This is a genomic window from Bacillus sp. FSL P4-0248 (assembly GCF_038593305.1).
GTDB lineage: Bacteria > Bacillota > Bacilli > Bacillales > Bacillaceae > Bacillus > Bacillus safensis.
In genome coordinates this window covers 3,567,342-3,625,012 of sequence record NZ_CP151983.1, presented here as the reverse complement: position 1 = coordinate 3,625,012, position 57,671 = coordinate 3,567,342, and the positions used below count along the sequence as shown (strand labels likewise).

Annotated in this window: 54 protein-coding genes, 1 riboswitch and 1 other annotated feature (2 of these 56 cut by a window edge); of the genes, 34 read left to right on the top strand and 20 right to left on the bottom strand. The window is 40.8% G+C overall.

All coding sequences use genetic code 11. The features are described 5' to 3' along the window. Positions 1–387, top strand: partial view of a GNAT family N-acetyltransferase gene (locus NST65_RS18630; RefSeq protein WP_024427619.1) — the 3' portion only. It extends 78 nt beyond the left edge of the window; the window shows 387 of its 465 coding nt (coding positions 79–465); the start codon falls outside the window, past its left edge; the stop codon is at positions 385–387. Between the two features lie 39 nt (positions 388–426). Here the strand turns inward: NST65_RS18630 and NST65_RS18625 are convergent, their stop codons facing one another. Together NST65_RS18625 and NST65_RS18620 are read right to left on the bottom strand one after the other, a co-directional pair. Further along, positions 427–1,308 carry an ABC transporter ATP-binding protein gene (locus NST65_RS18625; protein ID WP_024427618.1) on the bottom strand — a complete coding sequence of 294 codons (882 nt, stop codon included), beginning with the start codon at positions 1,306–1,308 and terminating at the stop codon, positions 427–429. Then, positions 1,309–1,998, bottom strand: coding sequence for an ABC transporter permease subunit (locus NST65_RS18620; RefSeq protein ID WP_025093692.1), 690 nt, complete (start codon positions 1,996–1,998; stop codon positions 1,309–1,311). 192 nt (positions 1,999–2,190) lie between these two features. After that, positions 2,191–2,461: a binding site (T-box leader), on the top strand. A 111-nt stretch (positions 2,462–2,572) separates the two neighbouring features. On the opposite strand from NST65_RS18620, the gene NST65_RS18615 reads away from it, so the two are divergent. The 13 genes from NST65_RS18615 to NST65_RS18555 all read left to right on the top strand — a co-directional run bounded on the left by NST65_RS18615 (position 2,573) and on the right by NST65_RS18555 (position 13,672). Then, complete coding sequence (locus NST65_RS18615; RefSeq protein ID WP_024427616.1) at positions 2,573–3,433, top strand: S-adenosyl-l-methionine hydroxide adenosyltransferase family protein; 861 nt, start codon at positions 2,573–2,575, stop codon at positions 3,431–3,433. 14 nt (positions 3,434–3,447) lie between these two features. After that, on the top strand, positions 3,448–4,005 hold the full coding sequence (locus NST65_RS18610) for an ECF-type riboflavin transporter substrate-binding protein (RefSeq protein WP_024424020.1): 558 nt from the start codon (positions 3,448–3,450) through the stop codon (positions 4,003–4,005). Between the two features lie 19 nt (positions 4,006–4,024). Further along, the gene (locus NST65_RS18605; RefSeq protein WP_111927718.1) at positions 4,025–5,740 is read left to right on the top strand and encodes an ABC transporter ATP-binding protein; all 1,716 of its coding nucleotides are present in this window, start codon (positions 4,025–4,027) and stop codon (positions 5,738–5,740) included. Continuing rightward, on the top strand, positions 5,731–6,561 hold the full coding sequence (locus NST65_RS18600; RefSeq protein ID WP_070326244.1) for an energy-coupling factor transporter transmembrane component T: 831 nt from the start codon (positions 5,731–5,733) through the stop codon (positions 6,559–6,561). Before NST65_RS18605 ends, NST65_RS18600 begins: the two co-directional genes overlap by 10 nt. A gap of 161 nt (positions 6,562–6,722) precedes the next feature. Continuing rightward, a complete protein-coding gene (locus NST65_RS18595) occupies positions 6,723–6,893 on the top strand; it encodes a CxxH/CxxC protein (protein WP_065215011.1) in 171 nt (56 codons plus the stop codon). 80 nt (positions 6,894–6,973) lie between these two features. Next, positions 6,974–7,453 (top strand): 23S rRNA (pseudouridine(1915)-N(3))-methyltransferase RlmH, encoded by a 480-nt coding sequence (gene rlmH, locus NST65_RS18590; protein ID WP_111927717.1) that lies wholly within the window; start codon positions 6,974–6,976, stop codon positions 7,451–7,453. A 178-nt stretch (positions 7,454–7,631) separates the two neighbouring features. Continuing rightward, positions 7,632–8,771: an HNH endonuclease signature motif containing protein gene (locus NST65_RS18585; protein WP_111927722.1), complete on the top strand. Its 1,140-nt coding sequence runs from the start codon at positions 7,632–7,634 to the stop codon at positions 8,769–8,771. Between the two features lie 417 nt (positions 8,772–9,188). Further along, positions 9,189–9,491 (top strand): metalloregulator ArsR/SmtB family transcription factor, encoded by a 303-nt coding sequence (locus tag NST65_RS18580; RefSeq protein WP_025093701.1) that lies wholly within the window; start codon positions 9,189–9,191, stop codon positions 9,489–9,491. A gap of 137 nt (positions 9,492–9,628) precedes the next feature. Continuing rightward, complete coding sequence (locus tag NST65_RS18575; RefSeq protein WP_025093702.1) at positions 9,629–10,795, top strand: MFS transporter; 1,167 nt, start codon at positions 9,629–9,631, stop codon at positions 10,793–10,795. Between the two features lie 65 nt (positions 10,796–10,860). Continuing rightward, on the top strand, positions 10,861–11,709 hold the full coding sequence (locus NST65_RS18570) for an MBL fold metallo-hydrolase (protein ID WP_111927715.1): 849 nt from the start codon (positions 10,861–10,863) through the stop codon (positions 11,707–11,709). A gap of 149 nt (positions 11,710–11,858) precedes the next feature. Further along, the gene (locus NST65_RS18565) at positions 11,859–12,176 is read left to right on the top strand and encodes a darcynin family protein (protein WP_041118402.1); all 318 of its coding nucleotides are present in this window, start codon (positions 11,859–11,861) and stop codon (positions 12,174–12,176) included. Between the two features lie 105 nt (positions 12,177–12,281). Beyond that, on the top strand, positions 12,282–12,788 hold the full coding sequence (locus NST65_RS18560) for an LURP-one-related family protein (protein WP_041118400.1): 507 nt from the start codon (positions 12,282–12,284) through the stop codon (positions 12,786–12,788). 8 nt (positions 12,789–12,796) lie between these two features. Next, positions 12,797–13,672, top strand: coding sequence for a LysR family transcriptional regulator (locus tag NST65_RS18555; protein ID WP_227001689.1), 876 nt, complete (start codon positions 12,797–12,799; stop codon positions 13,670–13,672). Positions 13,673–13,711: 39 nt separating this feature from the next. Here the strand turns inward: NST65_RS18555 and NST65_RS18550 are convergent, their stop codons facing one another. Beyond that, positions 13,712–14,608 (bottom strand): PhzF family phenazine biosynthesis protein, encoded by an 897-nt coding sequence (locus NST65_RS18550; RefSeq protein WP_111927714.1) that lies wholly within the window; start codon positions 14,606–14,608, stop codon positions 13,712–13,714. A 176-nt stretch (positions 14,609–14,784) separates the two neighbouring features. Here NST65_RS18550 and NST65_RS18545 point away from each other — a divergent pair, with 176 nt between their 5' ends. Continuing rightward, entirely contained in the window at positions 14,785–15,378 is a 594-nt protein-coding gene (locus tag NST65_RS18545; RefSeq protein ID WP_111927713.1) for an Imm64 family immunity protein, read from the top strand. Between the two features lie 42 nt (positions 15,379–15,420). Here the strand turns inward: NST65_RS18545 and NST65_RS18540 are convergent, their stop codons facing one another. After that, positions 15,421–16,131, bottom strand: coding sequence for a GntR family transcriptional regulator (locus tag NST65_RS18540; RefSeq protein ID WP_041118390.1), 711 nt, complete (start codon positions 16,129–16,131; stop codon positions 15,421–15,423). Between the two features lie 155 nt (positions 16,132–16,286). Here NST65_RS18540 and NST65_RS18535 point away from each other — a divergent pair, with 155 nt between their 5' ends. The 3 genes from NST65_RS18535 (at position 16,287) to NST65_RS18525 (ending at position 20,770) form a co-directional block, all read left to right on the top strand. Further along, complete coding sequence (locus NST65_RS18535) at positions 16,287–18,185, top strand: beta-glucoside-specific PTS transporter subunit IIABC (RefSeq protein ID WP_111927712.1); 1,899 nt, start codon at positions 16,287–16,289, stop codon at positions 18,183–18,185. Between the two features lie 9 nt (positions 18,186–18,194). Next, complete coding sequence (gene bglA / locus NST65_RS18530; protein WP_111927711.1) at positions 18,195–19,634, top strand: 6-phospho-beta-glucosidase BglA; 1,440 nt, start codon at positions 18,195–18,197, stop codon at positions 19,632–19,634. A 155-nt stretch (positions 19,635–19,789) separates the two neighbouring features. Continuing rightward, positions 19,790–20,770: a restriction endonuclease gene (locus NST65_RS18525; RefSeq protein ID WP_101677500.1), complete on the top strand. Its 981-nt coding sequence runs from the start codon at positions 19,790–19,792 to the stop codon at positions 20,768–20,770. Between the two features lie 4 nt (positions 20,771–20,774). Here the strand turns inward: NST65_RS18525 and NST65_RS18520 are convergent, their stop codons facing one another. After that, positions 20,775–20,936, bottom strand: a complete 162-nt coding sequence (locus NST65_RS18520) for a hypothetical protein (protein WP_252049953.1) — start codon at positions 20,934–20,936, stop codon at positions 20,775–20,777. A gap of 296 nt (positions 20,937–21,232) precedes the next feature. Here NST65_RS18520 and NST65_RS18515 point away from each other — a divergent pair, with 296 nt between their 5' ends. From NST65_RS18515 to NST65_RS18505, 3 genes are all read left to right on the top strand, one after another. Further along, entirely contained in the window at positions 21,233–22,807 is a 1,575-nt protein-coding gene (locus NST65_RS18515; RefSeq protein WP_268436285.1) for a T7SS effector LXG polymorphic toxin, read from the top strand. 20 nt (positions 22,808–22,827) lie between these two features. Further along, the gene (locus NST65_RS18510) at positions 22,828–23,493 is read left to right on the top strand and encodes a hypothetical protein (RefSeq protein WP_111927011.1); all 666 of its coding nucleotides are present in this window, start codon (positions 22,828–22,830) and stop codon (positions 23,491–23,493) included. A 761-nt stretch (positions 23,494–24,254) separates the two neighbouring features. Beyond that, a complete protein-coding gene (locus NST65_RS18505) occupies positions 24,255–25,448 on the top strand; it encodes an MFS transporter (RefSeq protein ID WP_034281432.1) in 1,194 nt (397 codons plus the stop codon). 95 nt (positions 25,449–25,543) lie between these two features. Here NST65_RS18505 and NST65_RS18500 read toward each other — a convergent pair whose 3' ends face one another. The 3 genes from NST65_RS18500 to NST65_RS18490 all read right to left on the bottom strand — a co-directional run bounded on the left by NST65_RS18500 (position 25,544) and on the right by NST65_RS18490 (position 29,111). Further along, on the bottom strand, positions 25,544–26,446 hold the full coding sequence (locus tag NST65_RS18500; protein WP_046312639.1) for a shikimate dehydrogenase: 903 nt from the start codon (positions 26,444–26,446) through the stop codon (positions 25,544–25,546). Between the two features lie 18 nt (positions 26,447–26,464). Beyond that, positions 26,465–27,646, bottom strand: a complete 1,182-nt coding sequence (locus tag NST65_RS18495; RefSeq protein WP_034281431.1) for an MFS transporter — start codon at positions 27,644–27,646, stop codon at positions 26,465–26,467. Positions 27,647–28,091: 445 nt separating this feature from the next. Further along, on the bottom strand, positions 28,092–29,111 hold the full coding sequence (locus NST65_RS18490; RefSeq protein ID WP_034281429.1) for a LacI family DNA-binding transcriptional regulator: 1,020 nt from the start codon (positions 29,109–29,111) through the stop codon (positions 28,092–28,094). A 264-nt stretch (positions 29,112–29,375) separates the two neighbouring features. Then, positions 29,376–29,455: riboswitch (glycine riboswitch) on the top strand. Positions 29,456–29,619: 164 nt separating this feature from the next. Between NST65_RS18490 and NST65_RS18485 the strand changes: the two genes are divergently transcribed. Further along, entirely contained in the window at positions 29,620–30,966 is a 1,347-nt protein-coding gene (locus NST65_RS18485; protein ID WP_111927009.1) for an amino acid permease, read from the top strand. Positions 30,967–31,013: 47 nt separating this feature from the next. Here NST65_RS18485 and NST65_RS18480 read toward each other — a convergent pair whose 3' ends face one another. Both NST65_RS18480 and NST65_RS18475 read right to left on the bottom strand, forming a co-directional pair. After that, complete coding sequence (locus NST65_RS18480; protein ID WP_041118373.1) at positions 31,014–31,694, bottom strand: DUF3169 family protein; 681 nt, start codon at positions 31,692–31,694, stop codon at positions 31,014–31,016. Beyond that, positions 31,691–31,897 (bottom strand): helix-turn-helix transcriptional regulator, encoded by a 207-nt coding sequence (locus tag NST65_RS18475; protein WP_003215336.1) that lies wholly within the window; start codon positions 31,895–31,897, stop codon positions 31,691–31,693. Before NST65_RS18475 ends, NST65_RS18480 begins: the two co-directional genes overlap by 4 nt. Positions 31,898–32,067: 170 nt before the next feature. Between NST65_RS18475 and NST65_RS18470 the strand changes: the two genes are divergently transcribed. After that, positions 32,068–32,691: a CoA pyrophosphatase gene (locus NST65_RS18470; RefSeq protein ID WP_046312645.1), complete on the top strand. Its 624-nt coding sequence runs from the start codon at positions 32,068–32,070 to the stop codon at positions 32,689–32,691. A gap of 11 nt (positions 32,692–32,702) precedes the next feature. Here NST65_RS18470 and NST65_RS18465 read toward each other — a convergent pair whose 3' ends face one another. After that, positions 32,703–33,185 carry a DUF4188 domain-containing protein gene (locus tag NST65_RS18465; RefSeq protein ID WP_061110314.1) on the bottom strand — a complete coding sequence of 161 codons (483 nt, stop codon included), beginning with the start codon at positions 33,183–33,185 and terminating at the stop codon, positions 32,703–32,705. 4 nt (positions 33,186–33,189) lie between these two features. After that, positions 33,190–33,741, bottom strand: coding sequence for a PadR family transcriptional regulator (locus NST65_RS18460; RefSeq protein ID WP_061110313.1), 552 nt, complete (start codon positions 33,739–33,741; stop codon positions 33,190–33,192). Between the two features lie 191 nt (positions 33,742–33,932). On the opposite strand from NST65_RS18460, the gene NST65_RS18455 reads away from it, so the two are divergent. The 4 genes from NST65_RS18455 (at position 33,933) to NST65_RS18440 (ending at position 39,373) form a co-directional block, all read left to right on the top strand. Then, positions 33,933–34,835 carry a hypothetical protein gene (locus NST65_RS18455; RefSeq protein WP_081125174.1) on the top strand — a complete coding sequence of 301 codons (903 nt, stop codon included), beginning with the start codon at positions 33,933–33,935 and terminating at the stop codon, positions 34,833–34,835. A gap of 328 nt (positions 34,836–35,163) precedes the next feature. Beyond that, a complete protein-coding gene (locus NST65_RS18450; protein ID WP_034281422.1) occupies positions 35,164–37,023 on the top strand; it encodes a beta-glucoside-specific PTS transporter subunit IIABC in 1,860 nt (619 codons plus the stop codon). 4 nt (positions 37,024–37,027) lie between these two features. Then, a complete protein-coding gene (locus tag NST65_RS18445; protein ID WP_061110311.1) occupies positions 37,028–38,494 on the top strand; it encodes a glycoside hydrolase family 1 protein in 1,467 nt (488 codons plus the stop codon). Positions 38,495–38,524: 30 nt separating this feature from the next. After that, on the top strand, positions 38,525–39,373 hold the full coding sequence (locus NST65_RS18440; RefSeq protein WP_111927007.1) for a PRD domain-containing protein: 849 nt from the start codon (positions 38,525–38,527) through the stop codon (positions 39,371–39,373). Positions 39,374–39,470: 97 nt separating this feature from the next. On the opposite strand, the gene NST65_RS18435 is transcribed toward NST65_RS18440, so the two are convergent. The 5 genes from NST65_RS18435 to NST65_RS18415 all read right to left on the bottom strand — a co-directional run bounded on the left by NST65_RS18435 (position 39,471) and on the right by NST65_RS18415 (position 46,377). Further along, positions 39,471–40,649, bottom strand: a complete 1,179-nt coding sequence (locus NST65_RS18435) for a Rap family tetratricopeptide repeat protein (RefSeq protein WP_342489213.1) — start codon at positions 40,647–40,649, stop codon at positions 39,471–39,473. 655 nt (positions 40,650–41,304) lie between these two features. Beyond that, the gene (locus NST65_RS18430) at positions 41,305–42,066 is read right to left on the bottom strand and encodes an ABC transporter ATP-binding protein (protein ID WP_342489212.1); all 762 of its coding nucleotides are present in this window, start codon (positions 42,064–42,066) and stop codon (positions 41,305–41,307) included. Positions 42,067–42,079: 13 nt separating this feature from the next. Further along, a complete protein-coding gene (locus tag NST65_RS18425; protein WP_111927001.1) occupies positions 42,080–44,407 on the bottom strand; it encodes an ABC transporter permease in 2,328 nt (775 codons plus the stop codon). Further along, positions 44,404–45,657: an MFS transporter gene (locus NST65_RS18420; RefSeq protein ID WP_111926999.1), complete on the bottom strand. Its 1,254-nt coding sequence runs from the start codon at positions 45,655–45,657 to the stop codon at positions 44,404–44,406. Before NST65_RS18420 ends, NST65_RS18425 begins: the two co-directional genes overlap by 4 nt. A gap of 69 nt (positions 45,658–45,726) precedes the next feature. Continuing rightward, positions 45,727–46,377 carry a TetR/AcrR family transcriptional regulator gene (locus NST65_RS18415; protein ID WP_075621420.1) on the bottom strand — a complete coding sequence of 217 codons (651 nt, stop codon included), beginning with the start codon at positions 46,375–46,377 and terminating at the stop codon, positions 45,727–45,729. 160 nt (positions 46,378–46,537) lie between these two features. Here NST65_RS18415 and NST65_RS18410 point away from each other — a divergent pair, with 160 nt between their 5' ends. From NST65_RS18410 to NST65_RS18380, 7 genes are all read left to right on the top strand, one after another. Continuing rightward, positions 46,538–47,650: a sugar diacid recognition domain-containing protein gene (locus NST65_RS18410; protein WP_046312667.1), complete on the top strand. Its 1,113-nt coding sequence runs from the start codon at positions 46,538–46,540 to the stop codon at positions 47,648–47,650. 118 nt (positions 47,651–47,768) lie between these two features. Next, complete coding sequence (locus tag NST65_RS18405) at positions 47,769–49,040, top strand: GntP family permease (RefSeq protein WP_111926997.1); 1,272 nt, start codon at positions 47,769–47,771, stop codon at positions 49,038–49,040. Positions 49,041–49,069: 29 nt separating this feature from the next. After that, positions 49,070–50,209, top strand: a complete 1,140-nt coding sequence (locus NST65_RS18400; protein ID WP_034281411.1) for a glycerate kinase — start codon at positions 49,070–49,072, stop codon at positions 50,207–50,209. A gap of 93 nt (positions 50,210–50,302) precedes the next feature. After that, entirely contained in the window at positions 50,303–50,641 is a 339-nt protein-coding gene (locus tag NST65_RS18395) for a zinc ribbon domain-containing protein YjdM (RefSeq protein ID WP_034281410.1), read from the top strand. Between the two features lie 319 nt (positions 50,642–50,960). Further along, positions 50,961–51,890, top strand: coding sequence for an ABC transporter ATP-binding protein (locus NST65_RS18390; protein ID WP_041118330.1), 930 nt, complete (start codon positions 50,961–50,963; stop codon positions 51,888–51,890). Further along, positions 51,887–52,837, top strand: coding sequence for an ABC transporter permease subunit (locus NST65_RS18385; protein ID WP_101676616.1), 951 nt, complete (start codon positions 51,887–51,889; stop codon positions 52,835–52,837). Before NST65_RS18390 ends, NST65_RS18385 begins: the two co-directional genes overlap by 4 nt. A gap of 24 nt (positions 52,838–52,861) precedes the next feature. Continuing rightward, positions 52,862–53,290: a DUF4064 domain-containing protein gene (locus tag NST65_RS18380; RefSeq protein ID WP_046312679.1), complete on the top strand. Its 429-nt coding sequence runs from the start codon at positions 52,862–52,864 to the stop codon at positions 53,288–53,290. A 41-nt stretch (positions 53,291–53,331) separates the two neighbouring features. Here NST65_RS18380 and NST65_RS18375 read toward each other — a convergent pair whose 3' ends face one another. From NST65_RS18375 to NST65_RS18365, 3 genes are all read right to left on the bottom strand, one after another. After that, a complete protein-coding gene (locus NST65_RS18375) occupies positions 53,332–54,660 on the bottom strand; it encodes a citrate:proton symporter (RefSeq protein ID WP_046312681.1) in 1,329 nt (442 codons plus the stop codon). 283 nt (positions 54,661–54,943) lie between these two features. Then, the gene (locus NST65_RS18370) at positions 54,944–57,010 is read right to left on the bottom strand and encodes a beta-galactosidase (RefSeq protein WP_065214991.1); all 2,067 of its coding nucleotides are present in this window, start codon (positions 57,008–57,010) and stop codon (positions 54,944–54,946) included. 23 nt (positions 57,011–57,033) lie between these two features. Then, positions 57,034–57,671, bottom strand: the 3' portion of a protein-coding gene (locus tag NST65_RS18365; RefSeq protein WP_061110302.1) for a glycosyl hydrolase 53 family protein. It continues 571 nt past the right edge of the window; only the last 638 of its 1,209 coding nucleotides appear in the window; its start codon lies beyond the right edge, outside the window; it ends in the stop codon at positions 57,034–57,036.

The window sequence follows — 57,671 nt, the reverse complement described above, 5'->3', positions numbered from 1 at the left end:
AAGGTACTCGCAGGAACATGGAAGAAGGAAGAATCACTTGCGAACGCAGAAGAACAATTTGACAGGCTTCTTCCAGAAGGACTTCAGACAGAGCATCATGAGCTGTGGAATTTCTTAAACGGAGATGAAGCGATTGGCTGGGTTTGGCTTTGTTATGACCCGAATCACCCACAGCACGAAGCATTTATTTATAACTTTATTTTGTTTGAAGCTTATCGAGGAAAAGGCTTTGCAAAGCAGGCCATTGCTGCATTAGAGGAGCAGGCAAAGTCATTAGGTGTGCAAAAACTCTCGCTCCATGTCTTTGCTCACAATCAAATCGCCCGTTCGCTGTACGAGAAAACGGGATTTGCAGAAACCGGTATTTATATGAGTAAACCTTTATAAAAAAGAAGAAGTACCGTGCAGAAAGCGTACGGTACTTTTTTATGAGGACATCATGGCATCCTGAGCCGTGACTCTGTATAAATCGACTTTACACTTCACGAAAGCGCGAATGATCGCTGGAACTTGGGCTTCTGAACGAATTAACAATGAGGTCTCGTCATCACTGATCACAAGATCTGTTCCGACAGTTTGTAGGTACTGCGTGAGAACAGGTTTCACCTCATCATCAATCCATGCATGCTTGAAGGTTGCACGTATGTTTGAGGATGTGATGGTTTTCTCTTGAGGATGAGTATGTGGGGACACTAATTTTCCTTCAGAAATGAATGCCGTTTTGGTACAAATACTATTGGTGAACCTTGGGCGGTCAGCTGTTAAAAAGACGGTTTTCCCTTCATCCTTTAATGTTTCAATGACCCGCTGAATGTGCAAGATCGAATCTGCATCAATATCGGCAAAAGGTTCGTCAAGTAAAATAAATTCCGGCTGATGGGCGATGGCCTGCGCCATTCCAAGCCGTTTCTTCATACCAGGTGTGAAGGCACCGACCTTCTCCTGATGATCATGATGTAAACCGACAAATTCGAGCAGTTCTTCATAATCACTCGTTCTCTGGCGTGTTCCAGTGATTTTTGATAAATAGGCAATATGCTCAAGAGCCGTAAGACCTTCATATAAATCCGTATATTCTGGCAGAACACCGATATGCTGTCTCACTTTTTTTAGCGAAGGCATATTCATCACTGTAAACGTACCAGAGGTAGGCCGGGAGATCCCGGTAATGATATTGAAAAACGTCGTCTTACCAGATCCCTTTGGTCCAATGAGGCCGAAGATATCGCCCTGATTGACATCAAGATTAATATGATCTATTGCGACTTTTGTACGATATTTTTTTGTGAGCCCTTTTGTATGAAGCATCTACACATCCCTCCTTTGAAACAGCAGTGCAGTTCCAATGAGTAAGATAACGGTCAATGCCGTGTTCATTAGGACGTAGGTCAGCGGTTCACTCCAGCGCGCATAATAATAAGGCGTCATATATTGGAACCAATGAATCATTCGTTCTGAAGAAAGAACAGAAATCATACTGACGATTGGGAAAAGAAAGGAAAATAACATACCGACAAACATTGATTTCTGCGGTGTTGGAAAGAGCATGGACAAAAATAAAGCACATGAGATACCGACACTGATAAAGGTTAAGATTTTTAAGGCATCTGAGAACAGAAAACGGTGTGAAATCACCATATTCAGCACATATGTCGTCATAATACAGCTAAGCCAAAACAGCATCAGTCCTAGATATTTCCCGATGATAATGTTCAAACGGGTTGTTTTACTGACGAGAAAACGAATGGTTTTCAAATGAATTTCGCGGCTTAAAATATCATGAGACAACAAAAAAATAAGGAAGAAACCAAATAAAGACATCACCAGTTCATTCCCAATAGAATAAGGATCCTTTGCCAGTTCCCATTTTTCCTGATGAGCAGCGATAAACGGAAGACTTGAAACAAAAGTAGATAAAATGAAAATAATAACAATTGTTAAAATAGATTTTGTGCTTTTGAAGAGCTGCTTAAACTCATTCATACAGATGGTCCACACACGCTGTACCTCCCTTCACCTTTATTATACCCCTAGAAAAGAAAGACACCATATCTCGCTCTTTAACATTTGTTTAAATTTCATAAAAAGAAGACTCTTCCAGCACCAGTTGACTCATTTTTAAAAATGTTCAGAAAAATATCTTGATTTATCAAAAAACATCATGTATGATAGCTTTAATTCAAGATAGTTATACAGGCAATGACGAGAGAAAGTACAATCATCAATTTTTCCACAGAGAGCTTCGGTAGCTGAAAAGAAGCAAAAATAATGATTCGAAAAATGGTCTCTGAGCCTCGTGCTGAACATATCTATGATATTAGTAGGTGACGACGAGAGTTGGTACTCGTTATCAAAACCACAGTATATGAGCCAGATTGGAGCTTTGTACTTGTAGAGGCTGTTTAGCGCGAGCAAACAGTAAATAAAGGTGGTACCACGAGACAAATACCTCGTCCTTATGATTCAAAGATAAGGATGGGGTATTTTTTATTGTCCACTTTTTTTCATACAATTGTTCAAATGTTCCACGTGAAACACCACATCCATTTTTTCAAATGAAAGGGAGATTGACATGAGTGAACATGCATTGGTTTTACAATCAGATTTCGGCATTGATGATGGAGCTGTCAGTGCAATGTACGGAGTGGCAAATACGGTCAGCAGCAGCATCCGCATTTTTGATTTAACACACAATATTCCGCAGTATGACATTTGGGAGGCTTCTTATCGCTTGCTTCAAACCGTCACATACTGGCCGGAAGAGACGGTATTTGTTTCCGTCGTTGACCCGGGCGTTGGATCAGAGAGAAAAAGTCTTGTCGTCAAAACGACAAGCTCACACTATATCATTACTCCAGATAACGGGACACTCACGCACGTTGCCCAGGATATTGGCATTGTGGAAGCCCGTTATTTAGATGAAACCATTAACCGGCTGCCAAAGTCGGGGAAATCACATACTTTCCATGGGAGAGATATTTACGCTTATACAGGGGCGAGGATTGCATCAGGTGTGATTTCTTTTGAAGAGGTTGGGCCAAAGGCGAATATTGATGATATTATCCATCTTCCAGTCGTACAGGCTTATGCGGAAGAAGATGTGATCACAGGGACGATTGATATTTTAGATGTGAGATTCGGAAACCTATGGACAAATATTCATCACACGCTATTTGAACAGCTTTCAATTAATTATGGGGATGCAATAGAAGTTACCATTGCCAACGGGCCGAAAAATGTGTATAAAAATATCATGACCTATGGACGATCTTTTGCCGACTTAAAGGTAGGCGAACCACTCGTATATGTCAATTCACTCGACCATTTAGGCGTGGCGATCAATCAAGGGTCATTTGCAAAGGCTTATAACATCGGTACAGGCACAGGCTGGCGCCTTTCGATTCGCAAAGCTCCGCGCATTATATACGAATAAGAGGAGGATACATCATGGCAGGAAAACAACTTTCAACGAAAACTGTCGTTGCCATTGGAATTGGCGCAGCCGTCTTTGTGATTCTAGGACGATTCGTCTCCATTCCAACTGGTATTCCGAATACACAAATTGAAACCTCATACGCATTCCTAGCATTAATGGCCGTGCTATTTGGTCCTGTTGCAGGCGCACTGATTGGTTTTATTGGCCATCTCATTAAAGATGCGACCACATTTGGCCCTTGGTGGAGCTGGATTATTGTATCGGGTGTCGTTGGTTTATTGATCGGCTTTATTTCTAACCGTTTAAAAGTAGAAGAGGGCGACTTCGGCTGGAAGAAAATCACGCTCTTTAATGCCGTACAAGCAGGCGCACAGGCATTAGGCTGGTTTATCATTGCTCCTGTACTTGACATTGTGATCTATGCAGAACCGGCGAACAAAGTGTTTGTTCAAGGCATCGTGGCAGGGATTTCAAACATCATCACAGTTGGTGTACTAGGAACCATTATCATTGCAGCTTATGCGAAAACGAGAAGCAAAAGCGGCAGCCTATCGAAAGAAACATCATGAAGCAAGGTGGAACACATAAATGAAGAAACCGATGATTCAATTCGAACATTTCGGATTCAAGTATCGCAGTCAGGCAGAACCAACATTAAAGGATATCAACCTGACCATCTATGAGGGAGAAAAAGTTCTCATCGCAGGTCCGTCTGGATCGGGAAAAAGCACACTAGCCCATTGTATCAATGGGCTAGTTCCTGCGTCTTATAAAGGTTCTATGGAAGGAAGTCTTCACATCGACAGGAAAAATGCAGAGAAAGAGAACATTTTCTCTCTCTCACAGCTTGTCGGAACGGTGCTTCAGGACCCTGATGGACAATTCATCGGGCTGACCGTTGGAGAAGACATCGCGTTCACGCTTGAAAATGATCAAGTCACACGCGAAGAAATGAACACACGTGTCGAGGAAGCTGCCAGATTAACAGAGGTAGACGGCAAGCTGGCATCGTCCGTGCATGAGCTGTCAGGCGGACAAAAACAACGTGTCGCCATTGCGGGCGTACTTGTCAATGATGTCGACATTCTGCTGTTTGATGAACCACTTGCAAGCCTAGACCCCGCAACAGGTAAAGAAGTCATCGACCTCATTGACCGGCTGCAAAAACAAACGAAAAAAACCATCGTGATGGTTGAGCACCGATTAGAGGACGTCCTCTTCCGTCATGTGGACCGCATTATCGTTGTCAATGAAGGAACGATTGTAGCGGATATGACACCAGATGAATTGCTCGCCTCAAACGTATTAGAAGCGGCGTATTTACGTGAGCCTTTATATGTGAAGGCGATGAAATATGCAGGCATTCCGGTTGCGCCAGGAGATCAAATCGCTGATTTACAGCGTCTCACCTTAGACGACGAGGCAAAAGAGAAAATCGAGCAATGGATGGAAGCATCTGAGCCATCAGTAGAGCAGATTGCAGCACAGGATTTACTAGAAGTGCGCGAGCTGTGCTTTGACTATCCAACAAGACCAAACACGCTGAGCAACATCTCTTTTACCGTCAAAAAAGGAGAAATGATCAGCATCGCAGGAGCCAATGGAGCAGGCAAGACAACATTGTCTAAGGTGCTTTGTGCATTTGAAAAGCCAACGAAAGGGTCAATTCTTTTAAATGGTGATGACATCACAGGAGATACGATCAAACAGCGCTCCGAACGAATCGGTGTTGTTATGCAAAACCCCAATCAAATGATTTCAAAACAAATGATCTTTGATGAGGTGGCACTCGGGCTCGTTTTAAGAGGCGTAAAGGAAGACGAGATCAAGGAGCGTGTGGAGCGGGTTCTGAAAGTGTGTGGACTGTATCCATTTCGGAACTGGCCAGTCTCAGCCCTCAGCTTTGGACAGAAAAAACGCGTTACCATCGCGTCAATTCTTGTATTAGAACCAGAAATCCTCATCTTAGATGAACCAACCGCAGGACAGGACTTTAAACATTACACAGAGATGATGACGTTTTTAGAGCAATTAAACCAGCAGGGTGTCACGATTTTCATGATCACCCATGATATGCACTTGATGCTTGAATACACAACAAGAACCATTGTCATTTCAGATGGAGAAAAAATCGCAGATGATACACCAGCCAAAGTGCTGACAGATCAGCTGCTTGTTCAAAAGGCGAGTTTAAAGGAAACGTCGCTGTATGAACTGGCGCTGAAAGCAGACTGGCCAAATCCAAATGAACTCGTGGATCGCTTCATTGAGGTTGACAGAAAGGAACGAATGACATGGCTGTAGACATGCTGTCTTATATCGATCGCCCGTCACCGATTCACCGGCTGACAGGTGCAACCAAACTCATTTGCTTTATCCTCTGGTCATCCGCAGCGATGCTCACGTATGATACAGGCGTTTTAGCCTTTATGTTAGCCGCCAGTATCGTGTTCTTTCAGATGTCGAATGTACGATTTCGTGATATTTCCTTCGTGGTGATCGTACTGGCGATTTTCCTAGTGATCAATAACATCGCCATTTACATCTTTGCGCCCCAGCAAGGTGTCGCCATCTACGGAGCAAAGCACGAGCTTTTTCATATCGCAGGCTGGTACAATGTCACGCTTGAACAGCTTTTCTATCAGTTGAACATTACGCTGAAATACGTGACCGTGATGCCAGCAGCGCTTTTATTTATTGTGACAACAAATCCAAGTGAATTCGCCTCATCTCTCAGCCGAATTGGGGTCAGCTACCGGATTTCGTATGCTGTAGCGATTGCTCTTCGTTATATTCCAGATATTCAGCGGGATTTTCGCACGATCGCGATTTCTCAGCAAGCAAGAGGCATTGATTTATCGAAGAATGAAAAGCTGGGGAAACGGATCAAAAATGCGTTATCGATTGTGATGCCGCTGATTTTCTCCAGCTTAGAGCGGATTGAAACGATCAGCAATGCGATGGAGCTGCGAGGGTTTGGAAAGCATAAAAAGCGCACATGGTTTACGGCAAAAGACTTTCAAAAAGCAGATTATGTGGCGTTAATATTTGTTGGTGTGGTGCTGATCGTGTCGCTAGTGATTACATTTGTTAGAGGAACGAGATTTTATAATCCGTTTCTATAGAAGGAAGCCTTCACAGGAGTGGAGGCTTTTTTGTTTGGTTTGTGGATAAAAGGTGGAGGAAATGGTAAAAGACTATTAACATGTGAATAAATCGGTTATATTGGACAATGAGCGAAACACTTGTGAATAACCAGAGAACCTATTGGAGGAATCAGAAACTTATGAACAAAACATTTTATGCGTGTGCAGAACACATAGAAACCGTATTAGACATGTACATAGATGATCATGAAACGCCGCCGGAATTCAGAAAAATCGAACATACACACAGTTTATCCACAACCTGTGAATTGTGCGATGAACCTGCAATATATATAGTGGGGAACGAATGATCGGACACAAAATACACAAATTTTATCCACAATTGTTGATAACTTATATGAATAACTTGTTCTTAAGGTGGGGATGACCTGTGAATATATCAATTATCACAGTAGGAAAATTAAAAGAGAAATATCTAAAGCAAGGCATAGCCGAATACACAAAACGATTACAGGCTTACGCAAAAATCGAGATCATTGAGCTCGCGGACGAAAAAGCACCCGAGAATCTCAGTGATCAAGACATGAAAATCATCAAAGACAAAGAAGGCGAACGCATCCTAAGCAAAATCAACCCAGACGCCCACGTCATCGCCCTCGCCATCGAAGGAAAAATGAAAACTTCCGAAGAATTAGCCGATACAATAGATAAGCTGGCAACATACGGAAAAAGCAAAGTATGTTTTGTTATAGGCGGATCCCTTGGCTTAAGCGACGCCGTCATGCAGCGCGCGAATGAAAAGTTATCGTTTTCGAAAATGACGTTCCCGCATCAGTTGATGAGGCTGGTGTTGGTGGAGCAGGTTTATCGGGCGTTTCGGATTGTGCGGGGGGAGCCTTATCATAAGTAGATGAGGTTTTATTGCAGGTGTTTATAATAGTAGATATGTGAATCCTAAAATATATTAGCTAATATTTTAAAGCTTACAGAGATTATTAAGTATAGAACGGTTAGCTAGAGTAAAGTGAATCAGGAATACAGTCAAAGTAAGAGAGACTAAAGTGATGGTTTTAAAGGAGATGAACGAGGTGAGTAGAAAGATAAGTGCTCAGGTTGAAAGAAGGATATATGCTGAATCTATGGGGAGATGTATGAATCCAGAATGTAAAGTAGAATTATTTAAAGATAGTGGTGACATAATGGAAAAGGCTCATATAATTCCGTATTGTGATACTAAAGACAACTCGTATGAAAATTTAATTATTTTATGCCCAAATTGTCATACAAACTTTGATAAAAACAATGCATTCAGTGTAGATGATGTTGAAAAATGGAAAAAAATACGCAAGGCTGAGTTCGAGTGTTTCTTTAGTAAAGAGTATGATACTTTTGAGGATTTAAAAAGTGAAGTAGTTCCATTGTTACTACATAATCAAGCAATCTTTGAAAACTATTATTCAGAGGACCAAAGGGGATTGTGGGACATTTTTGAAGGTGAGATTTTATCAAATAATAGAATACTAAGAAAAATTTTAAAACACAATACTAAGTTGATTCAAAAGCATTCTCAGGAAAGCTACTCAAACTTAGCAATAGTACAAAAATTTATGCTTCATATTGATGAATTTGAAGCTACTCGAATAAGTAAAGAAAAAATAAGATATGTATTATTTCCGACTGAGGTTAATTCTTTGTTTGGAATAAAACCTTTACAGAAAGACTTTATACCATCTGTAGAGTCTATTGAGAGTTTAATAGCTGTATTGCGGAAGAAGGGGGAATTTGAATCTATTGTTTTAGGCATTGATAATCCATATATACAGGTTAAAAAAGACCGTAGTTTTGAAAAAATTTATCTAAATGATACTCCAAGGTTAAGGCAAATATACTATGATAGCAATTGTTTTAGGAAAGTCAATGTTCGATTTGAAAGTTTAAATTATGCTCTAAAAGTTATAAAATCAAGAGGTTTAAATTTTGATTTTTTAAAAATAGACAATCTAAAAGAAATTACAGTAAATGGTGTAAAGATAGTCTTTATTTATGAGTATTGCTTAAGTAAAGTTAAATTACAACAACTATGTCCAGAGGAAAAATGTGTGGTTTTAAACTTACATAATTGGAATGGTGAGTGTTGTATTTCAGGGGAAGCATACGAACTAGCAAAAGAAATGAAAGTAACGTTACTAACAATGGATAAATTTTACAAATATATTAATGGAAATTAACACAAATGATTTTGTCATTCAGAAAATCCAACATCATATAGAATTGTTTGAGTTATTTAAAAGCGTATATTTATTTGGGTCAATTCTCAATGAGAATAGATCCCCAAATGATATAGATTTATTGCTAGTTTACAAAGATTTTTCTAATCAACTTTTAATTGATTTGGATAAGATAGTCACTTTTTTTGCTCAATCATATGAACTCTCCTTTGATTTAACTGTACTAAGTGAACATGAGGAAGAAGAGTCAGGTTTTATAAATAGATTAACCTCAAATTACTTAAGACTGAAATAACAAATGCTTATATTTAAAAAAATGATAATATTTCACAAGTAATTCACTTTTAGAAGACTGCAGATACACTATCTCAAACAACACATGTTGACATATCGTTATTTACCGATATAATGGTTTGTATGGAGCCAATAGAAGTTTTTAAAGCCTTATCCAATGAATCCAGATTGCAAATTTTACAATGGTTAAAGGAACCTGATCGTCATTTTACACCCCATGAAGGGATTGATATGAATACTACAGGGGTATGTGTTAGTCAAATAACAGATAAATTGAAAATGACGCAATCAACAGCATCTCAATACCTTTCAATTTTACTACGAGCTGGATTAATTACGACAGAGCGTATAGGTAAATACACGTATTATAAAAGAGATGAAAATGCCATAAAAAAAATTGCTGAGATTCTAGAAAAAAATATTTAATAAATGAACTGAATTCATACATCAGAATTCAGTTTCATTTATTAAATACAAATCGACTTATCGTAATATGTTTTTTTGTCCATACATATTAACAATTCTAGATATGTAAATGTATTATATATAAGGAGTGATCTACATTGTCAAACACTGTAAAGATTTACATTTTAGCTATTGTCAGTTTTTTAGTTGGTACATCAGAGTATATCATCTCTGGTATTTTGGATAATATTTCTGAATCATTAGGGATTACGATAGCTGCAGCTGGCCAGTTAATTACGATTTTTTCTCTTGTGTATGCCATCTTCACCCCAGTATTAATGGCTTTAACATCGGGAATGAATAAACGCAAGTTAATGTTATTTTCACTTAGCGTTTTTATTCTAGGTAATATTCTTGCATTCGTCCTCCCTGGGTATCAATTATTTATTGTGTCAAGAATTATTATGGCTCTTGGAGCGGGGATGGTCGTAGTTACTGCATTAACAATTGCTGAAAAAATTGCACCAAAAGGTAAGCAAGGTACCGCTATTGCTACAGTAGTAATGGGGTTTACAGCATCATTGATCATTGGAGTCCCACTGGGCAGAATGACTAGTGATTTCTTTGGTTGGAAAGCTGTATTCGGAGGAATAGCCTTACTCGGATTATTAGCCATGGTGATCATTTCTCTTACGATTCCAAAAATCCAAGGGGATAAACCTGTACCTTTAATTCAACAACTCGCTCTTTTTAAAAAACCAAAAGTAGTGTTGGGATTAGCCATCACCTTTTTCTGGCTTGGTGGTTATTCAATTGCCTATACCTATTTATCCCCTTACCTTTTAAATATATCGGGTGTAAGCAGCAAATTGCTGAGTGGAGTTCTTCTCGTATTCGGGATTGCTAGTCTAGTTGGGTCAAAGTTTGGTGGATTTAGTACCGATCGATGGGGTGTGAATTTTACTCTGATTAGTGGAATGACATTACATGTCATCATGCTCATATTGCTCTCACTAGTTACGCATTCTTATGTTGGAGTATTGCTCATTTTAATACTATGGTCATTTGCTGCATGGTCTTCTGGCCCGACTCAACAATATCACCTAGCTACAATGGAGCCAGAGTCATCAGGTATACTATTAGGTCTCAATCAGTCAATGATGCAATTGGCGATGGCCGCAGGTGCAGCTATTGGAGGTATCTTTGTAGAGAGGGTTTCTCTATCTTCCGTTACTTGGGCAGGTGCTTTAGGCGTTGCAATCGCGATCATTGTAACAATATTGGCTTCGCGTGCTACTTCGAGTAATGAAATTCGATATACTTAAACAGTAGAACGATGGGGAAAAATGTGTTTCAATTTAAATATAATGAAAGAAAGTAGGAAGCACCAATGCACTCAATTAAAAAAATAGGTCAGAGATTTTGGTACATCACACCAATATCACTCACCGACCGCCCCATCCTAGGTATGGTCGCAGGCAATAACAAAACATTAATGATCGATGCCGGTAACTCAGAAGATCATGCGAACTATTTCATCCAAAGAACTTTAAAGCACGAGAACGCCAAGCCTGATATGGTTGTCCTCACGCATTGGCATTGGGATCATATTTTTGGTCTGCCTGCGCTGCCTGATACGGTTTCAATTGCTTCTGCACAGACAAGAAAGGAAATGGAGGAGCTTGTTCCGTTTTCGTGGTCAGATGAGGCGATTGATGAGCGGGTGAGGGAAGGAACGGAGATTGAGTTCTGCGCGAAGGCCATTAAGGAAGAATATCAGGGTCATCGAGATATTCAGGTGGTTTTACCGGATGTCACGTTTGACCGTCGGATAGAGATTGATCTTGGCGGGGTCACTTGCATCGTGCAGCATGTTGGAGGCGATCATGCTGCTGATTCCGTGATCGTGTATGTGAAAGAAGAGAAAATCCTGTTTCTTGGTGATTGTATTTATCCGAAAATGTATGCCGAAAAAGTTCATTATTCGGTAAAAGAAATCTTGCGTCTTTTAGATGAGTTAGATGCTTTTGATGCCGAAACGTATATTCCTTCACACCAAAGACCATGGACAAAAGAGGAGTTTCGTCAGGAAACAGACAAACTTCGGATGATAGCGAAATTCACTGATCAATGTGGTGGAGATAAACAGAAAATCACGAATGAGTATCAAAAGTACGTGAACAGAGAACTGAAAGAAGATGAATTAGAAACCATTGCTTACTTTGTAAATGGGTATTAAATAAACACTAAAAAAAGTCTCATTTGGGTGATTTCCCTCAAACGAGACTTTTTTTGCATCACGTATTGTGACAGACTTATTTTTAGCATTGATCATAAAAACAATCCCCAAGTAGGCTTGAGTTTTCCTTATTAGGAGGTAAAAAACAGATGGACAAAATAACTGACCCATACGACACTTTCAAAACCAAAATAAGAACCCATGCGGCTTCGCTGCAAGAGTTGATGCAGAAATATAAAGAACATGTGACGGTGCGTTTTTTTGATGCAGAAGCTCTTCCAGATAAAGATTACACAGATTTTGTGATGTGTGAAACGGATGACCTGAAATTCTATCATTTTATGTGGGAAGAGATTAGAGATTCTATTCCTTACACAAGTGGTTATGTCAAAATTAAAGAGGTCATCATGGGAATGGAAAATGCTTTTCAAACATATGAAAAAGAATCTCTGAAAATGAATCAGTAATCGAAAACCACCTGATAGCAGGTGGTTTTTTGTACATTCTATTTTTTGGTATAATCAGAGGTAATGTAAGAACGGATAAATTTTTGAACTGAATCGGAGGTCCATATGAAACAGCTTTACATGAAGCAGAAAGTATTTAGTCTGAGCGGCAGGTTTACAGTAAAGGATCAGCAGGAGAACGATGTGTATTTGGTCGAAGGCAGTTTTTTGAAGGTACCGAAGACGTTTACCATTCTGAATACAGAACGAGAAGAAATCGCTGTGATTACGAAGAAAATGTTTAGCTTTTTACCGAAGTTTTTAGTAGAAGTTGGTGGTCAAGAGGTATTGACGATCAAAAAAGAGTTTACGTTCTTTAAAGCAAAATATTCAATTGATGCCGCGGGTATAGAAGTGCAAGGTAACTGGTGGGATATGAATTTCCAGGTGCTCCAGAATGGTGATGTGATCGGCCAGGTGAAGAAGGAATGGTTTACTTGGGGTGACAGCTATAAGGTTGATATTTTGAAAGAAGAGATGGAGCCTGTGATGATTGCATTGGTTGTTGCGATTGATTGTGTGAAGGCTGATGAAGCAGCGTCTAGGTCTTCGTCGTCGGCAACGACGAATTAATAAGTGAGGTGAGCACACTGATCACATTCCAATACAAAGTATTTCTAACAGTCGTCGAATGCGGCAGTTTTACAAAAGCAGGGGAGAAGCTAGGGCTGACGCAATCTGGGGTGAGTCATAATATTGCGAAGCTTGAGTCGGAACTCGGGATTGTGCTGCTTCGGCGGAATCGAAACGGGCTTTCGTTAACGGACGCAGGTGAGCGGGTGATGCCGCATATCCGGCAAATCATGCATCATGCGGCATTGCTTGAGCAGGAGGCGGCGCTCATTCAAGGGATGGAAGTGGGGAGTATCAAGATAGGGACATTCCCTAGTTTTTCTTCAAATGTCCTTCCACGCCTTATTCATCGTTTTACGCAAATCTATCCGCATATCAAGCTGGAGTTATATGAAGGCGGTTATGAGGAGATTGAGGAATGGATCACTTCTGGCACGGTTGATGTTGGTTTTTTAACGCAGTCATCGAGGGAATTTGAGACCGTTCCACTTTTTCAGGATGAATTGGTGGTGCTCATACAAGAGAATCATCGCTTTCATACGAAGAAAGTGATTGAAGTTGACTCGTTACATGATGAAGCCTTTATCATGCCGAAAGCGGGCTGTGACATACTCGTCAAGAAGCTGTTAAAAGAAAGAGGCGGCGTGAAGCCTCATGTTTTGTTTGAAATTGAAGACAACAATACGCTTATTTCTATGGTTCAAGAAGGACTTGGGGTCACGATCATTCCAAAATTGGTTTTGCCGCCGCACATACCTCATACGAAAGTCATTCCACTGGAGACGAGCGTCTTTCGTGAGGTCAACCTGGCGCTCAAATCATTCAAAGCAGCTTCCCCATCGGCCAAAAGATGGATCGAAACGGTCAAAAATCATTTTAAATAGAATCAGCTTGAACAGGAAGTCCCCATTCAAGCTGATGTTTTATAAAGTTAACACGCCGCGGATCGTGATGACAGCTGCGCCTGCCACTTTAATCACCGGCTTTGATTCATTCGGAATGACTGTGATACGAAGCATGCCAGGTCTGCCGATGGCATCCCCTTGGGCAATGTTCAGGCGAGTGATTTCTTGCTGAGAAATGATACCCTCCAAATAAAGATATCCAGCCAACGCCCCGTTTGCTGCCCCCGTCACAGGATCTTCCGGTATACCAATCCCAGGTGCAAAATCCCTCGTATAAAGATCGCATTCTTTTGAAGTGTGGAACGTATAAAGGTGGGTTGTCGAGATACCATGCTCTTTATTCATTTTAGCTAAAGCCGCTAAGTTCGGTGCCGCTTGATCAATGTCCTGTTGGTGCTTCATCGGAACAAGAAGATGCCAGTTTCCGGTGTTTGCTAATTTGATAGGATAGGAAGAATCAAGGCGGTCACTGCTCACACCAAGCATGTCACTAAGCTCTTCTAAATCGATGACAAAATCTCGCGTCCGCGGTGGCACCTGCGTCATTTCCACATCAACGACCTTTCCATTTTCTTCGTGCCATACAACAGGCACATGGCCGATCTTTGTTTCTAACACGACCCCTGATCTCTCTTTAGCCAGCCCTAGCTCCGTTGCTAGAAGCCAAGTCAATCCAACAGTCGCATGCCCGCAAAAATTGACCTCTTCCGTCGGTGTGAAGTATTTGACGCGATAATCGGCTTTCTTATCATGGGCAGGAAGCAAGAAGACGGATTCCGGTAAATTCAACTCCTTGGCGATGCTCTGCATATCATCTTCTGTTAAAAACTCACCATCCAACACCACCCCAGCGGCATTTCCTCCAAATTTCTCAGTTGTAAACGCATCGACATGATACACTCTAATGTCTCCCATGTGACGAACCCTCCTATACACTCTTGTTACGTTAATCATAAGTTTGTTTGATGCATTCGTAAAATGAATCTTTTTGATGGTTTAAATCGCAAGTGTTCATGTAAGAGAGGGAGTTTTCATAGAATAATAGTTTAAGTAAAGTATAATGAAAGAAAAAATGAAGCGAGGGATATGACATAACTACAGGTGGGTATATCAATATCGGACTCGTTTTTTATGAAGACATTCATATACCAAATACTTTTCGCCAATTGATTGATTATCTTCTTCAAAAAGACATGTCTATTAAGAAAGTAAAGTTTAGTCTGGACCCTGACGGAGAAACATGGATTGAACACAGTGTTAAAGAGAACATCATCAAAGACGATGATTTTTCTGGTTATTATACAGAGTTTGAATTGTCAGGCATAAGTTCAGATCGAAAAGGAAGGACAATCAACATACAAAAAGAAACGGGTTTCGTAGGATTCGTTCTCAGTTTAAATTGGACAGAGGTTGTTTCTCATGATGTCATTCATCTTCAGCAGAAGATCATACGCTGTCTTGTGGATCTTTATCATACGATGACGTTTGAATATGCGTTCATTGGACATGAAATTGAAGTCGAAATTCATCCAGATGAGTTTGAAAAGTGTCTGCAAGACCAGCATGCTTTTCCAGTTGCACTAATTGGCAAAGGAAATCACATAGACATTTATTATGGTGATGTTGGGATTGATGGCCTATCTTCTCAAGAAAGAAGGATGGAATGTTTAAAGGTTAAAAGATAAAAGTAAGAAAGCCTCCTGACACCAGGGGGCTTTTTCCATCCATCACCCATAATAATTATTCGCTTGAATAAAAAATTGGGATTGCATGTAGTTATACGTGATTTTCGAGAAGTCGAAGGGCTGGCCGTTTGTGAGATGAAAGACCGTCTCGACGCGGAGAGCGGGATCATCTTGCTTAAGTCCGAGGTGCGTCGCTTCGGTTTCATTCAATTTGCCTACTTGTAAGTACATATCGGAAAAACCGACTTTGAGCCCCAAACCTTCACTGATGAATTTAAAAACAGAGTCGGCAGCAATTTCTGTGTTGAGATAGGGAATGATGGTTTTTCGGTAATAGGATTCTTCTAAACATAACGTTTGCCCATTGATGTAACGAATGCGTTTTAGATAAAAGACATCTTCATCTTGTTCAATGTTCAAATTAAGTGCAGCTTCTTCGGACGGCTTGATGGTGTCTAGCATTAAAACTTCTGATGTCAGTTGAAATTCCTCTAAATCTTTTTTAAACCCTTGGTTGGATAAAAGGCTGATGTAGCCCTTACGGCGGTGTCTTCGAACAAAGATGCCGCTGCCCCTCACTTGATAGATAATTCCTTTTCTTTCGAGTAAGTCTAATGATTTGATAATGGTACTTTTGCTCACAGCAAATTGGCTCATGAGTGTTTCGAGTACAGGAAGCTTATCCCCTTGCTGCAGCTCATGGGTGACAATATATTTTTCAATATCGCTCGCAATTTGTTGATACTTTAACATGGCCATTCCTCTTTGTTTTCACGATTTATTGTTCTTGTATTATAGCACATACCAAATTTCCTTTGATATGCCAATTGAAATTATATATGCATTGATATATTGTACCGGTATAATTATAATGTACATATACTAGTAGTGATAAAGGGGGGTTTTATATGTCAAAAGTGAGGGATTATCAAAAGCTTGCAGAAGACATCTTAGAGGCAGTTGGCGGAGAAGAAAATGTGGTGAGTGCCGCAAGATGCGCCACGCGGCTGCGTTTGGTCTTGAAACGTTCGAATCCAAAAGCAAAGGAAGCAGTCAATGCGATGCCTGGCGTCATTACCGTGGTGGAAAACGGCGGTCAATTTCAGGTCGTCATCGGTCAGCATGTTGGTGAGGTCTATGAGCATTTTTCCAGCCTTGTTCAGCTGCAGCCGTCTGAAGATGACCAGGTAAATGAAAACAAGGGAACGGTGCTGAATCGTGTCATCGCGACCATGTCTGCTGTGTTTGCGCCATTTGTGTATATTTTGGCGGCAGCTGGTATTTTACAAGGTGCACTTATCCTCATTAATTTATTATTTCCAAGCTTCTCGAAAACGGGAACGTATGAAGTCTTTAGCTTTATTTCTTGGGCGCCGTTTACGTTCTTGCCTATCTTTATTGCCATTACAGCTGCCAAGCATTTTAAAACGAATATGTATATCGCAGTAGCGTGTACAGCAGCGCTTGTCAGTCCGGCTTGGACGGAGATTGCTGGACGCGTGGCATCAGGGGAAGGCGTTACCTTTTTAGGCATAGCGTTATCTGAAACGGTTTATACGTCATCTGTTTTGCCGCCGTTATTCTTGGTATGGATCCTTTCATATGTAGAGAGATTTTTAAACAAACGCATTCACGAAGTGGTCAAACCGTTATTTGTCCCTTTTATCTGTATGGTCGTCATGGTTCCATTAACCATTCTATTAATTGGTCCACTTTCGACAGCAGGCGCAAATGGAATTGCAAACGGATACAATGTCTTAGCAGAAAATGTCCCAGCTTTAGCAGGCGCCATTATCGGAGGTTTCTGGCAAGTGCTTGTCATTTTCGGTGTTCACTGGGGCATCACACCAATGGTGCTCGCCAACTTTGAACAATATGGACGTGACTCCTTCCAGGCATATCAAACCATCGCTGTTATCGCTCAGGTCGGCGCAGTGTTAGGGGTTATTTTAAAAGCAAGAAATCGCGAAACACGAAAAGTCGGGGTGTCAGCGGGAATCACGGGTCTCTTTGGAATTACTGAGCCTGCGATTTATGGGGTCACCTTGCGTTTTAAGAAACCATTTATTTTCGGATGTATATCTGGAGCGATCGGGGCCATTGCTGCCAGCTTCTTTACGCCTTATTACTTTGCGTATGCAGGGTTGCCTGGTCCACTGACGATTGTAAATGGAATTAGTTCAGACTATCCAACATCGATCATCGGCATATTGATTGGTGTCGCAATTGCGCTGATCTTACCAGTTGTGCTCATTCAAATGTTTGGTTATGGGGAAGATACAGTGGAACAGACAGCCGGTGCAACGTCTGATAAAGATCAAGTTGGAGAAAAAATGAATGCTTCGATGAACAATGAAGAAACCATTCCTGCACCGCTTGCAGGGAAAGTACTCCCGTTATCTGAAGTGCCGGATGCCGTATTTAGCTCTGGGGCAATGGGCAAAGGATTTGCGATTGAACCGACAGACAACAAGCTGTATGCACCGTTTGATGGCAGTGTCGTCATGCTTGCGCCGACAAAGCATGCAATTGGACTGCGTTCAGAATTTGGTGTGGAGTTACTTGTTCATGTAGGAATTGATACGGTTTCGCTAGATGGCTCAGCATTTACTCTTCATATCAAAGAAGGCAGCAAGGTGAAGAAGGGTGACTTGTTGATGACATTTGATCAAGAAGCCATTGAAAGCAAGGGATTAAAAACAATCACACCCGTCATCATCACCAATACACAAGCGTACGAAGATGTGATTGTACAAGAACAATCGACATGCCAGTCAACAGACGTCATGATCACAATTGTGAAATAGGAGGAATGAATAATGACATTACCAAAAGAATTTCTATGGGGCGGAGCATTAGCTGCACATCAATTTGAAGGTGGATGGAATGAAGCAGGAAAAGGACCAAGTGTTGTAGATGTGATGACAGCAGGTGCTCACGGAGTACCGAGACAAATAACTGAAACGGTAGAAGAAGATAAATTTTATCCGAATCATGAAGCGATCGATTTCTATCATCGTTATAAGGAAGATATCGCAATGTTTGCCGAAATGGGTCTAAAATGTTTACGTACATCAATTGGCTGGAGCCGGATTTTCCCTAAGGGAGATGAAGCAGAACCGAATGAAGCAGGGTTACAATTCTATGATGATGTATTTGATGAACTGCTCAAGCATGGCATCGAGCCTGTGATTACGCTGTCTCACTTTGAGATGCCGCTTCATTTGGCAAGAGAGTACGGCGGGTTCCGCAGCCGAAAAGTCGCTGAGTATTTCGCGAAATTCGCAGAAGTGTGCTTCAATCGATACAAGGACAAGGTCACATACTGGATGACATTTAATGAAATCAATAACAAAATGGATGTCAACAACCCACTATTCCTTTGGACAAATTCAGGGGTATCAGTCAAAGAAGGCGAAAATGCCAAAGAAGTCATGTATCAAGCAGGACACCATGAATTACTTGCAAGTGCATGGGCAGTAGCCAAAGGAAAAGAGATCAATCCTGCTTTCCAAATTGGAGCGATGGTGTCTCACGTGCCAATCTATCCGTATTCCTCAAATCCAGAGGATGTCATGCTTGCAGAGGAGTATATGAGACAGCGCTATTTCTTCCCAGATGTACAGGTTCGCGGCTACTATCCGAGCTATGCATTAAAAGAATTCGAACGCGAAGGGTATCATATTCCATTTGAAGAAGGCGATGAAGAAAGCTTAAGAAAAGGGAAAGTGGATTATCTAGGCTTTAGCTACTACATGTCGACAACGGTTAAAAGTGATACTGTGTCTGATCACAACGGAGACATTGTCAACGGAGCCCTGCCGCATGGTGTAGATAACCCTTATATCAAATCAAGTGACTGGGGCTGGTCCATTGACCCGACAGGCTTAAGATATACATTGAATCGTTTTTACGATCGCTATCAAATCCCGCTGTTCATCGTAGAGAATGGATTTGGTGCAATAGATCAAGTGGAAGAAGACGGTTCTATTCACGATCCAGAAAGAATTCAATATCTCGCTTCTCATATCGAAGCACTGAAAAAAGCGATTGAATACGACGGTGTGGACCTTATTGGCTACACACCTTGGGGCATCATTGATATCGTGTCATTCACAACAGGTGAAATGAAAAAACGCTACGGCATGATCTACGTTGACCGCGACAACGAAGGTAACGGCTCGATGAAGCGCCTTAAAAAAGATTCGTTTACTTGGTATCAAAACGTCATCGCAACGAACGGTGAAGAAGTGTAATAAAGGAAAATAGAAGCCCGGATGAGCGTGGTATATGCTTGTTCGGGTTTTTCTCTTTCTTTCGACAAAAATGGTGAGTATATCCTTTTGTTCACAATAAATAAGTCTTATAATTTAGTAAGAATATTTATGGGATGGAATAGGAGAGAGCGTTAATGACGAAATGGTGGATGGTTCGTGCAGGTGACCAAAATGATTTAATTTCAATTTGGGAAAAGAAAGGTATCGCATCTATCGGGTGGTCGAAATTAGGTAATCCAAAACAATATCAAACAAAGCAAGAGATGAACGCTCGAGCTGATGTCATATTCGCCGAGAACAAACCTTTTACAAGGAGAAGCTGGGTTAGTCAGATATGGAGGTTCAGTAGAGAAATTAAAAAAGGAGATCGAATCATTACATATTTAAAAGAAAGTCGTGAATATCGAGTAGGTACTGTGACTGCTCCGCATTTTTTTGATGAAGCAGCTGGAGATAAAATGTATCCAAATCACATTAAGGTGAATTGGGAGCCAATCGCCGTTAAACGAGATTCTCTCAGTCAACCAGCTAAGAACAGCCTCGGTTCTATATCAACTGTTTTTCGTGTAGATGATTGGGGGCAAGAGATTGAACATTTACTCAAGAACCCTACTTCTATTGCAGCATACGAAGATGAAACAGAAGAAGATGAAATTATTGAAGATTTAGTCGGCAAAGCAACTGTTATGATTGCAGATAAGGTAGATAAACTGGATCCGTGGCAGATGCAAGATCTAGTCGGGGGCTTACTGCAAGCCATGTCATACAATGTTCGCGTAAGCCCAAAAGGACCTGATGGTGGTGTTGATGTATTAGCTTATAAAGATGCATTTGGATTTGAAAAACCTATTATAAAAGTACAAGTTAAGCATCGACAAAACTCAGCCAGTTCCCCAGAAGTACAACAATTATTAGGGGCTAATCCTATGAATGCAAACAGTTTATTTGTTTCTACTGGTGGATTCACTTCTAATGCCAAAGCTGTTGCGAAGCATAATGAAGTTCATCTAGTAGATTTAGAAGAACTCGTAGACCTTATTGTACATTGGTATGAGCATATGCCAACTGAGACAAGATCTTTATTACCTTTGAAAAAAGTGTATGTACCTGAGTGATTTTTTATTGCCTACGCTTCAATAACGCCTGAATACAAAGGAAGAAGAGGATAATAACAATAAAATAGTTCATTGAGTTTTGAAAGACATTGATGTTCAAGGATAATTGTAGAAAAATCCAAAAGCCGAATATCACCATAATTGCAGAAATGATTCCTTTATACACATTGATTCTCCTTTCGATTTAGTTGGCATTATCTCATATCACTGAAGAGGTTGAACAGGGATTAATGTTTTAATAGGTTCTATCACATAGTTTGGAATAAAGGACCAATCAATAATTATAAATAGGACGAAGGTAAGGCTAGACAGAGCAAAATGTATTGTCTAGCCTATTTCTATTTCCTGACTTTGTTGAGATAGAAAGTCTATTCCGTTTTTTATGTCATTTAGCCTATTTTTCCGTTTTGAAGGTCACGGTAAAATAGACTTTATGATCAATAATGGAGGGAGTGACTTCTTCTGGGCAAGATACTTGATGCAAAAGCACTAACCAGTGCCATGGACACAAGGGCAAAACACTACCAGGAACTCCGCGAACAAATGGTAGATTTAAAAAAGGCATTACAAGGTGTTGCCAACCTCGGTGATGATTTCACTGGGAAAGGAGCCGATAATATTAAAAGTTTCTATAAAGAGCTCGCTGGAAATGTAGACATGTTTATCAGCTTCATTGATAAGCAAAAAGCCTTTCATGAAGGTGTTTCTGGGACACTAGATGATACGAGCTTTGGCGGCGATACCTTTGTAGAAGAACACTTTTTAGACAACGCAGTACATATGGGCATCAAGAATGCTAAAAGCATTGTGAAGGATCAAAAAAAGGCACTCAAAACGATTTTTCAAGACATTGATGACCTCATTTCCCTAGAAGTATTTGATAGCCAAACCTTTGATGAAAAAATAGAAGATGCGGAAGATGAACGAAAAAAGACGGTCAAAGAACTAAGAGAGCTTGATCAAAATTTAAAAGATGAATATGCTTTGTCAGAGACGGAACAGCAAGCTACAATGGCATTGTATGCTGAAATGATGAATGCGACAAATGACGGAAAAGCGATTTCACCTATGAATTTTGATAAGAAAGCGTATCAAAATAGCGACATCTACAAGGCAAAAAGCGATATTGAGAAGCAAACTTCTGAATATCTGAAAATCAAAAAAGAACAAGAAGAAGCCCGAAAGATTGCGAAGGAACAAGAAGCCCTCGCCAACCGCCCTTGGTATGAAAAAGCCCTCGATTATGGTGGAAACATCGTGAATGAACTGACCGGCGTGAACGATGCAAAACGTGCCGCAACAGGCGTTGATCCAATCACAGGCGAGGAACTCACCGCAGGCCAGCGAGTCGCGGCAGGCGGCATGGCAGCCGCAGGCTACATCCCAATCGTCGGCTGGGCAGGCCGCATTTTCAAAGGCGGAAAAGCTGTCTATAAAACCACCCAAGCCACATCAGCTGCAGTCAGGGCAGTCGATATCTACAAGACATCACAAAAATCCTTTGACGCCTTAAAAACATCGCAAAAAGGACTATATGGCCTCACCGCCACCAACGGCTTCAGCGAAGCGATTACAGGCCGAGACATGTTTGGAAATAAGATCTCCAAAGAACAGCAGGAAGCGAGTATGAACGCGGCGCTTGGAATGCTTTTACCGTTTGGAAGTAAGAGTTTAAAACAACTTCAATTTAAACATAAACCAAAAGAAATAATAACTAAAAGAGAAAATTATCAAAGATATGTGAAAGCTGAAAATGGGCAGCGTCCTCCTAATTTTTCACCTGAAGGAGCCAAAAGAAGAGGGGCTTTTCGAGAATCTAAAAGGGCAAGTGGTATACCAGTAAGTGAACAACCCATAGAAGTTAGACCAGCAGTGGACAAAAGAGGTAACCCTATCCCTGGTAAGGATTATTTCTTTAAAGGTGATAAAGTGGTTAGAGATCATGCAGGAGGTCATTATTATCCAGACGACTTAAGTCAGAATAGAGATGCTCATTTTAATGATATTTATGGAAACCACTATGACTATGAAAAATAGTTATCATTGGAGGATTATAAATGAAAATAGAACTTGAATTCGAACAAGAAGTGACAAACTACTATAAGTGGTTAGATCAAAAAATAAATGAACTTAAACAGTTAAGTGTATATAGTATTAATGGATATTACTTTTTAGATAATGGTGGAATTAAGACTTTTCAAAGTTATTGTCAAAATGAACTAATCGAAATTTTTAGCGATCAATTGACTAATTACCATTTTTATATCTTTCTGAGTAAGAAAGTAAGTGATGTACATTCGCGAATAGAGAGATTCCGAAAAGTATGGAAATCTATTGATTCAGACATAAATACTTCAGATTTTGAAAAGGGGCCAGAATTACTTTTAGATGAACATGAAAAACCGTTTTATGTCAGTATGGCCAAGGTTCCTCAACATGATTTAGATAAAGCATTGCGAATAATGGATCAGTATCAATCTAGTTTCATGATTGCCAGTAGAAGGGATTCTATGCTCTCAGAGGAATCTATAAAAGATTTGTTTTACTCAGGATTGGATAAGAATAGTGATGAAATAGATTATCAAGCGCTTTTTTTGAAGTATGGTTTGAATAGTGAAATTATCTTTAGATGGGGATCTGTTCTAAATGAGGCCGAATTGGCAATGATTTTAAATCAAGATCATACCCAGAAAATACTGGAGCGAATACAAAGCCATTCATAGTATTTTCAAAATGATCCCGTAATATTTTAAACAATCACCATATTCGGGACTGATCCCCCGTTTTTGAGAGACTGGGATCAAAACACCGTATGAAACAGCCAGTTGTCGAAACTCTTTCGAGGACTGGTTGTTTCATTTCTATAGAATTCGAATAGTGGTATATGGATTTTATAAAATCGCGGAGTACTGTTTGTCAGAAGGTATTTGCTTTCCTTCAATCGAGAGAACATAAAATCCAAATACATGGAGAATACTATCGAGAGCATGAAATTGAAGCACTTAAAGTGAATGTGTATGAAGTCTTTATTCATTTAAATCACCTTCTTGAGCAAATAAAATTTTAAGTGGATATGGGGATTTTATTTTTGGCAGAATATTCTCGTTTTGGATTACGCATCGAGAGAACGGAATATTTTTATGAGCTAAGTATTTGGGGGCTGCGATGAACAGAATTGAGACATCATTTAAGGAGTGGAATGAACCACTCCTTTTTTCTATCGATGGTGTCATACGCTTGATCGATGAATTCCCTTCAAATTTAAGCAATTCACTATCTTTACCTTTCGCATTCGTATAAAATAAGAGCAGTGAAAAATTGAAGAAATGCTTGATACATGAAGGGCGTGTAAGCTGTGAGCTGCATGACATGATGAGATGTATGAACGTGAAGGCTGCAAAGCTGTTCTTCCTCACATATGAGATCTTGTAAGCGTAACCATTATTTGTCACTTCATTGCGATGGTGTTGAGGGGTGTGTCAGGATGAGGAATCCGTATGTGAGAACGGCTTCTAGTCTGTATATTAATTATTTTTTATTAGGTATGGTCAATATTATTTTGGCTTCAAATATGCCATTTTTAATCAAACAGTTAGATACCAATAGTGCGGGAATTAGTTATATGATTTCGGCGCTTGGCATTGGCAGGGTGCTCACGTATGGTTTATCAGGTGTACTGTCAGATCGTTTTGGGCGTAAGCCGGTCATTTTGGTTTCTGGTGTGCTGATGGCGGTGTTCCTCATCGGAATCCCATTGTCTCCGAATTATCAAATCGCGTTTGCATTTGCGATTTTGGCAGGCGTCGCGAATTCGGCAATGGATGCAGGAACATATCCTGCGTTAATGGAGGCTTTTCCGCAAAACTCGGGATCTGCGAATGTGATGGTGAAGGCCTTTATCTCCATTGGGGCAACCATTTTGCCACTGGCGATTTTCTTTTTAGCAGAGCATGATTTGTTTTATGGAATTTCATTTTTTGTCCCTGCTCTGATCTATCTTGTGAATGTCTTGATGCTGTGGACCTTGCCATTTCCGAATCATCGTAAGGTGGAGCAAGTCCAGGTAACGGAGTATGACGGACTTCCGCGCTTCTCGACAGAGCCTACATTTTGGAGGGAAGGGATCGCACTCATTTTGATCAGCTTTACGTCAAATGGACTGTATGCGCTGCCGCAAATTTGGCTTCCTACGTACGGTGAGGCCATCTTGGGGATGGCATCGGGCAGTGCTGTAAAACTGCTCAGTTACTATAGCATGGGCGGGCTGCTGTCTGTCGTGATGCTCGCGTTTCTTTTGCGCCGTTTTGTCCGTCCGGTCACTGTACTGCTGATCTACCCCATCATTACACTTGTTTCCATTTGTGTGCTCTTGGTCGTGAAATCCCCAGTCATAGGAACCGTCAATGCGTTTGTATTGGGATTTTCAACGGCAGGAGTTTTTCAGCTGACGTTAACTGTGATGGCTGAATTCTTCTGGAAAAACAAAGGGACGATGACAGGGATTATCTCTACAGCGGGCGGCGTGTCGGCTATCGTCATCCCGGTCGTAACAGGTTTAATTCAGAGTCACGCGTCCATTTTACAAATCTTTATGTTCGATGCAGTGGTGGCTGTTGCGGCCATTATCGGCGCACTGTATATCCTGTATCGATACCGTCAAATCATGATACATGATTAAAAAAAAGACGACCTCCGCAGGAAGTCGTCTCAGCGTGTAGAGCTGAAAACAAAGGGCTAAAATGATCATCATTTTAGCCCTTTGTCTTTTTTATTTTAGAAACGGTCATTTTCAAAAAGAATTTGTTTTACTTGATCAACTGGCATATCTTCACCAGTAAAGAGTTTGTAAGCAAGTGCACCTTGCCATAGCATCATTCCAAGACCGTTAATGGTTTTGGCGCCAGCTTCCTGTGCTTGCGCAAGAAGCTTTGTTTTTTGCGGGTTGTATACGACATCTGTCACGATCAAATCTTCACGAAGTACATCAAGTGTATCATCGATAATGCTGAGTTGATCCAGTGGTTTCATGCCAAGGCTTGTCCCATTTGCCAGAATTGCACTTTCTGCTACTTCACGGCGGAACGCGTCTTTGTCTTCAAGTGGGAAAATGTTTGCTTTGACACCGAATGATTTCATTTCGTTGTTGATATAATTTACATTTTCTTCTGCTTGAACAAAGTATTGATCATTACGAGCAAAAATACTAATTTCACGAATGCCGGACTGTGCAAGCTGAATCGCAATCGGAGTCGCAGCACCGCCAGAGCCAACGAGAGTGACCTTCTTACCAGCTAATTCAACACCATGTTCAATCAAATTTCTTACATATCCAAGACCATCTGTGTTGTAGCCGATGAGCTTACCATCCTTGTTCACTACAGTGTTACTTGCACGTGTATATCTTGCAGAATCATCTAGTACGTCTAAGTAATCCAATACTTTCATTTTGTTCGGCATAGAGACGTTAAATCCAGCTGCACCCATTGCTTTCATACCATTTACGGCTGCTTCTAGTTCATCATTCCCTACTTCAAATGCAAGGTAAGCATAGTTGAGACCTGTTAGTGTATAGCCAAGGTTATGCATACGTGGTGAAAGGCTGTGCCCGATTGGTGTAGCAAGAAGACCAACTAATTTTGTTTTCCCATCAATATTACGTTCATGTATGTTTGTCATGATTGACATCTCCTTTAATTATCTAAATAATTTTTTCATGCGTCCAAGAACAAAGACCGCTAGTAATATGCTAATAACTGCGATGATCATATCGAAAAATAACGTCATTTTAATATCGTACGTGCTGACCAATCCACTTGTAATGAGCGGCACGAGTATAAATGCTGAGCTTGCCGCAATGTTGACATAGGATGAAGCCGTTGCTTTGTTTGTCGGGAACAATTTCATCATAATACTCATCGCCAGCTGGAAGATTCCCGCTGTAAATAGTCCTAAGAAGAAGGTGCTGACAATGACAATGCTGTAAGTTTCAACTTGGAATAGTGCAAGCATCGCAAGGAACGCCCCAATTGGATAAATGATCGCGACCATAATCGGTGAAATGAATTTATCTAAGACGATCGAAAGCAATAGAACAGATACCAGTGCACCAATACTAAAATAAGATAGAAGCTGTGTAGCTTGTTCTGTGCCAAGTCCGATTAATTTTAACCCGAGCTGCGGAAGCCATGTCTGCCATACGACAAACAATGCAGTCGATGTGAATCCCATCAGTACAACAGCTAAACCTTCGCCAAGCATTTTTGGTTCTTCTTTCAGCTGGTCCTGTACTGGAAGAGCGTCTTGTGAAGAAACTTGCTTATGGTTCGGGAATGGCATAAAGAGTAAGTAAATCCCTACAAGTAAATAAAGAAGCCCTAGTCCAAAGAACGCCCAGCCCCAGAAGATGTCATGTGCCACTAGGAACGCCAAGATAAATGGAAGAACAGTCGCCCCAATGGATACAGACGCTTTTACTAAAACAGAAGCCGAACTTGCTTTTTTCGGAAATGACTCTGACAAAGCAGGATAGGTTCCTGAATCAAGCAGTGAGTTGGCAATACCTGCTGATATCGCAAAGATAAATGCCAGTGTATAACTTGTTGTCGTTGGAATACCGATTAAGAATAATAAGTAAAGAAAATTTCCTGTAATAATGACAGGCTTACGTCCCCAGCTGTCGGCTAACCGGCCTGAGAAAAAGAGCGCAATGAGTTTACCAATTCCGATCGCCGATACAAGCAAGCTGATTTTCGGAATATCCACATGGTAGCGTTCAGATAAGCTGTCCATGTTGGAAGCTACAATAATATTGATCATGCCAAGCATGAAGTAGTTTAAATACATGCCAAGTGACGATTTTATATAAGGATTTTTCATGTTCCCACTCCTATATTGAAACCCCATTTAAGGTCAAATTCTTTGTATACCCTTTGTTATTGTTTCCTTCAAAATGAATAATATGAAGCCCATCACAACACCCCTTATGTGATTGATGAAAAAATAATGAATATTCATCTGTTCTTCAATCAAGTACATCGTTCTACTAAAATGTAAAAAATAATAACAGCCTTGATTAGGAAGTGAAACTTCATGATTTGATCAGAATCATAAAAAACCACTTTTAACTGTTTTTTGATAGAAATGATGATATGACGAAATAGGTATAACGATATACTAAAAGAAGCAACGAGATAAATATACTCCTGCATTTTAAATGTGTCAAGTTTATGACTTTGTGATTTAAAAAAAGAAAAATGAAACAAAGAAATAGTTGACTTGATCAATAAAAAAAGAGAATTGCTGCACACAATTCTCTTTTTCATCATGATGGAGAGGTTTCTCTAATATGAAGTTGAGGCTTTAAAATCAATCGCTGCAGCTCTTCATCCTGTTCGTTCATTTTATGATATAAAAGGTTCGCTGCTTTTACCCCGATGGATCGTGGGAAGGAGGAAACAGTGGTGAGCGGCGGATGATACATTTCTGCTTCAGGAACATTATCGAATCCAACGACATCGATATCTTCACCAGGCTTGATGCCCCGTGCTGACAGGGCTTGAATGACCCCAAAAGCGAATAAGTCACTAAAACAAAAAATAGCAGTAGGGGGCTCAGGCTGATCCATCACTTGGGCAAGTGCTTCTTTCCCGCCTTCACGAGTAGGTTCTATATCAATAATAAGAGAATCATCAATCGTCACATTTTCTTCGTCATGAGCTCTTTTGAAACCTTTCATCCGCTCAATCCAAGTCGAAGAAGTCTTGATGCCGCCTAAAAAAGCGATGCGGCGATGCCCTTTTTGAAGAAGATGATGAACCGCCATCCAAGTACCTTGTTCATAATCAACACCGACATAGTCACATTGCACATCTGATAATTCACGATTTGCCAGTACTTTTGGGGTGCGAATTTGATTTAATTGTTTGACTGTTCGAGCAGAGCTTTTCGAAGCTGGGTTTAAAATAATCCCGCCCACTCGGTGCTCTACCATGGTGGAAATGAGCCGCTCCTGTTTATCGACACTGTCAAAGGTCGTACCAAGTAAAACAGTATAGCCCAGTGACTCAAGCGTGGTTTGTACGCCAATTAAAAACTCCGAAATAAAGGTGTTAGAAATATCCGTCACAATCACACCCACGATATTTGAGCTTTTTGACCGCATGTTGGCAGCAACGCGGTCGTATACGTATCCTAATTCCTCCATGGATTGCAGTACTTTGTTTCGAGTGGCTTCAGAGATTCTAGGATTATTTCGAACAACGAGTGATGCCGTTGAAGTCGAGACACCGGCATGCTTGGCGACTTCCTGTAATGTGACACGCTGCTTGTTCATTTTTTTCATTTATCTTCACCAACTTTAATGGATTGCCTAACTTTGTTCATCATCAAGAGGGATTTCTCTATCAGAAGAGCCGAACATCTTTTGATTTATTATACATGAATCAGGGGGGATTGATGAAGTGAAGACATATGCGTACCGCTGTAAATCATAAAAGATTACCATTGACAGCTTTCTGAATGAGGCGTAAAATATAAAATTATTCAGAAATAGCAACATTTTAATTAAATAACGAAGGCTATGAATGCTGTGGGTCACACTATAGCAGGAGCAGCTTCTGGAGAGACCGCATGTATGTGCGGCGCCGAAGGGTTCACAATCTCAGGCAAAAGGACAGAAGAGTACGAAATATTGTATTTGTGGTGCATGGATGATGCCGTGTATGACTTTTCTCTATTTTGCTATTCTTTTATGACCGTGAGATTGGAGCGCATCCAATCTCTTTTTTTATGGACTTTTTTAAAGGGTTCATTATTTCAGGATAAGATCGTGTCGTAGGAGGGTGTTAGCATTGGCACAACAAGAATTAAAACGTGATTTATCAAACCGTCATGTGCAATTGATTGCCATTGGCGGAACCATTGGAACAGGACTGTTTTTAGGATCTGGAAAAGCTATTCAATTGGCAGGTCCTTCAATCATTTTTGCTTATTTAATTGTCGGGATGGCCATCTTTTTTGTCATGAGGGCACTCGGAGAATTGCTTTTATCGAAAGCAGGCTATCAGTCATTAACCGATATTGCAGAGGACTATCTCGGCCCGTGGGCTTCCTTTTTGACAGGGTGGACCTATTGGTTTTGCTGGATTATGACAGCGATGGCGGATGTCATTGCGGTCGGTGTGTACGTGCAGTATTGGTTTGACATCCCGCAGTGGATTCCTGCCATCATTTGTTTATTGATTTTACTAGGATTGAATCTATTAACGGTGAAGCTTTTCGGAGAAATGGAATTTTGGTTTGCACTCATTAAAGTAATTACGATTCTATTATTGATCGGGGTTGGAATGGTTCTTTTAATCATTGGTTTTCAAACAGATGCCGGACCGGTGACAGTAACGAATTTATGGTCTCATGGCGGGTTATTCCCGAATGGTGTCACAGGCTTCTTATTGTCATTCCAGATGGTGATTTTTGCGTATGTGGGAGTTGAACTGGTCGGTGTGTCCGCAGCAGAAACAGCCAATCCGCAAAAAAACATCCCTTCTGCGATTAATAAGATTCCATTAAGAATTCTATTTTTCTATGTGGGAGCGATCTTTGTCTTACTATGTATCAACCCATGGACTGAGCTCAGCGCATCAGAAAGTCCTTTTGTGAAAACCTTTGGACTCATTGGGATACCAGTAGCAGCAGGGCTCATTAATTTTGTTGTGTTGACGTCTGCGGCATCAGCTTGTAATAGCGGCATGTTCTCGACGAGCCGTATTCTGTATAATCTCAGTCATCAAAAGCAGGGTCCAGCTTCCTTCGGACGTCTGAACAAGCATGCTGTCCCAAGCAATGCCCTGTTTGTTTCGACGATTGTGGTATCGGTTGGAGCTCTTTTAAGCAAGCTGATTCCCGAACAAGCCTTTGGTATTGTGACAACGATCAGTGCCATTTGTTTCATTTGGGTATGGAGTATTATTTTAATTAGTCATTTGAAATATAAAAAAACACGGCCTGAATTGCATGAAGCATCTACCTTTAAAGCACCGTTCACACCTTTTGTGAATATATGTGTTTTAGTTCTCTTCGCTGCGATTCTAGTGATCATGCTGTTTGCAGATGCAACGCGCCCCGCGCTCTTATTAACGCCGGTCTGGTTTGGTTTCTTACTATTGATTTATGCACGAAAGAAACGCCGCGCGTCATAATGAACGGAAAAAGCACAGCCTTTGCATTAGGCTGTGCTTTTGTTCATTTAACGATTTCTAATCTTTAGCACATAATTTGCATTCAAAATGATCAAAACAACCCCAATGACCATGATTGAGAAAAGCTGAGAGTGATTGGCTCCAAGGGAATACACAATCAAAATAAACATGGCGCCGGTCAATAGAACATTCATCATTTGATACGTGTGAAACAGTCCGCCAAGCATCACATGCTTTTCGCCTTCGTCTGAAATAGCGAGCAGCTTTTTACTATAATCTTTGTCAGATGGACTTGGCAGGTTGCGATTAGGGTAGACAAGCTTTAGAACAGATATCGCTATATATGAACTGATAATGGAGACAATAAATAAAGCAGCATTGACGAGAATCAACCAAATGGGCTGCTCGGTGACGATCGCGATACCGATGGCAACAATGGAAAAAATGGTACTTACCGTATTGGCTAAAGTCAAATCAGTAAAGGTCCGATATTGTTTTGCCTCCAGTTCATCCTCTTCATCTCCAGAAACCGAAAGAGATACTCTTTTTTTCATACGTGAAATCCCTGAAAAACAATAAATAATCAATAAAATCGTCAATCCACTGATGACAAGAGTCGCTTCAAATGCAACATCAAGAAGTGTCATTTCAAATTCGGCTGCTAGCAGACAGTAAGCGCCGAGAAAGCCAAGGAGAGCACCTAAGAGCATTTTGTATACAGTTTTCATGAGAGTTCATCCTCCTCGAATAGAAAAATACGTTCAATGGGTTCCTGAAAAATTCGTGAAAGCTTAACAGCGAGCAATAGAGACGGCATTAACTCATCTCGTTCCATTAAGCTGATGGTTTGACGAGAGACCTTTGCACGCTTTGCAAGCTCAGTTTGGTTTAAACCATCTCGCGCACGAAGCTCTTTTAACCGATTTTTCATTCTGTCACCTCAATTTTGGTTGAAATCTTTCCTTGATTGTAAAGCATTATATTCATTTTGACAAGTAAATTTGTCAAAATGATAAAAATAATTGTCAGAAAGATCATCTTTATTGAAAAGGTGAACCATGATACGCTAAAGGAAAGAGAAACAGAAAACAGGTGATGTCCGTGTTCATTGATCAATTAAAAAATGACTTACATCAATCACAACCGTTGTTCATTGGAGAAGAGACAGCGTTCAAAGCAGCAGTCCTTATCCCTTTGGTGCAAGTAAATGGAGATTGGCATATATTATTTGAGGTCCGATCGTTGACCATGAGAAAACAGCCGGGGGATATTAGCTTTCCTGGGGGCAAGCTTGACGGCAGCGAAACTGCACAGGAAGCTGCACTGCGAGAAACACATGAAGAGCTGGGCATTCCGCCAGAATCGGTCGAGATCCTTGGACAGCTCAGTCCTTATATCGCTTCTCCATCTTTTGTGGTATACCCATATGTCGGTATCATTGATGAGCAAAAAGTGAAACACTCCTTTAATCAAGAAGAAGTAGAGGAGACTTTTACCGTGCCTCTATCATGGCTCAGCCAATATGAGCCATACTTACATCATGTATCCGTTCAGCCAACACCAGGAGAGGACTTCCCTTATGAAAAAATCATGAATGGTGAAAAATACAGCTGGGGAAGCCGTTCGATTGAGGAATGGTTTTATGATTACGAAAACTACACCATATGGGGATTAACAGCCCGCATATTAAAGCATTTTGTGACCGTTACAAAAAGAAATTCCTAGAGAATCGCTCTCTAGGAATTTGTTGTATTCAGACGGTCCTTCGCTGTTTGTTGACCTTTACTTATTGAAATAGGGGATTTTGCTTGGCTCAGTCCGTAGGAAGGCATGTTCACGTAGATGGATTCATACGAGCCGGCTTGAATTTGGTACGTTTCATGATAAATTCCGACGGCGTCATTATTTCGTGTTCTTTGGTTAAATTCTTTCCAAGCAGCCAAATGCTTCTCCATCTTGGCATAGGCAAGGAGGTCATCTGTTGATTTCCAATATTGAATCATCGCTGTCGTGCGTAATCCAAAGTAATTCTCTGTCCCAAGAAAGCCAAGCTCATCTTGATGGGTATACAGCTCCTTGATCATGCCAGGCATCGCCATGAACACAGGCAGCCATTGATGAATGGCCCAGCGTTTGTTGATCCTCATTCCGATGATGAACACAACAATCGAATCAGAATTGTCCGTTGTAAATCTACCCGCACGTATGTCTTTTTTCATTCATTTACCCTTCCTTCTTCATCGAATGGAATGTGTCCACGCACCAATCAATTCCTGCTTGAGCCACTCTTTTTCCATAATCTAAAGTAAACAGCCAATACTTCGCATCCGCTTCATCTGGATAAAGCTCTTGAATGTTTTGTTCAATTGAAACATAAGTTTCATAACGAATACGAAGCTGCCGCTCATAATCCTGTAAAAGCACTAGTTTCTTCTCAAACGAAAGATATTGACCAAAGAATAACTTTAATAACACCTCATTACGCTCTGTTGGTAACTGATCGAGCGGCTGCGCCAGCCACTCTCTTAACGTATTCAGTCCTTTTTCAGTCAAATGATATTCCCGCTTGTCTGAGCGGCCAGAAGCAGCAGCAGGTGAAACTTCCGCAAGGCCTTCCTCGACTATTAACTTTAAAGCTGGATAAATTTGTCCATAACTGATTTTCCAAAAATGATGCAGGCTTCTATCAATTAATTGCTTCACTTCGTACCCCGACTTACAATCAGTCGTTAAAATACCTAAAATCGCATACGTCGTATCATTGTATTTTTTCATATCAGCACACCTATCTAAAAGATATATCTTTTAGATATATAATAAATGATGTGAAGTGGCAGATACAAGGGGTTGTTGAAAAATAAATTCGATAAAGGGAGTGGATATTTACCTGATTTTGTTAATCGGAGAGGTGAATCACTCATATATATGGATGATCATTCATCAGATTATATATTGGAGGGGTACGTATGAGTAAATCGAAAATCTGGTTTGTGGCTGTCCTGACGGTATTAGTCCTTGGTGCAGTCAGCTGGTCAGCCTATCAAGCAATTGGAAAAAAGAGTGCATTGAATCAATCCTACGCCTTTGCGCAGAAAACAAAAGAGGGCATGAATTGGTTTAAGGTAACGGAGAGAAAAGGGAAAGTAACCGGTCACTTGAATGAAACCATTTTAGAAGAAAGTCCGGAAATGCATTTTGATCCGAATTTATTTAAACATAAATATCAATTAACTGGAAAAGCAATTGAAAACGGTTATGAATTTGAAGTGAAGCGAGGAAAAGATCCGGTGATGTATGAAGTACATGTTGCTGGAAAAGATCTTTCTGTGAAAAAACAAGGTGAAAACAAAAGCATCACATACAAAGCAGTTGATCAAAAAAAATTAAATGCGTATCAAAAAGCCATTCAAGATCGATATGATGAGTTAATTGATGACTCAGAAACTAGATTTTATGATTATTTAAGAGACTACATCAAGAAAGTAACAGGCGCTTATGGTTATCTGTATACTGCGGAGGATGGTTCATACCAACTATTTCTACAAGTAAAGCATATGCATATTGAGTCTGAATGGTCAGGGGCCTTTCTAATGAGAACAGTTCCAGGGGATGGTGGTGAACCTTATAAAGAGACGAAACATAAAGCGGGTGGTGTTTCTGATGGAATCATGTTTGATATCAGTACCTATCCTCAAATCGAAGAGCACAAAACTGGTATTATCGTAGGCTCAACGAATCGAGGTGCAAAATCAATAAAACTTCCTCTGAAAATAGCAGGCGGCATCGTAGAATTTAAACCAGTCTCGAAGCAGGAATATCAAAAACAATCTGAAGCATTTAAAAAGCAGGCAGAAGAAAAGAAAAAATAGATGATGATAACCAGATGAATGAATAAATTTATCTGGTTTTTTATAATGAAGATAGTTATTGGTGAAAAAAAGAGAGGAAGGCAAACGCTTCAACTAATTAAGGAAAATGAATTTGGGTCTATAGACCTTAATAATTTTTAGAAAAATAAATGTTGACGCTTTCATATAATCAATATATACTAAAAACAAATCCAATATGAATAAATTAGACATGTGACTGGTCATGCAGGCAGGATCTAAAAACGATGAATTTCTTTTATTTGTCGTTTTAGGTCCTTTTTTTATTGCCAAAATATAGGTCTCATGTATGAGAAAAGGGGGAGAAAAAATGGATTACACACAAGTTGCCAAAGACGTTTTACAGCATATAGGCGGCAAAGAAAACATTGCGCACCTTGAGCACTGTTCAACAAGACTTCGCTTCACGCTAATTGATCAGAAAAAAGCAGATGTACCAGCACTAGAAAAAACACCAGGTGTCATAGCTGTCAGAATGTCAGGACAATGCCAAGTGGTGATTGGGAATGACGTCATTGAAGTGTATCAAAAGGTAACAAGTTTAATAGGCAGCAGCTCATCAAGCCAAGACGTGCCATCCAATCAGCCAAAAGAAAAGAGAAAAGCAGGCACAGTCCTGTTAGATTTCATTGTCGGTGTCTTCCAGCCTCTTGTACCAGCTATCGCAGGCGGAGGAATTTTAAAATCATTTCTTCTCCTTTTCTCTTTATTAGGCTGGATGGATGCAAAGGGACAAACCTATCAAATACTGAACATGGTAGGTGATGCACCACTTTACTTTCTGCCTTTATTAGTTGCTGTAACGACGGCGAATAAACTAAAAGTAAATCCACTGGTCGCATTATCAGCAGTCGGTGCGCTCCTTCTGCCGAACATGACAGCAATGCTTACAGAAGGTGCGCAATTACTGTCATTCGATGTAAAAAATATAGCTTATGCGTATCAAGTGTTTCCGGCAATCCTTTCTGTATTGCTTTACGCGCAAATGGAAAAATTCTTTACGCGGTTTTCACCAAAACCAATTCGAATTTTCTTCGTTCCGATGATGTCATTGGTCATTACTGTACCAGTTACGTTACTTCTGTTAGGACCGATTGGTTTTACAGCGGGGCAAGGCTTTTCATCTATTATTCTTGCGATGTTTAATACGGTAGGCTGGGTAGCTGTCGCAATTTTAGCAGCGGTCCTCCCATTCATGGTTGCTTCAGGCATGCACAAAGCAATGGTCCCTTATGCAGTCACAACGATGGGAACCCTTGGGAAAGAAGCACTTTATTTACCGGCATCACTTGCGCATAATATTGCGGAAAGTGGAGCGTGTTTTGCTGTGGCACTACGCACAAAAGACAAGGTACTCAGATCAACAGCCATTTCGGCAGGGATTTCAGCCTTTTTTGGTATCACAGAGCCGGCGTTATATGGTGTGACACTTCAAAATAAGCGAGTCCTTGGAAGTGTTATGATTGGTTCGTTTGTTGGCGGAATTTTCATTGGTTTAGTTGGTATACAAGCCTTTGTGCTTGTTGGCCCAGGATTAGCAAGCATGTCGATGTTTATATCAGATGAACTTCCGCGAAATCTGATGTTTGCTATCATTGGAGCAGTCATTTCATTTATTGTCGCATTTATCGCTGCTTTTGTATTAGGTAAAGATCGAACAGTAGAAGAAAAGACAAAGGACCAAGCTGCATTTGCTGAACAAATTGGAGCAGGAGAAACTTTCAAAAGCCCTGTGATTGGTCAAATGATCTCTCTATCTGAAGTAAAAGATGATATTTTTTCTTCAAAGGTCATGGGAGACGGAATTGCCATTGTACCTTCAAAAGGAGCACTTTATGCACCAGTAGATGGTGAGGTGACCTTGCTGTTCGAAACAAACCATGCGCTTGGTATGAAAACGGACCAAGGGGTTGAAGTATTATTCCACATCGGCATTGACACTGTTCAGTTGGAAGGACAGTATTTCTATCCAAAAGTGCAGGCAGGAGATCGTGTTCAAGCAGGTGATTTATTGATTGAATTTGATCTAGAAAAAATCATGGAAGCAGGATATGATCCAGTAACACTTGCTGTAATCACAAATACAGATCAATATGATATTAAGGTACAGCCATTACAAGAGGTCAATCGTCAAGATACATTGATGGTTGTTACACAATTAGGAGGCTAATCATATGACAAAAATCAAAGGTTTTCCAAAAGGATTTTTATGGGGCGGTGCCATTGCGGCTAACCAGGCAGAAGGCGCCTGGAATATAGATGGAAAGGGACCGTCTGTTGCAGATATTGCAATGTACCGTTCCAACTTGAGTGTAGAAGATTATGAAGGTCATCTTGCTGTTACCACTGAAAATATAGATCGTGCAATGAAAGATCCAGACGATAAAAAATACCCAAAACGCAGAGGTATCGATTTCTATCATCACTATAAAGAGGATTTGGCTCTCTTTGCAGAAATGGGATTTCAAACACTTCGGATTTCTATTGCATGGAGTCGTATCTTCCCTACTGGAGAAGAAGCGGAACCGAATGAAAAAGGGCTTCAATTTTATGATCGTGTCTTTGCAGAAATGAAAAAACACAACATAGAACCGATCGTGACTCTCTCTCATTATGAAATGCCTTTAGCGCTTAGTGTGAAATATAATGGCTGGGTTGAAAGAAAAGTCGTTGATCTCTTTGTGAAGTTCGCCAATGTATGTTTTGAACGATATAAACATGATGTGAAATATTGGCTCACCTTTAATGAAATTGATAGTATTCACCGCCACTCTTTCATTACAGCAGGAATCATTCCTGATCGCTGCCCAGAAGGAAAAGTGGAAGAAACGGTGTACCAAGCACTTCATCATCAATTTGTCGCATCTGCTCTCGTAACAGCAGATTGCCATCGCATCATCCCAGGCAGCCAGGTAGGATGTATGCTGACAAAATTGACAACGTATCCGCATACGTGCCACCCGAATGATGTGGAACAAGCTTTGAAACAAAACTTAGAAAACTATTTCTATGCAGATGTTCAAGTGTTTGGCGAGTATCCGCCACTGATCAAGCGCATGCTTGAGAGAAAAGATATTCATATTCAAATGGAAGCAGATGACCTTACCATTTTAAAAGAAAACACAGTAGATTTTATCTCATTCAGCTACTATATGTCTTTAACGGAGTCAGCCCAAGAAGGATTAGAAGAGACAGAAGGGAACACAATTCGCGGGGTTAAAAACCCTTATCTTCCTTCAACTGACTGGGGCTGGCAAATTGATCCGGTTGGTCTGAAAATTTCTTTGATCGAATTGTATGATCGTTATCAAAAACCTCTTATCATTGTCGAGAACGGCATGGGTGCAAAGGATGTAGTTGAAAGTGATGGCTCTATCCATGACGACTATCGTATTAACTATTTTAAAGAGCATTTCCGTCAAATGAGAGAAGCGATTGAAGAAGGCGTCGATCTCTTTGGATATACGAGCTGGGGCTCGATTGATATTATTAGTGCAGGTACATCACAAATGTCAAAACGCTATGGCTTCATTCACGTCGATCAAGATGATGACGGGAACGGGACATTAAAACGATCTCGAAAAGATTCATTTTATTGGTACCAAAAAGTCATTGAGACAAATGGTGAATCGCTTGATTGAACACCACAATCATGAAAACAGGTGATGACGATGTTTAAAATCAAAAAAGTTTTAAACTCGAGTGTGGTCCTGGCTGAAGATCAGAACCAACAGGAGATGGTATTGTTCGGCCGAGGAATTGGCTATGGAAAGAAACCAGGTCAAATGATAGAAGAGAAAAAAGCGGACCAAGTCTTTATGTCAGTTGATAACATGAGAGCAAAAGAATTTCTTCAACTGTTAGATTCAATGCCTCAGGAGTTTATCGATTTAACTCAGCACATCGTCCAATATGCAGAAAAACGTTTAAACTCAACTTTAAATTCAGGTGTTTATTTTACCTTAATGGATCATTTGAATTTTGCAGTGGAACGTCATAAAAAGAATATTAATATTACGAATCGCGTGTATTGGGAAATCAAAAACTACTATACGGAAGAATTTGAAGTAGGGAATTACGCACTTGAGTTAGTCAATGACACATTGGGCATACAATTACCAAAAGAAGAAGCTGCTAATATCGCCTTTCACTTAATTAATGCATTAGGTGAAAAATCCGATTCGAAAGATGGTATGAAATATGCCAAGATGATCGGGAGTATTGTCAATCTTGTGCGCTATACATTGAATATGAAAATGGATCAAGAGAATATTCATTACAGCCGGTTCATTACACATGTGAAATTCTTTGTAGAAAGATTTTATGCTGATAAATTATTATCAGATCAAGAAAATGAGTTGTTTGAACAAATTGCACACTTATATCCTCAAGCGATGGATGTTGCTTTTAAGATCAAAGACTATATTAAACAGGTGCATAGTATCGTCATTCCTAATGATGAGCTTACTTATCTTGCGGTACATATACACCGCCTCATATCTTATCAGCAACTAAAATAAATGTGGAACCACTTGCCTTGATGAGGCGAGTGGTTCTTTGTATGACCAATGTTTATATTAAGTTCCGATAGGTCGTTCTGTTGTACCAGGATTTTCATCATTTAATGAATTGAAAGCCCCTGTTTGTCCTAAAACAACGATGGTCAAAGCGATAATCAATAAACTCATTTTTTTCATTAGAATTCCCCCAGTCAATGATAGGATGTTTCATGCGATCAGCTTCCTTTAAGAAAAGATAGGCTTGATGAATTGCTCCCAGCTCTTCAAAGTATTTTGCAGCTAATGCACTTAATTCACAGGCTCCTTCAGCATCCTTTAATTTTTTAAGAATGCTGATTTCATCGAAACAGGCTTGAGCTTTTTGAGCCATATCTTCAGTGAAATATAGATGGTAAAGCAAATTCATTTTTGCTGTATAGATGGGGCATTTCTCTGATTCATGTTTTTGGTTCACCAATTCGAAGTAATAGAGAGCTTGTGTCCTTTCATCGATAGAAAGCAGCTCTTTCATTAACATGTACATGGAGTGATGAAAGTAACACGAAGAGAGATAGTCTTCATCACTAAGAGCCTTTTCTAGGGCATCGATACATTTTTTTGATTCGCCAGCTTCGGCGTACAAAATGCTGATATTATGATAAAGCTGTGATGTTAGAAAATGATCGTTGAGACTGTCTGCGATGTGTAATGCTTTTTTATAGTAGTCTTCTGCTCTTATAAAGTCACCAATGTCCATATAATTAGCAGCGGCGATGACAAAGGCTGCAGCTAGTCTTCTCTCATATCCTTCATGACTTTTGAAAATATCAATAGCATTCTGAATGTAGTGTAGAGAAATCAGGCTTTGACGAAGCAGCATATATAAGTTGGCGATTTTCGTATGGAATTCTGCTACTTCTATTTCATCAGGAATGTGTTGTAGTTTTTTCTCGGCAATTTTAAACAGTCCAATGGCTGATGCATAGTCTCTTTTATATGAAGCGTAAAGGGCTTTGTATAGGTAAAAATAGTATTCAATTAAGTCGTTTGTTTTAGAGGGGCAATCTGGTTCTGTCTGTTCCTTCAGTTTTGTACCTCTTCGTTCATATAACATGAGCTTATACTTGCCTTCTAGCAATGAGTAATAGGTCAAGACCTCCTGATTCTCTTCCATTTTTTGAAGTAATTCTTTTAATTCTGTATACATTGCTTTTGCACTGTGTACATCATGCTTGCGAATTGCAATTCTCCAATCATTTAAACGATTCCCCACCTGTTCAGCAGAAATGATAGCCATGGAAATTTCACCTCTTTAAGATCCTTTCACCTGTTTCATAAAAAACGATATCACAATTTTTGGAAAAATATAATCGTTTCTGTGAAGTGATTGACAAGAGGTAATAAAAGGGACCTAAGGTCATGTGATGTACGATATTGTAAGGGTGATTGCTTGTTAGCACAAATGAATAAAATCTCTTTTTGGAAGTCTAAAAAAGGAATATATACAATGGATTTTATGATAATGAACGAAAATATCATTCGTATATTTGGAATAAAGAAGTTTTAGCTATTTCAGAGGGAAAATGGAAGGTCGATCTAGGAAAGAAAATCATGTATGATGTTGCTAGATCATGAGATAAGAAACTGATAGATGCAGCCAAAAGTAAGTATTAAACACAAACTTAGACCTTTAGAAAGGATGTTGAAATGAAAAAAAGATTTCCAAGTTTAAATAGACAAATCACAGTCATTATCGCGACTCTGTTACTTGTTTTAGTGACTGTTTATATGTCAAAGAGATACTTTTATAGCAAAGAAATTGAGCTGCTGACAGAATCTTGTCAACAAGCTGGCGGCAAAATCATCTTAGAAACAAATAGTTTGTCTATGGATTACTCGTTTGAGTGCCAAAAAAAATAGAACAGGCAGTTTCCTGCCTGTTTGTTCTCAAATTAAAAACCTAAATCTTGCAGCCATTGATTTAATCTCATTTCTCGATTCTCGGCAGTTGAGTGATCATATCTTCCTAGTTGTAAACTGGCTACAATTTCCCCGTCATTCATAAACATGATTCTTTCAGAACGAAGAGCCACCTTGGGGTCATGTGTGACAAGCAGCAGTGTTGCTCGTTCAGAGTGGATACTTGAAAAAATATTCATCACTTCCTTCGTTGTACTGGAATTAAGAGCACCTGTTGGTTCATCAGCGAAAAGTATGTCTGGTTCATTCATGAGCGCTCGGCAGATAGCGGCTCTTTGAAGCTGTCCTCCCGATACTTCTGTCAAATATCTATTTGCCAAATGATCAATATCGAGTTTTTGCATTAAATATTGAGCTCGTTCATTCAATTCTTGTCTTGGCTTTTTCTTTGCTAAATAAGCTGCAGCTATGATGTTGTCAAATAAATTAAGATTTTTTAATAAGTGGCTGTGCTGAAAGACAAACCCCATCTCTGTTAAGCGCAGAGCAGTTAACTGTTTGTCTGTCATTTCTGATAGTGATCGGCCTTTATATTCGATCTCTCCTGTTGAAGCTGTTTCTATGCCGCTAAGCTGATAAAGTAATGATGTTTTCCCACATCCAGAAGGTCCCATAATGGTCACGAATTCCCCATGCTTTATCGATAAATGAATATCCTTAAGAATGGTTTGTTTTTGTCCTTTTAATGAATTGATATGCAAAGACAATCGCTGCGTTTCAATCAAGTGTTCCATGTGAAACATCTCCTTATAAAAGTGTTTGTCTTGTCGTTTGACTAGAAAAAAACGTCTTCAATAACCAAGTGGTCAAAGCTAAATTGATAATAAGTAGTGTAACTGGGTACACAACTGACACCCATTGCGGTGACAGCCACTGGAGGCTCGACGCTCCTAATGTTGCTCCTCCTATACTCATCAAAGCAGGACCAATGGTATTGACCGCGATTGTTCCAATAAAGGCGCCAAAAGAAAGAACAGCGATAAAACTCGTTATATATTGTACTGTTATATCTGTTATAGAAAATCCAATTGTTCTTAGCGTGTGGTTTCGGCTTGAATCTTTCGCCTTTAACATGTGCAGAAACATGAATAGCATTAAGCTGGCGGTTCCAAAGGCAGCTAATGCAGCAAAAAATGCAATAACTTTTATAATAGCTGCTGTGCTACCGATCGTTTGATGAACGTATTCTTTCATATCTGTCACTTTTGCAGGAGATACCTTCTTTTCAAATACTGTCTTTTTCTCTGCGATATTTACTCCTGGTTTTAGTTGGATTTGAACGGTTTGCCAAAGAGCTGTTTGAGGAAATGGCTGTGATATTGCTTTTGCTGTTTTGCCTCCATTGGTCACGTCCTGATAAATACCTGTTACCGTTCTTTGGATTTCATGCCCATTAGTTACGAGAGTGATTCTTTCTCCTATCTTTTTCTGAAGTGAATCTGCATTTAATACGGATAAGGCAATTTCTTCATTCTTTAAAGGCTGCCGTCCTTGTAAATAGTTGAGGGGAAATGCTGAGAGCTCACCTGTTTCTAAGTAGAGCGTTTCTAATGTGTTCTCCTTTGATTTCACCTGAAGAGAAGTAGTTTTATAGATGGCTGCTGTTTGTATGCTCTGATCTTCACGAATCATTGATTCTATTTCGTTTGTATTTTTCGCTAGATGATTTCCTTGGCGTATATCCATTCGAAGGTCACTTTTACCAGAGCCAAGGTATGTGATGAAATCCGGTGATTGTAAGGTATGCCATAGCTGAATAGGCATGAGCATTAAAAATGTACAGAGTGCAATAATACAAGAAATCGTTGTGTACAACTTCTTTCGTGATATCAGATCTTTTAAACCAAGCCAAATATTGATCGGTATGAACCTGCTTTTCTTGAGGTGCATAGGTATTCTTTTCTTTTGACCCAGTGGGTTGATAACGCCTTGAAGTGCTTGAGCAGCTGATATTTGACCAAACTTTCTTAAGACAGCATAGCTGCAAGAGATGATGATCATTGCCGTCGCAATAGAAACAAAAAGCGGGATTAACCAATGAGCAAAAGAAGGCTGATTCCCCATGTAACGGTGGATATTGGTTGTAAACATATCACCAAATATAAGCGTTAACACATATCCTGCTATACACCCTGCACAAGCAAGCGCGGCATACTTACCAACGTATAATTGCTTGATTCTTGTTAAAGGGATCCCAAGCACCTTCAGTATGCCAATTTCACGTTCATCCTCTTCTATTGAAGCCGTCATAGCAAGATGGAGTGAGAGAAGGGCTATACTGATGAGCAGCAGGCAAACAAGCAGGAGAATGGCAATGACCATTCCATCTGTCAATGCATTCAGCATACGCAGTAAAGGTAATGTGACAGATGGACCTTGTTGTGGCAGTTGTGATGATTGATAGATTGCTTGAAAGGTATCTGTCTGAGCGGCATCATGTAGTAAAAATTCGATTAAGTACTCTTTGTGATGAAACACTTGATTTATTGCATCCCAATCCTCGTTATGAAGAAGAAATCTTTTTGAACTGACAAGACTGGGGTTCATTTGTGCATCTCGCAAGAACGCTTTGATGCGAAAGGTGAATTGATTAGCTCCTTTCTCAATCAGTAACGTTTCACCTATGTTGAGCTGATACTTTTGTTGAAAATAAATTGGGACAGCCACTTCTCCTTTATTGACAGTGAGCTTTTCGTTTTGTTCATTTAAAAGAAAATCAAAGTTGCGATTTTGCTTCACAAATAAATGATCCATCACACCTGCTTTGGCAGGCTCATGTCCGAACCTGATGTTTGCGTGTTCAATTGGTATCATTGGGACGATTTGATGGGCTTTTACCATGGACTGCTTGCTTGAAAATGCTTCAATGTCTTTTTTATTTAGGTCGCCGTCATGCATTTGGACAAAGTCTGGCGCTTTGGCAGAATGGAGCAGGTTAGAAATGGAACCATTCAGCTGTACGATCATTTGAGCTGCACTTGCTGCGAGAAATGAAGTCATCATGATGCAAATGGTTAAGCCGATTGCAATAAGGCGGTGACGGGTTAAGTCTTTCTTTATAAACGCTAATCTCATGAGGCTGATTCTCCTTCATGCTGAAGCATATTTTTTGTTAAGCAGGCTAGTGCAAACATGAAAGTACTGACGATGAGCACCGTCACATACACGGTGGCTGAAAACGTATTGAACAAGAATCCATACATCATTTGGCCAAGCGGAGCAGCACATTGAGAAACCATTGTCAGATTGGCCATCACTTTTCCCAACTGATGATTTGGTGTTTTCTTTTGAACATGTGAAATCACAACGATTGAGATCATAGTCAGCAGCATAGCAATTGGAAGGCATCCTGCTAAAAAGAGAAAATAAGCTGGATAAGTGCCAAATTGAAGAGCTGTTTTGGATGTTGAGAACGCCACAGGCAGCAAGATGACTGCGATGACAAGAAGCCAGCGATATAAAGTAGGAATGCGCCATCGCTTCGCTACAAGTCCAACTAGCAGAGCCCCTGCGATGACAGCGAATTCAATCAAGCCCATGCCTATTCCATACATGATGTCACTGCTCTTCATTGTGACCCTTAAAATGATTGGTCCCCCAACAATAAAAAATGGTGTAAGGATGAAATTTAACATTGCGGCAAGCAGCATGGCCCTTTTTAAAAATGGCTGGCTGCCAATATAAGAAAATCCTTGTTTCATATCTTTTATGAGCACTTTGCCCATAGACTCTGTCAGCGGGCTAGGGAAGAAGGAAATGTTTAACCTTAAAAGCATGCAGGCTGATAGGAAAAATACGATGGCACTTGCACCGATGATGGATTGGCTTCCAATCATTCCGTATAGAACTCCTCCGATAATAGGTGCGAGAACACCTGAAAGTGCCTGAACGCCATTGACGATGCCGTTTGCTTGTTCTAATTGCTCTTGTTTCACTAGCTGTGGAATGCTGGACATGACAGCGGGAGCATAGAACGTACTCATCACGCCAAGCAGTATCATGACAGCTCCGATCATATAGAGTGAATCATTTCCCGAAAATAACCAAAAATAAAAGGCAAGAATCATCATGCCGGTGAGGACATCAAATAAAATCATTAAGTTCCTTCTGTTAAACCGGTCAGCGATTGCACCAGCTAACGGGGAGAGAAGGAGCGGGATATTGGATAAAGCGAAAAGTAAGGCATATAAATCAACTCGGTGCGTCATATCCAGTACGTGTAAAGATAGAACAAACCGAATGAGAGAAGATCCGAAAACGGAAATAATCTGTCCGAGAACGAGGTAGATAAAGTGGGATGAGCCTCTTTTGGATAACAAAGACATAAATATCACTCTCCTTTTAGACCGACCGTCAGTCTATGATGTATGCAGGATTGGTATTGAAGTGACCAATCACTGATTATTTTCATCCAGCTCTCCAGATAATCGCTTCAGCAGGAATGAAAAGCTCCCCTTTTTTGCATGCAATGAGGATTCGAGTATATCGATAAAAGCTAAAGCGCGTTGTATACTTTCTTCGGCTGACCATTGAAAAAGGCCTTCATCAAATATGACCTGTGCAGAAGCAAGAAGGAATTCAACCGTCTCTTGCGGATACTTCGTTTTGAATGTCCCTTCCTCTACACCTTGCTGAATAACATCTGCCAACACTGGTGATAGTTCTTTAATGGCTTTGATTAAGCTTTTTTGATGCATTTCTGCATTAGAAGGCTGATGGAACTGATCGATCATACCCTGTTTATGGCTTCCTTGCTGAGGTGATTGCGCCATGATGATACGAAATAGTTTGTCAACGACTGGAAGGTCTGGCTCAGCCGCAATACGCTTTGCCACGATGATATCTTCTTTGATGATTCTGTCAATAATGGCATCCATTACTTCTTCTTTGGATGCAAAGTAGTAGTAAAAGGTGCCTTTTGCAATGCCAACGGCTTTTAATATGTCAATAATCGTTGTTTTCTGATAGCCTTTGGTTGAAAAAAGCGCTTCGGCTGCGTTTAATATGTCATTTTTACGTTCCTCAGGATGTTTAACGGTTCTCATAAAGCCATCCTTTCTTTTAACTAGACTGTCGGTCGGTTCTTGATTTGATTAAACACTTTTCAGGGTGACTTTGTCAATGGCTGGTTTTTAAACACTTTGCGTTTATTGTTCAAAGACACTATGATACATTGAATGAAAAAACCTTCAGGGGAGATGGCAAATGCAATTTTTGACCAGTGAATTGGCTCAAGAAATGGTTGAACGTACGATGCATATTTTACATAAAAACATCAATGTGATGAATGCAGATGGTGTCATTATTGGTTCTGGTGAACGAAACAGGATTGGCCAGAAACATGACGGTGCACGGCTTGTGCTGACAAGCGGGAACAGTGTGGAAATTGACCAGGAGACCTCTTTGCGCTTAGAAGGGGTGAAACCTGGGATTAACTTGCCTATCTGCTTCCATGAAAAAGTAGTTGGTGTGATTGGAATTACTGGTGAACCAGAGGACATTCGGCATCATGCCGAGCTGGTGAAGATGGCAGCAGAACTGGTGTTAGAGCAATCTTTCCTTCTTGAACGGGTTCAATGGCGTCATCGAATAGAAAGTGAAATTGTCAATCAGCTGATTTCATATTCTGATGCTGGGGATCATCAGCTGAAAAATCGAGCGGCTTGGCTGGGAATGGATTTAGACAAGCGCCGAATGGCTATTGTTTTTCAGCCAGTTCCCTCCTCAGAGGATGCTGTTCATAAATTGATGCATGCGATTCAATATGATAAGAAGGCAGATGATTTACTTGGCATGACCTTTTGTCATGAATTGATTCTTTTAAGTCAGCCCATACCTGACCATCGAGTAAAGCAGGCGGCAGGTCATCTGCAAAAAACAATGCAAAGAGCAGTAGGAAGCCAAGTGTTAGTGGGGATAGGGACTGTCGCTGAAGACATCAGCCAGCTGCCCATTTCTTTTCAGCATGCGAGAGAAGCCCTGAGGTTAGGGAAGGCTCTTGATCCGGAGGAAAGTATGTATTTCTTTGAGTCTTATCAACTGGAAAGCTTCTTCATGATGGCGGGAATTGCTGAAAAGAACAGTCGATGGACTGACTTTTACAAGCCTTTGACACAAGAAGCAGAGCTCGCCCATACATTAAGGGTTTACATTGAAGAGGGCGGTGATTTGCAAAGAATTGTTGATCGTTTATTTATTCATCGAAATACATTGCGTTATCGTTTAGACAAAATTCAAGGATTGACCGGAAAAGACCCTCGTCATGTAAAACAGTTAATCGAGCTTTATATGGCGCAGCTAATGACTCAACTATCTTGATTGTGCAAATGCACAATTCGGTAGAGTGGTCAGTTAAAAAAGTTCATCCAGATTCACAACACAATCCCTTTGGGTAAACGCTTACAATTGGAGAAAGATATTTTTAGGGGGATTGAGAATGGGTGGAGATGTGACGGTAAGTACTCTGGGAGCCATGGCGGCGCTTGTGATCGCGATTGTTCTCATTCTAAAAAAAGTATCACCTGCTTATGGCATGCTGGCAGGTGCATTTATAGGCGGATTGGTTGGCGGTGTAGACATTGTTCAGACCGTCAACGTTATGATGGAAGGTGCTAAGGACATGATTCCGGCTGTCCTTAGAATTATGGCCGCAGGTGTACTGGCGGGTGTTCTCATTGAATCAGGTGCAGCGTTATCTATCGCTGAGGCCATTGTGAGAAGGCTTGGTGAGGCGAGGGCACTATTAGCACTCGCTCTTGCAACAATGATTTTAACAACAGTAGGCGTTTTTGTAGATGTTGCGGTTATTACGGTAGCGCCAATCGCACTTGCTATTGCCAAACGCGCAAAGCTCTCAAAAACGGGAATTCTCCTTGCTATGATTGGAGGAGGGAAGGCAGGAAATATCATGTCCCCGAATCCGAATGCTATTGCCGCTTCAGACGCTTTTGGTGTACCTCTGACTTCAATGATGGCTGCAGGAATCATTCCGGCTGTGTTCGGGTTGGCTGTTACATATGTATTAGCTAAAAAGCTTGCAAACAAAGGGACGCCCGTTCTTGAAGAAGAAACTGGGCAAAGTAAAGTTCAAATACCTGCTTTTTTTCAAGCACTGGCTGGTCCGCTGGTTACCATTTTATTGTTGGCTTTAAGACCGCTTTTTCAAATCAATATAGACCCAATGATCGCCTTACCGATTGGAGGGATTGTAGGTGCTCTTTTCATGAAAAAAGGGAAATTTCTCAATGATTATGCGATGTCGGGGCTCCATAAAATGTCAGGTGTCGCGATCATGTTATTAGGGACAGGTACATTAGCAGGAATCGTATCGAATTCGTCCTTAAAAGATGTGTTTATTCAGGCACTGGATGCCTCGGGTTTACCTCCATATTTACTTGCGCCAACTTCAGGGATATTTATGTCAGCCGCGACTGCTTCGACAACAGCAGGAACGGCGGTCGCGAGTGGTGTGTTTAGCGGAACGCTGATTGGGCTTGGTGTATCTGCTCTTTCAGGGGCAGCCATGATTCATGCTGGCGCAACAGTGCTTGACCATATGCCGCACGGGAGCTTTTTCCATGCAACAGCAGGAAGTGTTCAAATGGATATCAAAGAGCGTTTGAAGCTCATGCCTTTTGAATCATTAATCGGTTTGACGTTAACCGTTGTATCAACAATTATTTTTGGCGTTTTCCAGCTGTTTGGCTGAGGACATGACAAGAAAAGAGGGGCTTTAGGATGAAAATTGTGATCGCACCAGATTCATTTAAAGAAAGTTTGTCTGCTTATGAGACAGCATGTGCCATTGAACGAGGATTTCGTTCTGTTTTGCCAAACGCAGAGTATATCAAACTGCCAATGGCAGATGGAGGAGAGGGGACCGTTCAATCGTTGGTTGATGCGACGGGCGGACACATTGTTCATCAAGTGGTCACGGGCCCGCTTGGTGAGCCAGTGAATGCCTTTTTTGGCATGTTAGGAGACGGTCAGACTGCTGTCATAGAGATGGCTGCAGCCTCTGGTTTACATCTTGTACCCCGAGAAAAACGTAATCCGTTATGGACGACATCGAGAGGAACGGGTGAATTAATACTTGCAGCGCTGGATATAGGAGCGAAGCATGTGATCATTGGGCTTGGCGGAAGTGCAACAAATGATGGCGGTGTTGGGATGATGCAAGGATTAGGTGCAGCTTTCCTTGATAACACAGGACATTCCCTGACGTCAGGCGGCGGGGCACTTCATCAATTAGCTTCAATTGATTTATCTGGACTCGATCCAAGACTGCAATCCGTCCGTCTGGAGGCGGCTTGTGATGTGGATAATCCTTTAACGGGTGAGAGAGGAGCGTCTGCTGTTTTCGGTCCTCAAAAAGGAGCAGATGAAGAAATGGTTCAAGTGTTAGACAAGAATCTGGCTCATTTTGCACAAGTAGCTGAAAAGCAGTTCAATGTCTCTTTTGGAGATGCAGCAGGGGCAGGAGCGGCAGGAGGGCTTGGTGCGAGTTTATTAGGCTTTTTACAAGCGGATTTGCAAAGAGGAATCGATATTGTGCTGAAGGCTGTTCATTTTGATGACGTCATCAAGGAGGCAGACCTTGTCATTACGGGAGAAGGCCGAATTGACCGGCAGACCATTTTTGGAAAAACACCAATCGGCGTAGCCAAAGCAGCGAAGCAGTATCATCTGCCTGTGATTGGCATCGCAGGCTCTCTTGCAAAAGACAGTGCAGTCGTACACGATCATGGAATTGATGCACTGTTTAGTATCGTTCCAGGTATTACCTCTCTTTCTGAGGCGATACAAGATGCGAATCTTCATGTAGAAAGAACAGCTCGGAATATCGCGGCTGCGTTAAAAATTGGAAGAAAGAAGTAAACGATGAAAAATGTTTCCTTTTCTATCACATTCCTTCTATAAGAAATGTGGTAAAATCGATATAAATGATGTAGAAAGTTGGAGGAAACAAAAATGTCTAATCTACCGAATTGTCCTTCGTGCAGCTCACCTTATACATACGAGGACGGCAGTTTGCTGATTTGCCCTGAATGTGCGCATGAATGGTCACTTGAACAAGAACAAGCGGCAGAGGAACAGCTTGTTGTCAAAGATGCGAATGGGAACCTGTTAAGTGATGGGGACACGGTCTCTGTCATTAAAGACCTAAAAGTAAAAGGCTCATCATCCGTTTTGAAAATAGGAACGAAGGTCAAAGGCATTCGTTTAGTTGAAGGCGATCATAACATTGATTGTAAAATTCCTAGCTTCGGCGCAATGAAATTAAAATCAGAGTTTGTGAAAAAGATATAATGTATGAAAAGAGGTTGTAAGAGGCCTCTTTTCTTTATTTATAGGTGAAAGGAATAATCTCAAACAAAATTCCATACATATATACCTGTTGAAAAAGATCCATTTTTTAAAAAATCAAGCCTCTTTTCACATAAAAATTCGCAGTTTTCTTAACTCTACCTTAAAAAAGGCAGATGATTCGCTAAATTTTGGCTAATCCCCTTCACAACTTTTGGGCATTGCTGTACCATATGGAAGTGTTCTTCTATTTTTGACGGATCATGGTGTTTATCAGGAAATAGAATGATAGATGATACTTAGACACAGAAGGAGAGGTAACGTGACGAACGTTTTAGAACTGCATAATGTATCTAGGCATATTCACGGGAAAAAGATTGTTCAAGACTTGAGCTTTTCTGTCCAAGCGGGCGAAGTCTTTGGCTTCTTAGGACCAAATGGTGCAGGGAAAACAACAACCATTCGTATGATGGTCGGTCTTTCTCCCATTACATCTGGTGACATTCTGATTAATGGTCATAGTATTCAAACCTCCTATCAGCATGCTATCCAACATGTCGGTGCGATTATTGAAAATCCAGAAATGTATAATCATTTAACGGCAAGACAAAATCTTGTTCACTTTGCCAGAATGAATGGGAAAGTGGATGAAGCGCGAATTGATGAGCTGTTAGAGCTAGTCAGCTTACAGCATGTGAAACATAAACGTGTGCGTACATTTTCATTAGGAATGAAACAGCGATTGGGCATTGCGCAGGCACTCATACATAGACCGAAACTGCTAATCTTAGATGAGCCAACCAATGGACTTGATCCTGAGGGGATTCGAATGATACGAGATTACTTGAGAAGGCTTGCGAAGGAAGAAGGGCTGGCTGTAATTGTTTCAAGTCACCTCATGTCAGAGATGGAATTGATGTGTGATCGCTTTGCAATTATCCAAACCGGAAAGCTGATTGCGATTGAGGATCAGCGTGCTGAGACGAAGCAGGATGATTTGGTTAATTATCGAATGAAGGTGGCAGCAGGGGAGCTTGAAGAAGCACAGAAGCTCATTGGTGCATTTGAGGAAGGCGTCACTGTAAGAGAAGAGGAGCAGTACTTATTCTTCTCTATGCCAGAAGAGAAGATGCCGGAATTGATCCGTCATTTGAGCAGCGCGTCTATTCATTTGTACGAAATCAAAATCGAAAAACAAACCTTAGAAGATAAGTTCTTAAGCTTAACAGGTAAAAAGGAGGCAGACGTATGATTCGCCTCATTCAAAACGAGTGGATGAAGATTAGTTATCGTGTTGGTACTTGGATTATGGTTGGGCTTCTTGTTTTAGGTATGGTTGCCACGCTGATCTTTGTAGTGAAAACAAATGACAAAGATCAAGCTTCAGGTGATTGGAAAACTCAGCTAGAAATGATGAATAAGGAAAACAAGAAGGAGCTCAAAGAGACAGAGAATGGTTTCTTTAAAAGAGAGCTTGAAAAAGAGATCGCTATTAATGATTATCGAATCAAGCATAATTTGCCGCCAGCTGATCAGTTTAGCCACAGTGTATGGGATTATGTGAAAACAAACGCCAATTTACTTCAGCTAGTCGGTGTGTTTGTGATCATTATTGCTTCCACCATTGTGTCGGCTGAATACAAGCATGGTACAATTAAATTATTATTGATTCGCCCACCATCAAGGCTAAAGATCCTAATATCTAAATATATTACGGTGCAGCTGTATGCTCTTTTACTTGTTGGGGTGCTATTTATTTTGTCATTCATATTGGGTGCTATTTTCTTTGGACTTAACACTGATTATGTGAATTTGGTGTATCAAAATGGTGTAGTGATTGAACGTTCACAGTTTGCCAATATGGTCTATTATTATCTCGCTCATTGTGCAATGTTTGTCGTTTTGGGAACCCTTTCGTTCGCCATTTCTACAGTGTTTAGAAGTGAAGCTATCTCCATTGCCATTAGTGTGTTAGCGTATATTGTGGGTGGATCAGTCACAGGTATTTTAATGCTCTTTTTTGATTGGTCAAAATATCTGTTATTTGCAAACGATCCATCCCAATACTTTATGGAACAGGTTACTGTTATCGAAGGTATGTCCCTAGGATTCTCACTAATCGTCCTAGTCATCTATTGGGCTATTTTCTTAGCCATTGCCTTAATCGTCTTTCAAAAGCGAGAAGTGAAAACAGGTTAATTTAACTTTTTAGGAGGTTTACACATGATTAAACGTAAAGGTGAAAAAATTATGGGGATTATTAGTATTGTCCTCAATGCCATTGGTGTTGGGTTTGGGGCATTAATCCTTTCTGTGGGTCCATCTTTTTATGATGAAATCAATGAAGTGTTAAAAGAGGAAGGGGAAACATTGCCGATTGAAACACTTCAAGCTTCTGTCAATGCATTTGGTACTCAGTTTATGGTCGTTTCCGCAATTGCGGCTGTGCTGTCGATTGTAGGTGTGATTTTCTTGAAAACTGACCGTCGTGCCGTGCTTTCAGGTATTCTTTTCTTGGTTTCTGCTGTGACTCTTTTAATTGGAACAGTTGGCCTTGCATTCGCTCCAATGGTTCTATTGTTTATCATTGGATTAATGTCTCTTATTAGAAAGCCGAATACAGACATTCACACAAGTGAATATCCTTCATAATGAAAGAAAAGACATGCGCATATCCGCGCATGTCTTTCTTTTTAAATGATGCCAATCAGCATCGCCACAAACAGAAGGATAATACTAAATCCCCACATCCAAAAGAAGGAGTAGCGGATGTGTTTCCCCATATCAACCCCTGCAAGACCTACGGCGAGCCAAACAGCGGGAGCAAGCGGGCTGACAAAGGTTCCGATGATGTTCCCAATCATCATGGCATATGCCGCAGAAGTGCCTGGTACGCCAACTTCAGATGTAATGGATTCAACAATTGGCAGAAGGGCGTAATAATAGGCGTCTGTACTTGTCAGCATATCAAGCGGTACTCCAAGCATACCGACAATAATATGTAAAAACGGCAGCAAGAAGGCTGGTAAAATGTGAATACTGTCCACTGCAATGGCTTTTAGCATCCCTGTGCCTTCAAGAATTCCTAAAAATGACCCTGCGGAGAAAATGACAGCCGCCATCATCAGCGCACTAGGTGCGTGTGCCTTGATTCTTTCCATTTGCAGATTCACATTCGGAAAGTTAATTAATAGTGCGAGAGACAGGCCAATCATAAACATAAAACTAGCAGGAATCACGTTCAACACGAGAAGCACCACAACACACAAAAACAGAACAAGGTTCACCCAAATGAGATGATAACGCTTTAAAGAGGCATCTCCAGTTTCACTAATAGATTGAATGGCTCGATCCCAATCCGCACCTTCTAGTTGAACCGCAGCTATTTCATTTGCAGCAATTTTCACCCGAATTCGCTTTTCTTCCCTCTTTCCTAACATGAATGCCATCCCTAATACGAGCACAACGCCAATGAGCTGAATTGGTATGAGTGGCACCCAAAGCTCAGAGGGGTCCATATTCAGGACACTTGCTGCCCGTCCAGTCGGTCCGGCCCATGGAATCATATTGGTTAATCCAGCACTCGTCCCGATTAATAACAGCAGTAAATAAGGGCTCATATGTAATTTTTTATAAAGCGGAAGCAGTGCAGGTACAGTTAATAAAAAGGTCGTAGCCCCTGCTCCGTCTAAGTGTGCGATCACCCCAATCAAAGCAGTTCCCATTGCAACTGTGACAACATTTCCTTTTGTCAGCTTGATTAAAGTTTTAATTACAGGTTCAAAGAACCCTGTATCTTGCAAAATGCCAAAAAATAAAATGGCGAAGATAAACATGGTCGCCACCGGCAATACTTTGATAATCCCTTCCTCGAAGAAGGTTTGAATGTCATTGATCCCAAATCCCGCAATGAGTGCCCCTATTAAAGGCACCATGACCATGGCGACAATTGGACTTGCTTTCCCCCAAATCAGCAGCACAACAATCGTTAAAATAATCATCAATCCAACAAACGTTAACATAAGCCCCTCCCCCTACAAATAAACCGTTTACATTTGTCTATACTTTTCATCCAATGCATTCCCACAGCTGCATTGAAAAAAAAGGGTATCAAATTTATGAGTAATAGGCAACCGCTTTCATACCTATACAATGGTAAAAAAGGATGGAGAGACCAGTCGTGTCGCGGCATCAAATATTGTAAAAAAATTTAGATAAAAATAACGATTAAAGTTCACAATGATTAATATGGGTATTTAGACTTATTAAATCAAAAAGCGCCCAATAAATGGACGCTTCTTTCAACTATTTTTTCAAGATGACATACTCGTAAGGATCAAGTTGAAGCTGCTCAGACACTTGCTGTCCAGTCAGCATATTCTCATAACTTGCCTCTGAATCTAGTGATATGTTCTGCTGCTCTTCTGTGAAATTCATCAAAAACACATAGTCCTGCGTACCGTCTGTTCGTTTTTGTACACTGACTCCTTCTGGAATTGCAGTGGATAGGACGGGCTGTATGCCAATACCTGCGATAAGGTCTTCGTAAAATTCATCATAAAAAGCCTGATCATTTTCTGAGGCCATATAGTATGCTTTCCCTCTTTCTAATGAACGGACAGTCAGGGCCGGCTGTCCTTCGTAGCAGCCATTCTCAAAATGCCCTAGCACAGAGGCCGTCTCAGGGTGTATGGATTCGCAGTATTGTCCGACATGATAGGTGCGTCCATTCCCTGTGGTCATTAACACATGTTCATCAGGCATCAATGTGTTGATTTCCTCTGCCCAAATGCCAAGTACATGGCGGAGAGGACCAGGAAAACCGCCGAGGAAACAGAGATCATTTTCGTCGACTATGCCGCTCCAGTAAGTCGCGATAAAAATGCCGCCCTCTTTGACAAAGGCTTCAATTTTTTCTGCAACGCCTGGTTTGATCATGTAGAGCATTGGCCCAATGAGCACACGATAGGATGAGAAATCTTTTTCCATTCCGACAATGTCAACAGGGATGCCTTTTTTCCAAAAGCTTCGATAGTGAGTTTGACAAGCCTCTACATAGCGTTTGTTTGTGTTATTTAAGCCTTGCGCATCATCAATGGCCCAGTGATTTTCCCAATCGTAAATGATGGCGACCTCTGGCTGAACGGACGTGCCCGCAATTGGCTGCAGCTGCTCCAGTTGTTTCCCTAGATCAGCTACCTCTTGAAACACACGCGTATGTTCATGGCCAGAATGATCGACAACGGCACCGTGGAATTTCTCAGAGGCGCCTCGGCCTTGCCGCCACTGGAAATAAAGCACGGAGTCTGATCCGTGAGCAATTGCCTGCATGGCAGAAAGGTGTGCCATGCCTTTATGTTTGACCTTGTTCACTTCATGCCAGTTTACAAGGCTAGGCGTACTCTCCATGACGAGAAACGGCTGTCCGTCCTTTAAGGAACGATACAAATCATGTACAAAGGCAACGTTTGATGCTAATTCGGCCGTTGTTTCTCTGCCGCTATGCCAAGCAGGATAGCTATCCCATGAGATCACATCGACCTCTTTTGCAAATTGATGATAATCCAGCCCAAGGAATGGACGCATATGCGGATAGTCGCCCATAAAGTTCGTGGTTACTGGGATATGAGGCGTCAATTCCCGCAGCGGCTTAATTTCATTTTGATAAAAATTGATCGTTTGTGCTGTGACAAAGCGCTTCCAATCCAGGTTCATGCCGTGAATCATGTGCTCCCCATGCGGTGCAGGTGACTCGATTTGTGACCAATCACTATACGTATGGCTCCAAAATCCTGTCCACCATGCTTGATTTAAAGCCTCAAGATCATGATTGTATTTGTCCTTCAAATAGTCTCGAAATGCTTCCTGGCACAGGTCGCAATGACACTCGCCGCCGTACTCATTTGAAATGTGCCACATGATCAGTGCGGGATGATCCTTGTAGCGTTCCGCCAGCAGCCGGTTGAGTGCGTTCGTTTTTTCTCGATAAACCGGAGAGGTAAAGCAATGATTATGGCGCAGTCCATGTAAGTTACGCTGACGATTCGCTTCGACGCGCAATACTTCTGGATATGTTTGTGACAGCCAAGCAGGTCTTGCCCCGCTTGGCGTTGCGAGAATGGCGTGTGCCCCCTGCGCTGCTAAGCGGTCCATGATGTCATCCAGCCATCCAAAGTCATACTGACCTTCTTTTGGCTCTAGCTTACTCCATGCGAAAATGTTGATGGAGAATGTTTGACAGTGTGCAAGCTTCATTAATCGAAAATCTTCGTCTATGATCTCTGGCATATGGAGCCATTGATCTGGATTGTAATCGCCACCATGCAAAAAGCCTTTCACATTTGGGTGAACGAGTGGGTAACGCTTTCCCATTTTGTCACGTCCTATCCTTTTAGTTACGGTGTCATTTGTTTAAATACATCAAGAGATGGCAGTGCTTTTCCGTTGAAATCGAACATCGCTTGATTTTCCCACGCATTTCCGACAGTCCCGGTTGTTTGAATGTAAGCCAGCCCGTATTGACTAGACCACGGAGCACCTTTCGCTGGAATCCAAAGCGGCTCCCAATAAAAGAACCCCTTCCCGCGGTTGTTGTTTACTTGTGAAATTTTTTCGGATAGATCTCGTATAAAAGATGCCTGGCCTTGAGGTGAGGCTGGATAGCCGGCTGTATTGACAGAGTCTTGGTTAAATGAGTTATCTAGGTTGTCACCGTTTGCTGTCGTAAAGCCGTAAGCAGTTTCCACCACGATCACGTCTTTGTTATAGCGGGCACTAATATCATTCATATTGGACGTAAGACCGCTAAAGCCGCCGTCCCAATACGGGTAATAAGATAAACCGATCGTATCGAATGAGACACCTCGTTTTGTGATTTCATCAAACCACCAGCGGGATGCACCATTGTCTCCGCCATGCGCAAGGTGAAGCATGATTTTGATGTTTGAATCGACAGAGCGGACGGCATTTGTGCCAGCTTTTAGCAGAGCAGCGAGCCGGTCAAATTCACCACCGCCTTCACCCCAGCTTTTTC

Bases quoted from the DNA above. Each gene is read 5' to 3' on its own strand.
- NST65_RS18625 (WP_024427618.1), bottom strand. From the start codon at position 1,308: ATGCTTCATACAAAAGGGCTCACAAAAAAATATCGTACAAAAGTCGCA.
- NST65_RS18615 (WP_024427616.1), top strand. From the start codon at position 2,573: ATGAGTGAACATGCATTGGTTTTACAATCAGATTTCGGCATTGATGAT.
- NST65_RS18610 (WP_024424020.1), top strand. From the start codon at position 3,448: ATGGCAGGAAAACAACTTTCAACGAAAACTGTCGTTGCCATTGGAATT.
- NST65_RS18605 (WP_111927718.1), top strand. From the start codon at position 4,025: ATGAAGAAACCGATGATTCAATTCGAACATTTCGGATTCAAGTATCGC.
- NST65_RS18600 (WP_070326244.1), top strand. From the start codon at position 5,731: ATGGCTGTAGACATGCTGTCTTATATCGATCGCCCGTCACCGATTCAC.
- NST65_RS18595 (WP_065215011.1), top strand. From the start codon at position 6,723: ATGAACAAAACATTTTATGCGTGTGCAGAACACATAGAAACCGTATTA.
- NST65_RS18580 (WP_025093701.1), top strand. From the start codon at position 9,189: ATGGAGCCAATAGAAGTTTTTAAAGCCTTATCCAATGAATCCAGATTG.
- NST65_RS18570 (WP_111927715.1), top strand. From the start codon at position 10,861: ATGCACTCAATTAAAAAAATAGGTCAGAGATTTTGGTACATCACACCA.
- NST65_RS18565 (WP_041118402.1), top strand. From the start codon at position 11,859: ATGGACAAAATAACTGACCCATACGACACTTTCAAAACCAAAATAAGA.
- NST65_RS18560 (WP_041118400.1), top strand. From the start codon at position 12,282: ATGAAACAGCTTTACATGAAGCAGAAAGTATTTAGTCTGAGCGGCAGG.
- NST65_RS18550 (WP_111927714.1), bottom strand. From the start codon at position 14,608: ATGGGAGACATTAGAGTGTATCATGTCGATGCGTTTACAACTGAGAAA.
- NST65_RS18540 (WP_041118390.1), bottom strand. From the start codon at position 16,131: ATGTTAAAGTATCAACAAATTGCGAGCGATATTGAAAAATATATTGTC.
- NST65_RS18535 (WP_111927712.1), top strand. From the start codon at position 16,287: ATGTCAAAAGTGAGGGATTATCAAAAGCTTGCAGAAGACATCTTAGAG.
- NST65_RS18525 (WP_101677500.1), top strand. From the start codon at position 19,790: ATGACGAAATGGTGGATGGTTCGTGCAGGTGACCAAAATGATTTAATT.
- NST65_RS18510 (WP_111927011.1), top strand. From the start codon at position 22,828: ATGAAAATAGAACTTGAATTCGAACAAGAAGTGACAAACTACTATAAG.
- NST65_RS18505 (WP_034281432.1), top strand. From the start codon at position 24,255: ATGAGGAATCCGTATGTGAGAACGGCTTCTAGTCTGTATATTAATTAT.
- NST65_RS18500 (WP_046312639.1), bottom strand. From the start codon at position 26,446: ATGACAAACATACATGAACGTAATATTGATGGGAAAACAAAATTAGTT.
- NST65_RS18495 (WP_034281431.1), bottom strand. From the start codon at position 27,646: ATGAAAAATCCTTATATAAAATCGTCACTTGGCATGTATTTAAACTAC.
- NST65_RS18490 (WP_034281429.1), bottom strand. From the start codon at position 29,111: ATGAAAAAAATGAACAAGCAGCGTGTCACATTACAGGAAGTCGCCAAG.
- NST65_RS18480 (WP_041118373.1), bottom strand. From the start codon at position 31,694: ATGAAAACTGTATACAAAATGCTCTTAGGTGCTCTCCTTGGCTTTCTC.
- NST65_RS18475 (WP_003215336.1), bottom strand. From the start codon at position 31,897: ATGAAAAATCGGTTAAAAGAGCTTCGTGCGCGAGATGGTTTAAACCAA.
- NST65_RS18465 (WP_061110314.1), bottom strand. From the start codon at position 33,185: ATGAAAAAAGACATACGTGCGGGTAGATTTACAACGGACAATTCTGAT.
- NST65_RS18460 (WP_061110313.1), bottom strand. From the start codon at position 33,741: ATGAAAAAATACAATGATACGACGTATGCGATTTTAGGTATTTTAACG.
- NST65_RS18455 (WP_081125174.1), top strand. From the start codon at position 33,933: ATGAGTAAATCGAAAATCTGGTTTGTGGCTGTCCTGACGGTATTAGTC.
- NST65_RS18450 (WP_034281422.1), top strand. From the start codon at position 35,164: ATGGATTACACACAAGTTGCCAAAGACGTTTTACAGCATATAGGCGGC.
- NST65_RS18445 (WP_061110311.1), top strand. From the start codon at position 37,028: ATGACAAAAATCAAAGGTTTTCCAAAAGGATTTTTATGGGGCGGTGCC.
- NST65_RS18440 (WP_111927007.1), top strand. From the start codon at position 38,525: ATGTTTAAAATCAAAAAAGTTTTAAACTCGAGTGTGGTCCTGGCTGAA.
- NST65_RS18435 (WP_342489213.1), bottom strand. From the start codon at position 40,649: ATGGCTATCATTTCTGCTGAACAGGTGGGGAATCGTTTAAATGATTGG.
- NST65_RS18430 (WP_342489212.1), bottom strand. From the start codon at position 42,066: ATGGAACACTTGATTGAAACGCAGCGATTGTCTTTGCATATCAATTCA.
- NST65_RS18425 (WP_111927001.1), bottom strand. From the start codon at position 44,407: ATGAGATTAGCGTTTATAAAGAAAGACTTAACCCGTCACCGCCTTATT.
- NST65_RS18420 (WP_111926999.1), bottom strand. From the start codon at position 45,657: ATGTCTTTGTTATCCAAAAGAGGCTCATCCCACTTTATCTACCTCGTT.
- NST65_RS18415 (WP_075621420.1), bottom strand. From the start codon at position 46,377: ATGAGAACCGTTAAACATCCTGAGGAACGTAAAAATGACATATTAAAC.
- NST65_RS18410 (WP_046312667.1), top strand. From the start codon at position 46,538: ATGCAATTTTTGACCAGTGAATTGGCTCAAGAAATGGTTGAACGTACG.
- NST65_RS18405 (WP_111926997.1), top strand. From the start codon at position 47,769: ATGGGTGGAGATGTGACGGTAAGTACTCTGGGAGCCATGGCGGCGCTT.
- NST65_RS18400 (WP_034281411.1), top strand. From the start codon at position 49,070: ATGAAAATTGTGATCGCACCAGATTCATTTAAAGAAAGTTTGTCTGCT.
- NST65_RS18395 (WP_034281410.1), top strand. From the start codon at position 50,303: ATGTCTAATCTACCGAATTGTCCTTCGTGCAGCTCACCTTATACATAC.
- NST65_RS18385 (WP_101676616.1), top strand. From the start codon at position 51,887: ATGATTCGCCTCATTCAAAACGAGTGGATGAAGATTAGTTATCGTGTT.
- NST65_RS18380 (WP_046312679.1), top strand. From the start codon at position 52,862: ATGATTAAACGTAAAGGTGAAAAAATTATGGGGATTATTAGTATTGTC.
- NST65_RS18375 (WP_046312681.1), bottom strand. From the start codon at position 54,660: ATGTTAACGTTTGTTGGATTGATGATTATTTTAACGATTGTTGTGCTG.
- NST65_RS18370 (WP_065214991.1), bottom strand. From the start codon at position 57,010: ATGGGAAAGCGTTACCCACTCGTTCACCCAAATGTGAAAGGCTTTTTG.